At 68.8% G+C, this 57,671-nt stretch carries 43 protein-coding genes and 12 pseudogenes (2 of these 55 running past the window's edge); 25 read left to right on the top strand and 30 right to left on the bottom strand.

The genetic code is table 11. The features are described from left to right. The 6 genes and pseudogenes from ACZ45E_RS26940 to ACZ45E_RS26915 form a co-directional block, all read right to left on the bottom strand. On the bottom strand, positions 1-676 hold the 5' portion of the coding sequence (locus ACZ45E_RS26940; RefSeq protein ID WP_468225022.1) for an ABC transporter ATP-binding protein. It extends 56 nt beyond the left edge of the window; 676 of the gene's 732 nt are visible here — the first part of the coding sequence; it begins with the start codon at positions 674-676; the stop codon falls past the left edge of the window. Then, positions 673-2,301: a peptidoglycan-binding protein gene (locus ACZ45E_RS26935; RefSeq protein ID WP_468225019.1), complete on the bottom strand. Its 1,629-nt coding sequence runs from the start codon at positions 2,299-2,301 to the stop codon at positions 673-675. The genes ACZ45E_RS26940 and ACZ45E_RS26935 overlap by 4 nt, the downstream gene beginning before the upstream one ends. A gap of 1 nt (position 2,302) precedes the next feature. Next, positions 2,303-3,148, bottom strand: coding sequence for a hypothetical protein (locus ACZ45E_RS26930; protein WP_468225017.1), 846 nt, complete (start codon positions 3,146-3,148; stop codon positions 2,303-2,305). A 273-nt stretch (positions 3,149-3,421) separates the two neighbouring features. Then, positions 3,422-3,832 carry a hypothetical protein gene (locus ACZ45E_RS26925; protein ID WP_468225014.1) on the bottom strand — a complete coding sequence of 137 codons (411 nt, stop codon included), beginning with the start codon at positions 3,830-3,832 and terminating at the stop codon, positions 3,422-3,424. Positions 3,833-4,471: 639 nt separating this feature from the next. Further along, positions 4,472-4,741: pseudogene (locus ACZ45E_RS26920) on the bottom strand (transposase family protein); the annotation flags it as partial. Then, positions 4,738-5,256 carry a hypothetical protein gene (locus tag ACZ45E_RS26915; protein ID WP_468225011.1) on the bottom strand — a complete coding sequence of 173 codons (519 nt, stop codon included), beginning with the start codon at positions 5,254-5,256 and terminating at the stop codon, positions 4,738-4,740. The pseudogene ACZ45E_RS26920 and the gene ACZ45E_RS26915, both read right to left, overlap by 4 nt. Positions 5,257-5,899: 643 nt before the next feature. Here ACZ45E_RS26915 and ACZ45E_RS26910 point away from each other — a divergent pair. Together ACZ45E_RS26910 and ACZ45E_RS26905 are read left to right on the top strand one after the other, a co-directional pair. After that, complete coding sequence (locus tag ACZ45E_RS26910) at positions 5,900-6,307, top strand: SRPBCC family protein (protein ID WP_468225008.1); 408 nt, start codon at positions 5,900-5,902, stop codon at positions 6,305-6,307. A 749-nt stretch (positions 6,308-7,056) separates the two neighbouring features. Next, positions 7,057-7,203: a hypothetical protein gene (locus tag ACZ45E_RS26905; RefSeq protein ID WP_468225007.1), complete on the top strand. Its 147-nt coding sequence runs from the start codon at positions 7,057-7,059 to the stop codon at positions 7,201-7,203. A 138-nt stretch (positions 7,204-7,341) separates the two neighbouring features. Here ACZ45E_RS26905 and ACZ45E_RS26900 read toward each other — a convergent pair whose 3' ends face one another. Continuing rightward, positions 7,342-8,286 (bottom strand): LysR family transcriptional regulator, encoded by a 945-nt coding sequence (locus ACZ45E_RS26900; RefSeq protein ID WP_468225004.1) that lies wholly within the window; start codon positions 8,284-8,286, stop codon positions 7,342-7,344. A 156-nt stretch (positions 8,287-8,442) separates the two neighbouring features. On the opposite strand from ACZ45E_RS26900, the gene ACZ45E_RS26895 reads away from it, so the two are divergent. Then, entirely contained in the window at positions 8,443-9,186 is a 744-nt protein-coding gene (locus ACZ45E_RS26895; RefSeq protein ID WP_468225001.1) for an SDR family oxidoreductase, read from the top strand. 603 nt (positions 9,187-9,789) lie between these two features. Continuing rightward, positions 9,790-10,467, top strand: a complete 678-nt coding sequence (locus ACZ45E_RS26890; protein ID WP_468225000.1) for a hypothetical protein — start codon at positions 9,790-9,792, stop codon at positions 10,465-10,467. Between the two features lie 276 nt (positions 10,468-10,743). Here ACZ45E_RS26890 and ACZ45E_RS26885 read toward each other — a convergent pair. The 3 pseudogenes from ACZ45E_RS26885 to ACZ45E_RS26875 all read right to left on the bottom strand — a co-directional run. Beyond that, positions 10,744-10,935: pseudogene (locus tag ACZ45E_RS26885) on the bottom strand (hypothetical protein); the annotation flags it as partial. Beyond that, positions 10,936-11,082 (bottom strand): annotated as a pseudogene (locus ACZ45E_RS26880) (IS110 family transposase); the annotation flags it as partial. Position 11,083: 1 nt separating this feature from the next. Next, a pseudogene (locus ACZ45E_RS26875) lies at positions 11,084-11,300 on the bottom strand (transposase family protein); the annotation flags it as partial. Positions 11,301-11,608: 308 nt separating this feature from the next. Between ACZ45E_RS26875 and ACZ45E_RS26870 the strand changes: the two are divergent. Beyond that, positions 11,609-14,635: an NACHT domain-containing protein gene (locus ACZ45E_RS26870; protein WP_468224998.1), complete on the top strand. Its 3,027-nt coding sequence runs from the start codon at positions 11,609-11,611 to the stop codon at positions 14,633-14,635. Positions 14,636-14,680: 45 nt separating this feature from the next. Here ACZ45E_RS26870 and ACZ45E_RS26865 read toward each other — a convergent pair. Next, a pseudogene (locus tag ACZ45E_RS26865) lies at positions 14,681-14,881 on the bottom strand (FAD:protein FMN transferase); the annotation flags it as partial. A gap of 432 nt (positions 14,882-15,313) precedes the next feature. Here ACZ45E_RS26865 and ACZ45E_RS26860 point away from each other — a divergent pair. The 3 genes and pseudogenes from ACZ45E_RS26860 (at position 15,314) to ACZ45E_RS26850 (ending at position 18,156) form a co-directional block, all read left to right on the top strand. After that, entirely contained in the window at positions 15,314-16,015 is a 702-nt protein-coding gene (locus ACZ45E_RS26860; RefSeq protein WP_468224995.1) for an SMI1/KNR4 family protein, read from the top strand. 164 nt (positions 16,016-16,179) lie between these two features. Continuing rightward, a pseudogene (locus tag ACZ45E_RS26855) lies at positions 16,180-16,969 on the top strand (transposase); the annotation flags it as partial. A 65-nt stretch (positions 16,970-17,034) separates the two neighbouring features. Continuing rightward, a complete protein-coding gene (locus ACZ45E_RS26850; RefSeq protein ID WP_468224993.1) occupies positions 17,035-18,156 on the top strand; it encodes an IS630 family transposase in 1,122 nt (373 codons plus the stop codon). Here ACZ45E_RS26850 and ACZ45E_RS26845 read toward each other — a convergent pair. Beyond that, positions 18,153-18,374 (bottom strand): hypothetical protein, encoded by a 222-nt coding sequence (locus tag ACZ45E_RS26845; protein WP_468224990.1) that lies wholly within the window; start codon positions 18,372-18,374, stop codon positions 18,153-18,155. The genes ACZ45E_RS26850 and ACZ45E_RS26845 overlap by 4 nt on opposite strands. Positions 18,375-19,252: 878 nt before the next feature. Between ACZ45E_RS26845 and ACZ45E_RS26840 the strand changes: the two genes are divergently transcribed. Together ACZ45E_RS26840 and ACZ45E_RS26835 are read left to right on the top strand one after the other, a co-directional pair. Next, the gene (locus tag ACZ45E_RS26840) at positions 19,253-19,768 is read left to right on the top strand and encodes a hypothetical protein (protein ID WP_468224988.1); all 516 of its coding nucleotides are present in this window, start codon (positions 19,253-19,255) and stop codon (positions 19,766-19,768) included. Positions 19,769-20,323: 555 nt separating this feature from the next. After that, a complete protein-coding gene (locus ACZ45E_RS26835) occupies positions 20,324-21,436 on the top strand; it encodes a terpene synthase family protein (RefSeq protein WP_468224985.1) in 1,113 nt (370 codons plus the stop codon). A gap of 1,043 nt (positions 21,437-22,479) precedes the next feature. Here the strand turns inward: ACZ45E_RS26835 and ACZ45E_RS26830 are convergent. Both ACZ45E_RS26830 and ACZ45E_RS26825 read right to left on the bottom strand, forming a co-directional pair. Further along, positions 22,480-26,850, bottom strand: coding sequence for a non-ribosomal peptide synthetase (locus ACZ45E_RS26830; protein ID WP_468224982.1), 4,371 nt, complete (start codon positions 26,848-26,850; stop codon positions 22,480-22,482). 227 nt (positions 26,851-27,077) lie between these two features. Further along, positions 27,078-28,442, bottom strand: coding sequence for a cytochrome P450 (locus ACZ45E_RS26825; protein ID WP_468224979.1), 1,365 nt, complete (start codon positions 28,440-28,442; stop codon positions 27,078-27,080). Between the two features lie 379 nt (positions 28,443-28,821). Between ACZ45E_RS26825 and ACZ45E_RS26820 the strand changes: the two are divergent. Further along, a pseudogene (locus ACZ45E_RS26820) lies at positions 28,822-28,938 on the top strand (transposase); the annotation flags it as partial. A gap of 55 nt (positions 28,939-28,993) precedes the next feature. Here the strand turns inward: ACZ45E_RS26820 and ACZ45E_RS26815 are convergent. Further along, a pseudogene (locus ACZ45E_RS26815) lies at positions 28,994-29,305 on the bottom strand (transposase); the annotation flags it as partial. Positions 29,306-29,394: 89 nt separating this feature from the next. Between ACZ45E_RS26815 and ACZ45E_RS26810 the strand changes: the two are divergent. Continuing rightward, on the top strand, positions 29,395-30,129 hold the full coding sequence (locus tag ACZ45E_RS26810) for a Type 1 glutamine amidotransferase-like domain-containing protein (RefSeq protein WP_468224977.1): 735 nt from the start codon (positions 29,395-29,397) through the stop codon (positions 30,127-30,129). Between the two features lie 239 nt (positions 30,130-30,368). On the opposite strand, the gene ACZ45E_RS26805 is transcribed toward ACZ45E_RS26810, so the two are convergent. Then, positions 30,369-30,923 carry a dihydrofolate reductase family protein gene (locus ACZ45E_RS26805; protein ID WP_468224975.1) on the bottom strand — a complete coding sequence of 185 codons (555 nt, stop codon included), beginning with the start codon at positions 30,921-30,923 and terminating at the stop codon, positions 30,369-30,371. Positions 30,924-31,018: 95 nt separating this feature from the next. Continuing rightward, entirely contained in the window at positions 31,019-31,720 is a 702-nt protein-coding gene (locus ACZ45E_RS26800) for a helix-turn-helix domain-containing protein (protein WP_468224973.1), read from the bottom strand. 405 nt (positions 31,721-32,125) lie between these two features. Between ACZ45E_RS26800 and ACZ45E_RS26795 the strand changes: the two genes are divergently transcribed. Next, entirely contained in the window at positions 32,126-32,368 is a 243-nt protein-coding gene (locus ACZ45E_RS26795) for a hypothetical protein (RefSeq protein ID WP_468224971.1), read from the top strand. Positions 32,369-32,484: 116 nt separating this feature from the next. Next, a pseudogene (locus ACZ45E_RS26790) lies at positions 32,485-32,856 on the top strand (putative immunity protein); the annotation flags it as partial. A gap of 544 nt (positions 32,857-33,400) precedes the next feature. Here ACZ45E_RS26790 and ACZ45E_RS26785 read toward each other — a convergent pair. The 3 genes and pseudogenes from ACZ45E_RS26785 to ACZ45E_RS26775 form a co-directional block, all read right to left on the bottom strand. Beyond that, on the bottom strand, positions 33,401-34,459 hold the full coding sequence (locus tag ACZ45E_RS26785) for a hypothetical protein (protein WP_468224970.1): 1,059 nt from the start codon (positions 34,457-34,459) through the stop codon (positions 33,401-33,403). 308 nt (positions 34,460-34,767) lie between these two features. Continuing rightward, positions 34,768-35,136 (bottom strand): DUF1360 domain-containing protein, encoded by a 369-nt coding sequence (locus tag ACZ45E_RS26780; protein ID WP_468225116.1) that lies wholly within the window; start codon positions 35,134-35,136, stop codon positions 34,768-34,770. A 419-nt stretch (positions 35,137-35,555) separates the two neighbouring features. Further along, a pseudogene (locus tag ACZ45E_RS26775) lies at positions 35,556-35,768 on the bottom strand (hypothetical protein); the annotation flags it as partial. 256 nt (positions 35,769-36,024) lie between these two features. On the opposite strand from ACZ45E_RS26775, the gene ACZ45E_RS26770 reads away from it, so the two are divergent. Both ACZ45E_RS26770 and ACZ45E_RS26765 read left to right on the top strand, forming a co-directional pair. Beyond that, positions 36,025-36,390, top strand: a complete 366-nt coding sequence (locus ACZ45E_RS26770) for a hypothetical protein (protein ID WP_468224967.1) — start codon at positions 36,025-36,027, stop codon at positions 36,388-36,390. 23 nt (positions 36,391-36,413) lie between these two features. Then, positions 36,414-36,788, top strand: a complete 375-nt coding sequence (locus ACZ45E_RS26765) for a hypothetical protein (RefSeq protein ID WP_468224965.1) — start codon at positions 36,414-36,416, stop codon at positions 36,786-36,788. Positions 36,789-37,095: 307 nt separating this feature from the next. On the opposite strand, the gene ACZ45E_RS26760 is transcribed toward ACZ45E_RS26765, so the two are convergent. Continuing rightward, positions 37,096-37,953 carry a class I SAM-dependent methyltransferase gene (locus tag ACZ45E_RS26760; RefSeq protein WP_468224963.1) on the bottom strand — a complete coding sequence of 286 codons (858 nt, stop codon included), beginning with the start codon at positions 37,951-37,953 and terminating at the stop codon, positions 37,096-37,098. Next, positions 37,950-40,175, bottom strand: a complete 2,226-nt coding sequence (locus tag ACZ45E_RS26755) for a cytochrome P450 (RefSeq protein ID WP_468224961.1) — start codon at positions 40,173-40,175, stop codon at positions 37,950-37,952. The genes ACZ45E_RS26760 and ACZ45E_RS26755 overlap by 4 nt, the downstream gene beginning before the upstream one ends. Before the next feature lie 358 nt (positions 40,176-40,533). Between ACZ45E_RS26755 and ACZ45E_RS26750 the strand changes: the two genes are divergently transcribed. After that, complete coding sequence (locus ACZ45E_RS26750) at positions 40,534-41,088, top strand: EF-hand domain-containing protein (protein WP_468224958.1); 555 nt, start codon at positions 40,534-40,536, stop codon at positions 41,086-41,088. A gap of 440 nt (positions 41,089-41,528) precedes the next feature. On the opposite strand, the gene ACZ45E_RS26745 is transcribed toward ACZ45E_RS26750, so the two are convergent. Then, entirely contained in the window at positions 41,529-42,089 is a 561-nt protein-coding gene (locus ACZ45E_RS26745; RefSeq protein ID WP_468224956.1) for a hypothetical protein, read from the bottom strand. 365 nt (positions 42,090-42,454) lie between these two features. Between ACZ45E_RS26745 and ACZ45E_RS26740 the strand changes: the two genes are divergently transcribed. The 3 genes and pseudogenes from ACZ45E_RS26740 (at position 42,455) to ACZ45E_RS26730 (ending at position 45,077) form a co-directional block, all read left to right on the top strand. Next, entirely contained in the window at positions 42,455-42,961 is a 507-nt protein-coding gene (locus ACZ45E_RS26740; protein ID WP_468224954.1) for a GNAT family N-acetyltransferase, read from the top strand. 116 nt (positions 42,962-43,077) lie between these two features. Then, positions 43,078-43,470 (top strand): annotated as a pseudogene (locus ACZ45E_RS26735) (transposase); the annotation flags it as partial. 596 nt (positions 43,471-44,066) lie between these two features. Beyond that, positions 44,067-45,077 (top strand): hypothetical protein, encoded by a 1,011-nt coding sequence (locus tag ACZ45E_RS26730; protein WP_468224952.1) that lies wholly within the window; start codon positions 44,067-44,069, stop codon positions 45,075-45,077. 219 nt (positions 45,078-45,296) lie between these two features. Here ACZ45E_RS26730 and ACZ45E_RS26725 read toward each other — a convergent pair whose 3' ends face one another. From ACZ45E_RS26725 to ACZ45E_RS26715, 3 genes are all read right to left on the bottom strand, one after another. Beyond that, entirely contained in the window at positions 45,297-45,533 is a 237-nt protein-coding gene (locus tag ACZ45E_RS26725; RefSeq protein WP_468224950.1) for a helix-turn-helix domain-containing protein, read from the bottom strand. Further along, a complete protein-coding gene (locus tag ACZ45E_RS26720; protein WP_468224948.1) occupies positions 45,533-46,033 on the bottom strand; it encodes a DUF2975 domain-containing protein in 501 nt (166 codons plus the stop codon). Before ACZ45E_RS26720 ends, ACZ45E_RS26725 begins: the two co-directional genes overlap by 1 nt. 297 nt (positions 46,034-46,330) lie before the next feature. After that, entirely contained in the window at positions 46,331-48,217 is a 1,887-nt protein-coding gene (locus tag ACZ45E_RS26715; RefSeq protein WP_468224945.1) for an acyl-CoA dehydrogenase family protein, read from the bottom strand. Positions 48,218-48,657: 440 nt separating this feature from the next. On the opposite strand from ACZ45E_RS26715, the gene ACZ45E_RS26710 reads away from it, so the two are divergent. Beyond that, complete coding sequence (locus tag ACZ45E_RS26710; protein ID WP_468224943.1) at positions 48,658-48,861, top strand: cold-shock protein; 204 nt, start codon at positions 48,658-48,660, stop codon at positions 48,859-48,861. A gap of 306 nt (positions 48,862-49,167) precedes the next feature. Here the strand turns inward: ACZ45E_RS26710 and ACZ45E_RS26705 are convergent, their stop codons facing one another. Then, complete coding sequence (locus tag ACZ45E_RS26705) at positions 49,168-51,006, bottom strand: cholesterol oxidase substrate-binding domain-containing protein (protein WP_468224942.1); 1,839 nt, start codon at positions 51,004-51,006, stop codon at positions 49,168-49,170. 161 nt (positions 51,007-51,167) lie between these two features. Between ACZ45E_RS26705 and ACZ45E_RS26700 the strand changes: the two genes are divergently transcribed. Continuing rightward, positions 51,168-51,320 carry a hypothetical protein gene (locus tag ACZ45E_RS26700; protein ID WP_468224940.1) on the top strand — a complete coding sequence of 51 codons (153 nt, stop codon included), beginning with the start codon at positions 51,168-51,170 and terminating at the stop codon, positions 51,318-51,320. 58 nt (positions 51,321-51,378) lie between these two features. On the opposite strand, the gene ACZ45E_RS26695 is transcribed toward ACZ45E_RS26700, so the two are convergent. Next, entirely contained in the window at positions 51,379-52,116 is a 738-nt protein-coding gene (locus ACZ45E_RS26695; RefSeq protein WP_468224938.1) for an SDR family NAD(P)-dependent oxidoreductase, read from the bottom strand. Positions 52,117-52,207: 91 nt separating this feature from the next. On the opposite strand from ACZ45E_RS26695, the gene ACZ45E_RS26690 reads away from it, so the two are divergent. Beyond that, positions 52,208-52,813: a TetR/AcrR family transcriptional regulator gene (locus ACZ45E_RS26690; RefSeq protein WP_468224935.1), complete on the top strand. Its 606-nt coding sequence runs from the start codon at positions 52,208-52,210 to the stop codon at positions 52,811-52,813. 356 nt (positions 52,814-53,169) lie between these two features. Here the strand turns inward: ACZ45E_RS26690 and ACZ45E_RS26685 are convergent. Together ACZ45E_RS26685 and ACZ45E_RS26680 are read right to left on the bottom strand one after the other, a co-directional pair. Next, positions 53,170-53,310 (bottom strand): annotated as a pseudogene (locus tag ACZ45E_RS26685) (pentapeptide repeat-containing protein); the annotation flags it as partial. Next, a complete protein-coding gene (locus ACZ45E_RS26680; protein WP_468224932.1) occupies positions 53,291-54,481 on the bottom strand; it encodes a cytochrome P450 in 1,191 nt (396 codons plus the stop codon). The pseudogene ACZ45E_RS26685 and the gene ACZ45E_RS26680, both read right to left, overlap by 20 nt. Positions 54,482-55,088: 607 nt before the next feature. Here ACZ45E_RS26680 and ACZ45E_RS26675 point away from each other — a divergent pair. Beyond that, positions 55,089-56,423, top strand: a complete 1,335-nt coding sequence (locus tag ACZ45E_RS26675) for an alpha/beta hydrolase family protein (protein ID WP_468224930.1) — start codon at positions 55,089-55,091, stop codon at positions 56,421-56,423. Between the two features lie 292 nt (positions 56,424-56,715). Then, a protein-coding gene (locus ACZ45E_RS26670; protein WP_468224927.1) for a HAMP domain-containing protein crosses the window boundary here: on the top strand, positions 56,716-57,671 show its 5' end (the start). Its footprint extends 1,285 nt past the window's final position; the window shows 956 of its 2,241 coding nt (coding positions 1-956); the start codon lies at positions 56,716-56,718; its stop codon lies beyond the right edge, outside the window.

Raw genomic sequence — 57,671 nt, 5'->3', positions numbered from 1 at the left:
GGGCGCCGCGGCCGGCGACCAGCGGGTCATGGGTGATGACGACCACCGTCATGCCGTCGGCGTGCAGTTCGTCCAGTAGTTCCAGCACCGCTTCGGCGTTACGGGTGTCGAGGTTGCCGGTCGGCTCGTCGCACAGCAGCAGCGAGGGACGGCACGCCACGGCGCGGGCGATGGCGACGCGCTGGCGTTCACCGCCGGACAGCCGGGTGGGCAGCGCGTTGAGCCGGTGGCCGAGCCCGACCCGTACCAGCGCGTCGCGCGCCCGCGCGGAGCGCTCCGCGCGGGCGACGCCGTTGTACGTCATGCCCAGGACCACGTTCTCCTGCGACGAGCGGTGCGGCAGCAGGTGAAAGGATTGGAAGACGAATCCGATACGGCGTCCGCGCAGCGCGGTGCGGTCCGCGTCCCGCAGGGCGCCGGTGTCGATGCCGTCCAGCAGATAGCTGCCGTGGGTCGGTGCGTCGAGCAGCCCCGCGATGTTCAGGAACGTCGACTTGCCGGACCCGGAGGGGCCGACGACGGAGACGAACTCACCGCGGCGGATCGTCAGGTCGCACGGTCTGAACGCCGGTACCGGCGGCGGTCCCGGATAGGTGAGGCCCGCCTGCCGGAACTCGATGACCGGAGGCGGTACGCCGGGAGCCCGCGGTTCGGCGTCCGGCTGGATCAGCGTCACGAGCCGCTCCCCGCGCCTTTTTTGACGCCGGTGATCACCAGGTCGCCCTCCTTGAGGGACGCGCCCGCTTCGGGCGTCACGGACACGAAGCCGTCACCGGAGGTGCCGGGCCGCACCGCGACCCTGCGCTGCCTGCCACTCTGTTGTCCGTCACCGGCCTCCAGGACGACGGTGACGACGCTCTTTCCGTCGGCTCCCGACGACAGGGCGGTGACCGGAACAACCAGTGCGGCGCCCGACGTGGAGGCCGCCTCGATGGTCAGCCGTACGTCCTCGCCGGCGGAATTCGACGGCAGCGGCCGCTTCGGGTGGACCACCATCAGATAGCCCTGAGGGACGGAGGCGGCGCTGCCGCCCGTGCCGGTGCCCGTGCCGCTGCCCGCGGTGTCACCCGCGGTGGAGCCGTCGGTGCCGCTCTGCCCGGTCGCCTGTTGGCCGTTGTCCTGGGAGTCGGCCACCGAAGTGACCGTGGCGGGCACGGTGAGGCCGGCCGACTCGATGTCGATCCGCACTTTCTGCCCGGATCTGATCAGGCCCTTCTGCTGTTCCTGCAGATAGCCGTCGACCACCAGTTGACCGGCCGATATCTTCATCGCCGCACCGTCGGCGCCGGAGCCCACCACCGCGGAGACCTGGGTGACCCGGGCGGGGAAGCTGCGGATGAACACCACTTCGCCGGACGGCAGCATCGGCCCGGCCTTCTGCTTGACCTTGTTGAGGGCTTCCCGGGCCGTGGCGAGGTCCTCCGCGGCGCGGCTGACACCCTTCCGCAGTGAACGGGTGTCCGCGCCACCGGACGTGCCGTCGCCGCCGCCCGAACCGGCGGAGCCGGGAACCGTCTTACCGTCGGCCAGGTCGGCCGCCGAGAGTGTCGCGGAGGCCGAGGGGCTCGGTGCGGCTGTGGACGCCGAGGCGGTCGAGGACGCTGTGGCCGCCGTCGCTTCGCGCAGGGTGTCCAGCGCGTCCTCGTGGGCGCGTTCCGCTGCCGTCACCGCGCTCTCCGCTGCCGATATCTGGTCGGCCTCGTCGGCGGATGCGGGCAGCGGGTCGTAACCGATGGAGGCGTAGTAGGCGCTGAGGGCGCTCTTGGTACCCGTTCCGAAGTGTCCTGTGCGGTCGTTCCCGGTGCGGTGTCCGAGTGACGTCAGCGCTTTCTGGAGCTGCTTGACGTCGTCGCCCTCGGTGCCCGGCTTGAGGTCCCGGTACACCGGCACCGAGCCCTTGAGCGCGAACACCGGGCGCCCGGACACCTCCATCACGACCTGGCCCGCGGAGACGGTCTGCCCCTGGCGCATCGGCAGTTTGGTGACGACCGGGCGGCCGCCGTCCTCTCCGCCCGCGTTGGCCGGGGTCACGTCGACGGACTGTCCGGCAGTGACCGTGCCCCGCAGGATCACCGAGTCCTTCAGTACCCGGTTCTCGACCGGTGAGGTCAGGATGTCCGGAGAGGGGGCCCGCGCGTCGGCGGCGGCCTGCGCCGGGGATTTGATCAGCAGGGAGGCGCCGACGCCGGCCCCGGCCAGCAGCGCCGCCCCCGCGGCGACGAGGGCCACCCAGCGCCGCCGCCTGGCGAGTACGGACGCGTTGTCGTCCTCGGCCGGGGGGATGTCACCGGTCGTCGTCATGTCACTCACCCGTGACCTGGGCGGCCAGCTTGACGTCGTGCTCGATGTCCTTCTTGACGGCGTCCAGCTGCTGCGCGTTCTTCTCGATGGCCTGCTTCTGGTAGGCGACGTCGACCGCGTTCCAGATGCCCGCCACGTTGTACTTCTCCATGCAGGTGGCACTGGCCGTCGCCACCTGCTTCTCCTCGGCGCTCACGGTCGTGCCCGCCCACTTCGGGTCACCGTCGGCCTTGATCGGCGTCGGGTAGTCGAAGCCCTCCTTCTTCATGCAGCCGGACCACTTGGCGAAGGCCGCCCTGACCCGTTTGTCCTCCGTCGACTTCTGGAAGCTGTTGATGTTGACGTCAACGGCGACCGGGGCGTCCTGGTAGTTGCCCAGCTTCTTCTTCGCCTCGCCGTAGCAGCCGCCCACGGGGACCTTCTTGCCGTTGTAGTCCTGGCCGCCGGGACCGGACTTGACCGAGGGATCGGTGGTGCCCCTGAGGACACCGAGCTGGGCCGTCGACAGGTTCGACCGGGAGGCGGTCCCCGCGTTCTTCGCCTTGGCCAGGTCGGACGCGGTGTGCTGGCCGGGCACCTGGAACCCGTACTGGGCGGTGACGGCAGGGTCGAGTTTTCCGTACCGGTACTGCGAGAGGACGTACTTCGGGCCCTTCAGCTCCGTCGTGGGCTCGTGGAACTGGATGCCGAACCGCTGCATGCAGCGCTCGCGCAAGGTGTTCTCGGCCTTGCCGAGCGCAGCCGACTGCTCGTCGGTGAGGAGGTAGGCCTCGACCGGAACCGGCGTCTCCACCCGGGTGGTGATCTTGGGGGTCGACGAGACCTCGGGGGCGCCGTCGGATGCCACGGTCTTCTCCGTCGACGAACCGGAACAACCAGTGGCCAACGCGGCAGCCAGAACGGTCAGAACGGCTGCGCCCTGGAGGGAGCGGGAGCGGAGCTGCTTCACGAGCGGCACTTCCTTGTTGATGAGTGGGCGTCTGGGATCTGAGCATGAAGAAGGGCACTCCGCCCGATTCCGGCGAGCGGAGTGCCCGTGCACCGTGCGGAGAATCTCGTCCACGTCCTGAGGACGCTTCGGGGCACGGTTCTTGTCACGCAGTTCTGCGGATGGGCTTGCTCAGAACCAGTCGCCGGACGCGTTGTTGTTCTTCATCGTGGAGTTCAGGTTCGCGAAGCCGCCCTTGGCGATGGCCTGCGAGGCGAAGCTGGCGTTGTAGTTCGAGTTGTAGTAGATGCGGATACCGAGGTCGAAGTCCCAGTTGTCGACGGACGCGGCGTTGTTCTTGACCGCCAGTTCGGCGCCGTTTCCGCCGTTGGTGCTGGTGCTTGCGGAGAACTTGAGGCCGGCGTAGTCCGGGATCGCGTAGTACTGCTTGTACAGGGCGCCCGCGTTGTTGGAGTTGTAGTGCAGACAGGCGTAGTCGACGCTGCAGGAGACGGCCGCATTGGCCGGCGAAGCGAGGACGAGGCTGCCCGCGGTGGTCGCCAGAGCGACCGCGCCGACAGCTGCCAGGTGTTTGAGTCTCATGAACTCCCTCTCAATGAGGTCCAGTTGGACCGCAGTGGTCCGTCGGTGACCCTAGGCCGGGTACGGATGTTCGACGAGTGAGTTCTTGTGACTGGCGCAAAACGACCTGTGCGAACCCGGTCGGGGCGGACGGAGGAGTTCCACGGATACCCCCAGGTGACCATCGGCGGGAATAGAACATTCCGGAACAAATCACGGTGCCATGGCCATGTTCTTTCACCGCAGAACATGTCATACCGCGCGAATCGGCATCGCCGACGGGCGCGAAGGATGGCGAAATCCGGTACACCACATCTCTATGGATGGGACAAAGCCCTACGGAAACAGGCCGGGACGCCCTGGAGGGGAAGGCGTCCTGGCCCGTTGGCCGGAGGGTGTTCAGGGGCGGCTCGGAACGCGGCCTCGTCGAGGTCCATCAGGGAGCTGTCGACGGTCTCGGCCAGGGCTCGGCCAGGGCTCGCTGCTCGCCGACGTCCGGCAGAGACGTGCCTCCAGCACGGCCTGGGGCGCCGGCGCGCGACGGCTGCGCCGCGCATCCACCCCGACACCGTCGACTACCGGTCTCTCCCCCGCCCGTCCCGGGGGCGTCCAGTCACTGAACGTTTTCAGCGTTGGCTCTCCAGGGTGAGGACGGCTCTTCCGGAGGATTTTGTGGGTGCGGGCGGCCGTCAGGTCGTGGGTCCGGCCCGGCAGCGTCGGCGACAGCCACAGGATTTCGCCGACCGGGTCGGTGACCACCTGCACGTTCACCCCGCGCCGCTTTCGCTTCGAGGAGCAGTCGGCCCTGCCGTCGCCGACGCGGTCGCGCTCGCGCTCGGCGAGCGGGCCGTCCAGGAGGACGAAGTCCGGGTCGTGCGCGCGCAGCGTCTTCAACAGGCCCGGAGCCTGCTCGGCGAGCAGACCGGTCACCGCGGCGACAGAGGCACGGGCGGTACGGAGTGCGACGGGCGGGAACGCCGACCAAGGTCATCGGTGAGGACCTGTGCAATGGGAAGGTCACAATGCCGCTGGCTCACGCGATCGCTCTGCTGCCCACGGACCGGATCCGCGCCCTCTAGCACCGGGTACGCGACGGCGGCGAGCGGCCCGACACTGTGCACCGCGCCGTCGCCGAGCTGGAGCACTGCGGCGCATTGAAGGCCTGCGCCGAGGGGGCCCGGCAGACCCTGGAAGACGCCTGGTGCCGGCTCAGACCGTTGCCGCTGCCGTCCCCCGAGGCGGACGTGCTGCACCGGATCATCCGGCACGTGATCGAGCGCAACCTGGCCTGAGCTGCCGAGGTCTGCGGCGGCGGCCTCGGCGCGGTCGTAGTGGCCCAGCGCCTGGTGGGTGATCAGTTCGACCGTGTCCTGCACGTGCTGCACCTGGCGAGCGGGAAGGTGCTCGTCTCCGGTGGACACGCCAAGCCCGACCGACGACGACATCGCCAGCCGCCTCGGTGTGGGCGGACGACCGCCTGGTTGGCATCATCGACGCGGATCCTCACCAAGCTTCGCCCCGACCCAGCCCGCGCGACCCAACTCTTGCGCGCCCTGATCGTCCTGACGAACCTCAAAGTCGACCGCTGACGGATGATCTTCTCCGCAGACTCCTGCCAACGGCCAGCGTAAGCACCCCGGAAGGCCGTCACACCAGCCCTTTGACCTGCGAATTCAAGTTGCGAAGGCTCAGTGGTCGGGACGTACCCGGAACGTCGCCGTTGAACGATCACGGTGCGACAGGGCCCCGTGGGCGCATCAACGTGCGCTGTCCACGGGACCGTTCCTCCGCGGCGCCGACTCCGCCAAGAACATGAGGCAACGGGGCCGGGCCGTCTGCCGTCGCCGGAGCCGACACACACGAGGTTGCCCGGTTCTTCACCGGAAGACACACCCGGATGCACCCCGACCATGTTGTCTTGCGGAGCCCGGAGCCCGAACAATGTGCAGTCCTCCCTGTACGAGGGCCGGGCACCAGCGTCATGCACGGCGAGCCGGGCGGTGGGCCTCGTCATAGAGGTGGGCGCTCGCGTGCTCGTGTCCGATTCGTTCAAGAGGTCGGTGGGCGTGGTCCGTTACCGTCACGGCCATGAACGATCTGGGCGAGCAGTCATGGCATCTCAGTACCTTCATCGACCGCTCTGTCAGCGATGCCTATGCCTATGCATCGAACCCGGTCAATCTTCCTGCTTGGGCTCATGGCCTGGGCGAGTCCGTCGAACTGATCGATGGCCAGTGGGTTGCGCAGTCTTCCCCGATGGGACGCGTCGAGATCACTTTCGCCCCGTGCAATGAACTGGGTGTGCTCGATCACCATGTCACGCTGCCCTCAGGGGAATGCGTCTACAACCCGCTTCGGGTGATCGCTTACGGGGCTGGAAGCGAGGTCGTGTTCACTCTTCGCCGTCGCGCGGATATGAGTGACGCCGATCTCGAGCGGGACGCCGGCATGGTCGCTGCCGACCTGGCCCGCCTCAAAACGCTGATGGAAAGTTGAGGGAGCGACACGAGTGACGACGGGCCCACCTCCGTGCCCGTCTACCAGTACGTCATCACGGACGCCCTGGGCGCAGCCGTCGCTCTCGGCGGCTGACTGCGGGAGGGAGGAACACCTGACAAGCAAGGACCAGCAGCCCACGCGGTACTCGGTGTGGTGGTGCCGCACCCTCTACGCCAGCTGGATCATGGCCGTCGGAGTGGTGTCGGCCATCGCCCTGATCGTGGTCGCCGCGATCAGTCCGCAGCACTGTGTCCTGAGCCTGCTGCTGCTCTTCGCCGCAGCCTCCTTTCTCGCCGTCGGCGGAATCAAGGTCACCGCGTCCCCGGACCAAGTGACCGAGCCCTGCGCCCTGTTCCCTCTTCTTGCGCTGCCCGCATCGCACTGCACCGCATCGAACGGGCGTCGGCTCACTGGACACGTCCGATGGAGACTGCCGCCAGCTCCTCCAGGCGCAAGATGGCAGACGACAGGAGTCTGCCGGCGGCCGCCGATCACGTCACCGCCCAGAGCGAGGACCCCGGATGCCGGGGCACCGCACAGCGGCGCAAAGATGAGCAGCCGCAGCTCGTCGCCGTGACCGCCGGAGAAACCGGGCCCGGGTCTCCGCCGTGATCCGGCCCGAGGCGACGGCCTGCTTCTGTCGGCGCTTGCGTACCACCGGCTGGCACCGGCTGCCACCGAGCCTTCACCGTGTCGTCAATCTTCGCGGCGACGTCCGGGCGGGCATGCTTGCGTGCGCCGCGCCGGTGGCGGTTCACGGAGTCAGCGGTGACCCCGAGCTCCTGGGCGACGCCCTTCGCGCTGCCGAACTGCTCGAGCAGGAGGCCGAGCCGATCTGGCCCTTGCGGGTCTTCGGCGCCTCCTTGGTGAACGCCTCGCGGTCGGCCCGCTAGATCGCGTCCTCGATCTCCCCCACGACTTACTCCTTCGTCCAGGGCGGCGTCGTGTAGGTTCTCGGGTTCGCTGTCAGGTGCCGGCGCTGCGACCTGGTGTCCTTCCCCTGTCTCGGGCCGTCTCGCTGGACGGCCGGATCAGGAATGTGTCATTTCCTCATGCCGGGGTTCGAGGAACCGGCGCGAGGCTTCCCGGAAGCGGGCTACGAGCGGGCTGCGGTCGCCTGAGCGGCTGGCGACGACCACCTGACAGGGTTCCATGTCGTCGACGGTGATGGCGATGACATCGTCCCGGAGTGTGTAGCGGCGGTCGTACGCAGGCACGACGGCGACGGCGCGCCCGTCGGCGACGACTTCGAGCTTGTCCTCGAAGGTGTCCACGAGCAGCGGACCGCGTGGTGCGGGGTCGCCGTCCGGCAGAGGGTCGAGCCGCCAGAACTCGCTCCAGACCGCGGCCATGCTGGCACAGGGCAGCAGGGATTCGTCGGCGAAGTCGTCCTGCCTGACCGACTTCTTGTCGGCGAGGCGGTGGGATGCGGGCACGAGGAGTACCCGGGGTTCGTCGTAGAGGACGGTCACACTCAGGTCATCGTCCGGGATGGGAAGCGGCGCGCGGGCGACAAGCACGTCGACCCGGCCGTCAGGAAGAGCGCGGGCTTCGTTCCAGTCCAGATGCCGGGTGCGGACGTGGGCGTCAGGATGACCGCGGCGCAGGTCCCGCACCGCGGGAGTGATGACGAGGTCCTCGACGTACCCGATGGTGATCGTGCGCGGTGGCGCTGCGTCGCGTGCGGCTCGCACCGCCTGCTGGGCGGAGTGCAGGAGTGCCTGCGCCTGGGGCAGGAAGGCCGCGCCTGCCGCTGTGAGGGCGCTGCCCTGGGTGGTGCGTTCCAGAAGGCGCACGCCGAGGGCGTCCTCCAGCCGCTTGATCTGACGGCTCAGGGAGGGCTGGGCCACGTGCAACGCGGCCGCCGCCCGGGCGAAGTGCAGATGCTCGGCGACGACCGTGAAGTACCGCACCAGCCGCAAGTCGAGGTCAAGGCCGGGATCGAGCGCCGGAGCGGGCGAAACTCCATCGGACATGCAGACACCCTACTCGTGATACCGATCCTGCATGACGGAGCACGAAACAGGTCTTGGACGCCTTACCGCAGACAGCTGTTGACTCGATGCTGTCCCTCCGAGGCCGCCTCGGGGACATGATCCGCAAGCCGATTCCCGAAACAGAGGATGTCCACCGTGGGCAAGTACGAGGGCAAGAACGTCGTGATCACAGGAGGCAGCAGCGGGTTGGGTCTGGCCACCGCACAGCTCCTGGTGGGCGAAGGGGCACGGGTGCTCATCACCGGGCGTAAGCAGGCCGCACTGGATGCCGCCCGCGAGCAGCTCGGCGACAAGGCGAGTGCGCTGCGCAGCGACGCGTCGTCGTTGCCCGACATCGACGCGCTGGCCGACCGTGTGAAAGCCGAGTTCGGTACGGTCGATGCCCTGTTCGCCAACGCCGGTGTGAACGGGTTCGCACCGTTCGAGGCAACAAGCGAGGAACTCCTCGACGAGTTGCTGACGATCAACACCAAAGGCCCGTACTTCACGGTGCAGAAACTCGTCCCGCTGCTGGCCGAGGGCAGCGGCGTGGTGTTCACCACCTCGGTCGTGAATGTGCTGGGCCTTCCCGAGCTCAGCGCATACGCGGCGAGCAAGGCGGCGCTGCGCTCGATGACCCGCAGCCTGGCCCGCGAGCTGCTGCCGAAGAAGATCCGCGTCAACGCGGTCAGCCCCGGCCCGATCGACACCGGCATCCTGGAGAAAACGATGCCCCCGGAAGCGGTGGAACAGACGAAGGCACAGATGGCCGCGGTCATCCCCATGCTGCGCGTGGGCACCCCCGACGAGGTCGCCAAGGCAGTCGCCTTCCTCGCCTTCGACGCCACCTTCACCACTGGCGCCGAACTCGCCGTGGATGGCGGCGGTTCCCAATTGTGACACCTGTCTTCGTCACCGGCGGGAGCGGCCCACCATGCACTGCCGCCCGCGGTGTCACCCCCGGACGAGCGCGGAGCACGGCCTTTGAACTGCGCTTGTCCTGTCGCAGTGCATCTGGCGGGTAGAGAGCTGCTGACCTGCCGGCGTGCCATGTCACTTCAGAACGTTGCCCCGCAGCGTTCTCAAACGACATGGCTTTCGCGGAAGTCTGCTGACGGCAAGAAGATCAGCTCAGCTCAGCCGTCCTGCTCGTCGGCCAGACTGCCCCTGGTCACCCGGAGACGGTGCCGTGGTTGGTGATGGCGCTTCCTCGGGCATTGCAAGGCAACCGCGGTGCCTGGGTTGCAGCGATCGTGCTCGGGCTTCCGACGATTGTGGGCGCTATCGTGATGGTCCCTTTGCTTTGATTGCCTGACGCGTCCCGGGCTTGGTGCACTCCCGACGAGTTGGACTTCGAGTTCGTCGATGAGGACAGTCGGGACGGGGATGACGAGGTGGCGACTGGCTGAAACTGACGCCGGAGGGGAAGGGAACGTTCCGCACCGCGCAGCACGCCGGACGGACGGACGGAACCAGCGGGACCGGTCGTAGGGGGAGAGACTCATGGTGCGGGAGTGCTGGTTCTGCGGGAATGCCACACCTCCGTCGTGGTACGACCGCCTTCTGGGGCTGCACCAGGGCGCCGACACCACCATGACCCCATGGATCGTTGTTCTGCGCACCACCTGGCGCCAGGAAGTCGTGCATGTGCCACGCTGTGCCCGCTGCCACACCGGACATCAGATCGAGCAGATCGCGGCGGTGCTCTCCATAGCCGCGTTGATCGCCTACGCCGCCAGCGGCCGACTGGACCAACTCCTCGGCATTCTGCCGACTTCGGCCGGAGAGCGGACGGTCGCAGCGATCTGGGCGGCCGTAGCCTGCCTGCCGGGACTCACCTGGATAGCCATCAGGCATGGTTGGCTGCCGTGGCGGCGCCTGGCACCCCACCGCATGGGCTATGCCCGCCATCACCCGGAGTTCATCCGGCTCCTAGACGAGGACTGGAAACCCAGGCCGGGTCCCTTCCCCTATTGGGGAAGTCCGCGGAACCCCCATCACCCTCCGCCGCCGAGCAGATTCCGGCGCCTGATCGGACGCGTCATCGACCTGGTCGGAACAGCCTGCGCCATCGGCATCCCCATCTTCTACTTTCAGGGCTACGAGGAACTGGCCGGAGGTCTCATCGCGGCGGTGGCAGGGCTGTTCTTCTTGTCCTCGAAGATCAAACCCGACAACTGAACGCCGTCTCTAAGGCCATTCTCGGTCGGCCGCCAACGAGCTCATCGGTGGCGACTGCTTGCAGGTCGGCGAACCGGTCGTCATCGACAGCGAACCGAGCGGAGCAAGGCTCAAACCCCACGGTCGAAGCAAGATCCAATGCGAATCGGCCATCGTGAACGCGAAAGGCTGCGAATCCGCCAACCAGAAGGCGACAGGAGAGCGCTGTCTCATATGGATGCCATAAGTGCTACATCCACAAGACACGGTCGCTGAATAAATGACACGGGATCTGGGAAGCTGCACGTCGCATCCCGTGAGGTGACGGGCCGGGTTCAGGCCCTGCTCCATCAGGTCGGCCGCCCACAGCATCGACTGGAGGCCCTCCAGTTTTGCCAAGCCGGGCGTGGGCCCCAGGCGGAACCCACCGGGCTGCGGCTTCCCGGACGCGGCGTACGGGAGGAAGCCGAGCGGGCTCTCACCCGGGCTCGCCTGAGTTCTAGCCTTGATCGCAGACGCGCGGGACACACGCAGCTGGCGAAGGGCTTCCACCGTGCCGGTGTGGGACTTGGGGATGGCTGGAGCTCGTCCTGAGACTGCTCCGCGGGCGGCGGCATGGGCGTCGATCGGGTCGGATCACCGCGGCGACATAGGCACGGGCGGTGCCGAGGGATATCCGAACGCCGCAGCGATACGAGCAAGAGTGTCGTGGCGGCGCAGGTACACAAGTGCGACCAACGCGCGCCGATGCGGCGGGAGTCAGCACTGGCGGCCCCCTCCCGGGCGACGATGAGCATGGTGACCCACGCGACCAGGGCGTGAGGCAGGCCGAGTGCAGGAGGAAACGGAACCAACAGGGCTCCCGTGCTACCGAGTTGAGGCGAACACCCCCCTCAACGGCACAGGAGCCCCGCCCGTTGCACACCCCCACCTCCACACCGCCCGTCACTCGACCGGCGGCCATTCCGAAAACGCTCATTTGCTGCGGACTGACAGCACCGCTCGGCCCCGCCCGTCGACGCACTGGGCGACGGCCCGGTCCTTGGCATGGACCGGGCGAGGCGTGTGGTCGATCGCCTGCCCACCACGGCCCGAACTCCCTATGATTTGAAGGGCCTCAGGGGTGGGGACGCGCGCCCCACCATGTCGGCTCGGAGGGCTCATGGATCCGGCCAGTCTTGGTACGACCGCACGCATTGCCTCTTCAGTGGCGCGCCCCATCATCGCCAGGCTCCTCGTCAAGGAGGGGCCCGGCGCCGGGCTCGTGGACAAGCCCGTACGGGTGTCGCAGTTGGTGAGCTGGCACGGGGAGAAGCGCACGCTGTCACGCCTGGACATGTGGAAGATCGCGCGGCAACTGCAGAAGGCGGCACTCGACGCCAGCCCGTACGAGCCTCCGGTCGCCTCCGACGAGCTGGAGCCCGTGGCGGACGCCCTGGTCCTGACGCTGTCCGCGCTGGGCGACCTGGAGATGGACGACGTGCAGGCGGTCCGGCTCGGGCACGAGGCGCTGGCACGCCGCTTGAAGACGGAGAGGCCGGACGTCACCCGCGAACTGTCCGCCGACGCGACCGCCTTCCACGACAGCCTGCTGGAGCTGAGCTGTCTGCACGTCCTGCACTTCTTCACCCAGCGCTCGACGTTCATCGCCCATACGCAGATCGCCCAGAGCCGGCTGCTCGACGAGGTCGTCCGCGCGCTCGACGTGCTGGCGGACCGGATCCCGCGGAAGGACAGCGCCGACGGGGAGTTCGAGTCCCGCTATCTGGCCTACATCGAGCGCAAGTACGGCAAGCTCAACATTTTCGGTCTCGATCTCAGCGATCCCGACCGGGCCCGTTGGCCGCTCGACACCGCCTACCTGAACCTGGAGCTGGCCTCACAGCGCGTCGGCAGTTCCCCGTCGGCGAACCGCCGGCGGGTGGAGGACGCTCTCTCGACCTGCAACCGGGCGCTGCTGCGCGGCCTCGCCGGATCGGGCAAGACCACCCTCATGCAGTGGATGGCCGTCTCCGCCGCGCAGAACTCCTTCCCCGACGAGCTGGGCGCGCTTCGGGGCCGTATCCCGTTCATGCTTCCGCTGCGCGCTCTCGACCGTCATCCGGGCCTGCCGGGCCCTGAGGAGTTCCTCGGAGCGGTGGGCAACATCCTGCACGGTGTGCAGCCGGAGCAGTGGGCGGACCGGGTCCTGGCGCACGGCCGGGGCATGGTCCTCATCGACGGTGTGGACGAGGTCTCCGAGAGTGAACGGCCGGTCGTACGAAGGTGGTTGCACGACCTCGTCGAGATGTACCCGCTGACCTTCTTCCTCGTCACCTCCCGCCCCTCGGCCGTTGGCACGAACTGGCTGACCGAGCTCGACTTCGACGAGTTCAATCTGCTGCCGATGAACCGCAACGACGTCGACCAGTTCGTCCACCGCTGGCATGCCGCCGCCCTGACCACGGTCGACGAGCCCGAGGAACAGCAGGCGGTCGAGAGCTGCCGGGACGCCCTGCGCAGCACCCTGCGGCAGAAGTCCGACCTGTACAGACTGGCGACCAACCCCCTGATGTGCGCGCTGATCTGCGCCCTGCACCGCGACCGGCTCACGCACCTGCCCGAGCGCCGGATGGAGCTGTACTCCGCCGCCCTCGCCATGCTGCTGGTGCGCCGCGACAAGGAGCGTGCGATCACCGCGCCCGACGGACTCGCGCCTACGGAGGAGACCCAGGTCCAACTGCTCCAGCGGATCGCGTACTGGCTGATCCGCAACGGCCGGTCCGAGGCCTCCCAGTCGACCGCGGTCCGCATCATCCGGGAGAAACTCCCCTCCATGCCGCACCTCGCGCCGCCCGAGCGGGCCGAGGACGTGTTCGACTTCCTGTTGCTGCGCAGCGGGCTGCTGCGCGAGCCCTCGGCCGGCATGGTCGACTTCATCCACCGCACCTTCCAGGACTACCTCGGCGCGAAGGCCGCCATCGAGGCGGAGGATCTCGACCTGCTCGCCGAATCCGGCCGCGACGACCAGTGGGACGACGTGATCCGGCTCGCCGTCGGCCACGCCCGCGACAATGAGCGCGCCTATCTCCTGCGCAAGCTGGTGGAGCTCGGCGACCAGACGACCGATCCCCGGCTGCGCCGCCGCTATCACCTGCTCGCCGCCGCGGCATTGCAGCATGCCACCACCCTTGATCCGGCCGTCCGCGCCGCCGTGACGCTGCGCGCCACGGCGCTCATTCCTCCGGAAACCCCGGCGGACGCGGAGGAACTCGCCACGGCCGGCGACATCGTTCTCGATTTCCTGCCCGGCCCCGACCGCCTGACGCCCGACCAGGCCCGGGCCACGGTGATGACCCTCGCCCGCATAGGCGGGGAGGCGGCACTGGACCAGCTGGCGCGCTTCAAGCACGTGGCCAGCCGTGACGTACGACAGGAACTCGCCCTGTCCTGGCCGTACTTCGACGCCCGCTCCTACACCGAAGAAGTCCTCTCCGGGCTCCCGATGGACGACCTCACGCTCCATCTGACCGTGCCGGAGCAAATCCCCTGCCTCGCGTCCTTCGACCGGCTCCCCCACCTCCACCTCAGGGGTCAGCTGCTGACAGCGGCCCTCGTACGCACCATCACGCCGGCCGAGCTGCACTCCATGACGATCGCACTGTCCAGCGCCGTCTCCATCGCGCTCCCGGCGCTGGCCCCGCTGAGCGGGCTACGCCGTCTCACCGTCGAGTCCTGCGATGTCATCGACAATCTGAGCGCGCTCGGTGAGAGTCCCGCCGAGGGACTGGCGCTCCACCGGCTGCCGGACGGCGTGGATCTCTCCTTTCTCGCCCAGGCCACGAACCTCAGGCATCTGACGTTGTCCTCCGAATACGGCATCCCGTTGCCCAAGGTTCCGCTGCGCCAGGTCACGTCGCTCGGCATCGACGGAATCCTCACGAGCCAGACGCTCCCCGACCTCGGTCCGCTCTTCCCGTCGCTCACCACGCTGACGCTGCGCCTGACCTCCCAGAGTTACCAGGCACCCGTGCAGCTCGCGTCCCTCCTGCACGTACAGCGCGCGCGTATCGACCTCACCCTGGTGGACGTCGGGAAGGCGTACGGCGTGGAGTCGCTGCCCGCCGACCGCGTCGTCGTACGCAACGAAGGGCGCGACAGGTCGAAGGGGCGGAACCGGACCGGCCTTCTGCGGCGGTTCCGCGCATAGCCTCAGGACGACGAAGGGCTGCCCCACGTCACAGCCGGGTGGCCAGAACCGCTGCGCACCGGCAGCCTGCAACTGCTGCGCGGCGCGCTGCACCGACCAGCCCTTGACCGCCGCACACGGGTCGAACCCGCGCCCCGGCAGCGGTGCGTCGAACGCGCCGCCCCTGGCGATCCGGTAGTGCTCACACAGATCGAACGCCTCCGCGAGCTCCTCCCCCACAGCGCGCAGCGCATCCTCGCCGCGCTCGCCGCTTCCGGCACCTGACCGAGGAGGTCGACGACCTCAACAAGCAGATAGTCAAAGCCGTCGAAGCCAGCACACCCGGCCTGCTGGAAGTCCGCGGCGTCGGCCCGGACAGCGTCGCTGCCCTGCTCATCTCGGCCGGCGACAACCCCGAGCGACTCGCCAGCGAGGCCGCCTTCGCCCTTGTACGGCACCAGCCCGGTCGAGGCTTCCTCCGGGCACCCTCAACAGCAACTCTCTCTACACGCCATAGTGCCGTGCAAGCGAATGTTCGCCGGGTTGCCAAGGATGCCCCCGCCCCAGGCGGTGAGCCGGGCAGGCCGATCGGGGGAAGAAAGGTGCGTGCCCGATGACGATCGGGCTCCTCTCCACGATGGCCGCATCTGCCCAGGGCCGCCTGAACGGCCTTTGGTCGACGGGGCTATCTTCCGGTGCATGCAGACGGTGAACTGGAGCGATGTCCGGGAGCGAACCGTCGCTCTCTATGCACGGCGGGGATCGGGGGCCGGTGCCGTTCTCCCGCCGGTCCTCAGTGAGGCTCAAGTGCGTCAGGCCGAGGAACAGTTGGGTGTGAGGTTCCCCGACGACTATCGCCAGTACCTGCTGCACGTCAGTGCCGGCGGGCGGGTGCGCACGCTCCGGCTCGATCAGAGTGGCTGGCGCTGGGACGGCGACCAGCCTCCGAACCGTGCGAACCTGCATGTTCCTTTCCCGGACCACGACGCTGCTCTCGCAGCGAGCGAAGATCTTTGGCTGACCGAACCCCAGGAGGGGGATTACGCTTCCGCTGCGGCCTACAAAGCCGATCATGACGCGTGGCGGGAGATGACCGATGCCGCCGAGGACGCGCGGACTTGCGGGGCCGTCCCTCTCTGCGATGACGGCTGCGGCTTCTACACCCTCCTCGTGGTCAGCGGACCCATGCGTGGCGCCATGTGGTTCGACGGACGCGCGACCTGCGATCGCCTCAACCCGCTTTTGAACGACGACGGACAGCCCGCCACCTTTGCCGAGTGGTACCTGGACTGGCTCACCCACGAGGAACCGCTGACAACACCGGAAATGCGTCGTGCGGCAAACGATCGATGGCGTGCCGGGACGGACGTCCCCATCTGGCTGCGCTGGTTCGATTCGTGAGCCGTCAGTGCTCTGGCCGCGAGTCGCGTTCGTGCTGGTGGGGGCCGGTGCGGAAACGGGTACGACCACCGTTGATCATCGATGTGTGAAGACTGAAGATTCATGCGGTGCCCGCAGGTCACAGCGTAGATCCTGCCCGCTGGCAGGAGGCGTTCGAGGGCTTGATGGCGTGGATCGCAGGCCGTTTCACGCGGGTCGAACCCCGGCGTCGAATCCGTCGGCTGGTGCTCGGACTCCTGTCGGACTTGTCTCGCGAGAATTGCTGGACCATCGCCGAGTCGACCGGAGAATCCACCTCGGACGGCATGCAGCACTTGCTCAGCCGGGCCAACTGGGACGCCGAGGCGGTCCGTGACGCCCTGCGGGGCTACGCGGTGGAGCATCTGCACGACGAGCGTGCGGTGTGCTGGTGGTCGACGAGACCGGCGACGTGAAGAAGGGGGGCGGCACGGTCGGCGTCCAGCGCCAGTAGCCGCAACGAGAGCTGGTAGGTTCCGCGCGGATGCCCTGGCCAAGAAGGTTCCCACGCGGGCCTGGCAGAAGCTGACGGCTGGGACCGGGGCGAAGGGTCACCGCTTCTACGACTGGGCCGTTATCGACCTCGCCCCCCCCGGTCCGAGAGCCGTCAGCTGCTGATCCGCCGCAATCGCAGTACTGGCGAACTCGCCCCCTGGCCGAGCACCAGGTCCGCCGCTACACGTCCTGGTCCCGCTGGGTCACTCTCGCCATGCTTGCCCATGCCTCCTCGCTGCCGTCCGAGCCGATGAACATACCCGACAACCAGCATCGAACAATCTCATGCCTATCACCTGCAACGAGATTCAGCGCCTGTTCATCACCCTCGTCATTCAGCCCATCCACGATGTCGCCCATCAGCTCGCCTGGTCCGACTGGCGACGTCGCCACCAGGCCCGATCCCAGGCCAGCCACTACCGTCGGCAAGCCACTCAAGCCTGCAGATCACCATCTGCAACTGGAGCACTAGTGTCCTGCGCCGGAGATCCGTCGTTAGTTTGTGTATGACTGCTTCTGCGGATGTGCCGGTGCCTCGTCGTGGCCCGAAGCTGGAACCGCTGCTGTTGTCGCCCGATGAACATGTGGTGTTGGAGCGTTGGGCCCGTAGGGCGTCATCTGCGCAGGCAGTGGCTTTGCGAGCCCGCATCGTGTTGGCGTGCGCCGGTGTTGATGTGCCGCCGATTGTTGTGGTGGCACGCGAGCTGCACATCGCGGCGGACACGGTCCGCAAGTGGCGTCGCCGGTTTCTGGCCGCCCGGCTGGACGGGCTGGTGGACGAGCCCCGGCCGGGCCGGCCACCCACCATCAGTGTCGACCAAGTGGAGGCCGTCGTAGTCAGCACACTGGAGGAGATCCCGAAGAACGCCACGCACTGGTCGCGTTCATCGATGGCGGACCACAGCGGCCTGTCGAAGTCGACGGTGGGCCGGATCTGGCGCAGGTTCCAGCTCAAGCCCCATCTGAGCGACACGTTCAAGCTGTCGACGGACCCGTTGTTCGTGGAGAAGGTCTATGACGTGGTGGGTCTGTACTTCAATCCGCCCGAAGGCGCGGTGGTCCTGTCGGTGGACGAAAAGTCCCAGATCCAGGCCCTGGACCGCTCGCAGCCGGTGCCGCCGATGATGCCCGGCATGCCCGAACGTCGTACTCACGACTATGTTCGCAACGGCCTGACCACCTTGTTCGCGGCCTTCGATGTCGCGACCGGCGAAGTCATCACCTCCCTGCACCGCAAGCACCGGGCAGCGGAGTTCAAGAAGTTCCTCATCAAGATCGACAACGAAGTCCCCGCACACCTTCAGGTGCACCTGATCTGCGACAACTACGGCACCCACAAGACGCCGGCCATCAAGGCATGGCTGGCCAAACACCCGCGGTTCCACCTGCACTTCACACCCACCGGCTCCTCCTGGATCAACCAGGTGGAGCGATGGTTCGGCTTCCTCGCGGACCAGAAGATCCGCCGCGGCGCCCACAAGAGTGTGCGTTCCCTGGAAGCCGACATCCGCGCCTGGGTCAAACAGTGGAACGAGAACCCGACCCCCTTCACCTGGACCAAAACAGCCGAAGAGATCCTCGACTCACTCGCCCGCTTCTGCCAACGAATCTCCGGCGCAGGACACTAGAAGAGGACGCCCTGGCCGACGGGGGTTGCCATGCCGCGTTCGTGCCCGCAGTGGGAGGAAAGGGTTTCCTCGCCGCCGAACAGGGGTTGCGTGCCGAGCTCATCAGGCACGGCGGGTACGGCCCTCGAACTGGTGCCGGCATGCGGGCGCGGCTCGGCGTCCCGGTCGAAGTCATCGGGTGTCATGCGCGTCCAGTCGCGTCCGTGCTGCTCGCTCATGCCACATCCCCTCCCAGTCGCCGGTCGCGTGCCCCACCCCTGTTCCCGTGATCCCGGCAGGCAACACGGAGCGACCTGGAACTGCAGCCAGTCGCCCGACCTGCCCCGTGTGCCCGTCCTGCCAGAACAGGTGCCAAACCGACCAGCAGGTGTGTCGGCGTACTGAGCAAGGTGGCTCTGGCACGATTTCCGTGAAGCCGGGGTGTGCCCCCGTGCACCGGTGACACTCCGTCATGGGTGGTGGCAGTGTCGGCGGGTGTGATGACCTCGTACGAACTGTCGCACCGCATCTGGATGCGGTGCGGGTGGAACGGGTGTGGTCGGCGGGCGGCGTGGTCCGTATCGCCGCCCGTACCCGAGAGCTGGCGGTGGTGTGTCCGGACTGCGGTCGCGGTTCCGCGCGGAGACACAGCCGCTGTGGCCGCACGCTGGTTGATGCCGCTGTCGGTGGCCGACCGGCCGTGATCGGGCTGTCGGTGCGGCGGTTGTTCTGAGACAGCCCGAGCTGTGACCGACGGACGTTCGCTGCACAGGTGGAAGGGCTGACGGTCCGCTACCAGCGGTGCAGTCCACTGCTGCAGCACCTGGTGGAGATATCCGGGGTACTGCTCGCCTCCCCACCCTGGCCAGCCTCGCCAACGCCATCCGCGAAGACCAACCCACAGTCGTCCAGGGCATCACCACACCATTCAACTCCGGAGTCGACGAAGGCCGCATCACTGACCTGAAGCTGCAGAAGCGGATCATGGCCGGCCGCGCGGGAGCGCCGCTGCTCCGTCTACGCGCGATCCTCATGGCCCTGCTCCGACCTCAGCGGCTACTTCCACGCCGCCAACGGCAACTCCGTCGCGTGCCCGGGGCGCAAGATCCCGTGCCTGATGTCCCACGACACCTCCGACGGCTGCTGCACCTACAGCCGCCGGCAGGTCGGCTGGGACGCGGTGTCACCGCAGACCGAGATCACCGCCCACAATGACGCCCGCTCCCCGTGCGCCCCCTCTCTCACCCGCACCGAAGGCGTCGAGGCACCTCGCCTCGTGGCCACCTTCCGCGGCATCTTCGACGACGCGCTCCTGTCCACCTGCGTCAAGGACGGCAACCGCTGGGCCATCCCCCAGCGTGTCCGCCCCGACGGCGAGGACGCCGCGAGCCGCTGGTCACCGGTGATCGCGGCGGACGCCGGTTCGCTCGTCCTCGCGTACACCGGCCGCTCCGAGCGCGGCAACCTGTACGTCACCCGGGGCGAGCCGGGACGCTGGGGCGCCGAGGTCTCGCTCACCAAGCAGGTCGGGGCACGCACCGACTCCGCACCCGCCCTGGCGAGCTTTCCGTTCTGCCAGGAGCCTCGTCGTTGTGCAGGAGCGCCCAGCTTGCGGTCAGCAGCGGGATGTTGAAAAACGGTCGCCCCCGGCCGAATCACCGTGGACCTGCCGGTCATGCCCGCTGACGGCGGCGAAGCCACACGTCCTTTCATGCAACTCCCTTTTGGGACGTAATTAGCCAGATATGGCAACTGGCCATAGGGGCGCGTGGGCCGCGCGATCTGGCGTACGTTCATCTTGCGCGCCGCCTGAGTACTCCCGTGGACCGGCAAGGTGCGCGCACATCCGATTACTGCATGACGCGCTGGGCATGCACATAACGCCTAGACCACTACCACCTGGCTGGACGATCGCCGTGGGCCGCGATAGCGGCCGATTCCCAAGTGCCGCGATGGTCCCTTCTCTTCGATACCAGCGGGGTGCGTTCTGCCTCGGAGCGGTTTGCTGACCGCGGGTGCTGTCCATCACCGCTCCCTTCCCTCGCTGCACCCCCATGTGAATTCCACATTGTCGATGCCCTCCTCGAGGACGTTCTCTCCCTCACGGACGCCAACGGCGGAGGCCAATCGTGACCAGGCCCGATGGTCGTCGAGCCGGGCAAGTACCGCAATAGGGAAGGAACGTGACATGCCCTCAGCCTCTTCGGACTCGGACTCTGAGCCGGTTGCCAGCGCCTGGGTGCCGCCGATGGTGCCCGAAGGACGCGCTATCGGCGAGATCGGTGGCCCAAACTATGCCGTCCCACTCCCCTTCTGGTCGATGGCAAACCCCCAGCACGCCCAAGTCCAACTTCTCGCCCAAGAATGGGCCGAGTCGTACGGTCTGTTCCGCAGCGAGACGACGCGCAGCAAGTTCCACTCGCTCGGCTACGGCCGCCTCATGTCCTACGCATGCCCCACTGCGGACCTGGACGCATTGAGGATCATGGTCGAGTGGAACACGTGTTTCTTCGTCTTCGACGACCAGCAGAACTACGCGATGCTCAACGACCGTGTGGAGGACTATGGCCGGCTCCAGCGGGCCATTCGTCGGATGGTGGCGTTCCACGGCTCCGCTCCGCACAGCGGCCATCCTCTCGTCGCGGCGCTGTCTGACCTGTGCCGGCGTGCTTTCCCCCGCATGTCTATTGCCTGGGGAGCCAGATTCGAAGAGAACCTGCACCGTTGGTTGGACGGGCAGTCGCAGGAGAACAAGTTCAGGGCGACCGGGAAGACGCCGACGGTCAACGAGTACGTTCAGATGCGCCGGGACGCCTCTACCGTCTATGCCCACATCGACCTGATGGAGATCGGGGAGCAGACCGAGATCCCCGATGACCTCTACCGCTCCATTCCGTTCCAGACCCTTGTTGAGAGCACAACCGACATCATGTGCTGGACCAACGACATCCACTCGCTACCTGTGGAGACCGTCGCAGACGATCCGATCAACTTGGTGACCGTTCTGCAAGAGCACGATGGCCTCGGCCCGCATGAAGCTGTCGCAACCGTGTCCGGCCTGGTTGCTTCCCGGGTGGAGGACCACATCACCGCGATCCGCGAACTCCAGGAGCACATGGAGGAGACTTCCGTACCGCACCCCCTTCGGGAAGCTGTTCTCCGTTGCGTGCGGGACCAGGGTTCGTGGGCCGCCGGGATGGAGTTGTGGGACCGTACCCACACCATCCGCTTCTCCTGCGGTGAGCTACAGGGCCCCAATCGTCCCCCGCAGTACGCGGAAGATCTCCTGACGCCCCCGTGAACATTCCTTACTGACCTGCACGTGCGCGCCCTGGACGCCCTCTCCGGGAGCGGGGCGCGGCGCTGTACTGCATCTGGCCAGGAGGACACGCGCCGCTAACACTTCCGGCAGAGCGCAGCCATTCGTTGATCCGAGTGATGAGGATGGTCGCCTCGAAGCGGACCGCGAGTTCGTCGAACCATGTGGCCACCGCCCGGCTCCGCTGCAGGCGGTTGATGCCGCACTCGACTGCATGACGTGCCTTGGAGTCCGCGCGGTCGAAGGCCGGAGGTCGTCCGTCGGCCGTTCCCCGGCGTTTGCGGTAGCCGACTTGATCCGCCGGTTCCGGGATCGTGCAACGGATCCCGCACTGCCGCAGATACGCACGGTTCGCGCGCGATGAATACGCCTTTGTCGCCCCGCACGCGCAACGGACGAAGCCGCGGCCGGTCCAGCCCGAGACGGGGAACCCGGATGGCTTCCAGCACCGCCCTGAACTGCGGGCTGTCACCCCGCCGCCCTGCGGTGACCAGCAGCGGCAATGGCTTCTGTCCTTGTTCTCAGGCCAGATGAATCTTCGTGGGCCGGCCCCGCGGGCCGGCCCAGGCCGTGACCGTCCGGTTCAGTCAGGTTGCCGCCCGGCGGTTCCTTCTGGGTCCGGCTGTCCCGCCGGGCACCGGCCGCGTGCTGATGGGCCCGGCAGATCGTGGACTCGACATTCACGTCCCAAGTGATCGCACCGGCGGCATCCGCCTGTGCTCGCAACTCGGTCAGGACCGTCGACCCAGACATCTCGTTGCCGGCGCCGGAAGCGCCCTTACACCGTCTGCCAGGGGCCCCCACCCCGTCGGGCCCACCACACGCGCACTTTCGTCCACCGGCTATACCCGTGAGGTAGAACTCAGCGAGGGAGCCGGTAATCGGGGATCGCGAGGGGCGAGGCAAAGCGACCTCCAGCACGGGCACGGCGGGAGTGTCGTTACGTGACGTCAAGCGGGCAACTGGTGCGATGGCGGTCAAGTGATGCTCCTGAGGCGAGATGTCACCTGGGGCGATGGAGACAACTAGGGCTGTGAGTGGGCCGGACGCGAGGCGGGCGTGCGCCACAGGGCGGACAGCCAGGGGTCGGGTGCGACCAGTGCGCACAGGCGGGCGGTGTCGTCCTGGGGCGCGGCGTCGACCAGGGCGAGCAGGCGTTCGAGCAGGTGCTGAACGTAGTCGTCGGGTACGAAGGCGGGGTCGTGCAGGGCGGCCAGGCGCAGGCGGGAACCTTCTTCCCGGGCAAGGATCATCAGGTCGATCGGGGCCTGGGTGACGCCTCCGGGGAAGTCGTCGGACAGTTGGTCGGTGCGCACGGCCGTGCATCCCTCCAGGCGGAGTGCGTCCGCGGGTGGCAGCATCTGGAAGAAGACGGACTGTGAGTGGCTGAAGGCGTCCCGGAGATCGGGGATCAGGGCGGCCAGATGGGGCAGCGGTGCACTGTTGTGTGCCAGCGCCCGGCGCAGGGTGGCCCCGGCCGCAGTGATCGCGTCCGCCACGTCCCACTGCTGGTTGACGGTGTGGCGCAGCAGGACGGCTTCGGTGTGGGGGGACACGGTGTACGCAAGTGGGCCGGGGCGGTCCGCGCTGACGCCGAGCAGGCGTACGTCCGGGTCTTCGGTGTCCAGGGCGATCAGCGTGCAGGTAAGGGCGTAGAGAGCCTGGGCCGGAGTGCAGTGATGGGCACGGGCCAGATGTCGGAACCGTTGGGCGGCGGCGGTGGGCACCAGCAGGCTATGGGCCCGGGTGGTGCCGGGTGTGGTTCCGGGGGTGGGCAGGGCAGTCGGGGGGACGAGCTGGACGGGCCGCATGCCGTTCGCCCGCTCGCTCCAGAAATGGATGTCTTCGGCCTGAGGAGCGGTGGGGGGCGTCGGGGCGAGCAGGGCCGGGGCCGGGATGTCGTGGCCGCGGGGGGATGTTTTCTGCGGCGCGTTCACGGTGTCCCGGTAGTGCTGGGCGATCTCGCGTTCGATCAGCGCCACGGACTGGGCGTCGGCGACCATGTGGTGGACGCGTAGGCACAGCAGATGCCGGTCGGCAGCCAGGACGAGGAGCTCTGCGGCGAAAACGCGCCCCTCGTGCAGGCTGAGTGGTTCGGCCCGGTGCAGTCGGTGCAAAACGCGTTGCGGGTCGGGTCCGGTGGCGGATTCGATGCGCAGGAGGTCGGTACGAGACGGGCCGATCGTTTGGTGGCAGTCCGTCGGCAGGCCCTCCAGGCGCAGTGCGGCCCGCAGGGCGGGATGCCGGTTGACCACCGCGTCGACAGCCTCGCTCAGGGCTGCTGTGTCCAGGGGGCCGACGATGCGGTAGTGCAGTTCTAGAGTGAAGTCCGCTCCGGCGACCAGTCCTCGTTGGAACTGCAGGTCAATGGCCCACATCAGCATCTGGGTCGCGTTCAGGGGAAGTTGCTCGCCCTCCGCCGGTCCCGCCTCCGCCGTCGGTTCGCGGCCCGTCGTCGCGTCCGGGGTCGGATCGGTGCTCTGCGGCGGGGTGGACAGGAGGTCACCGATGACGCCGGCCATGCCGGACGGGGTCGGGGCGTCGAAAACGCATCGGGGCGGTAGGTCCACGCCGAGTCGTTCGCCCAGCAGGGCGGCAGTGCGGACAGCCAGCAGGGAGTCGCCCCCCAGCTGGACGAAGTCGTCGTGGGCGCCGACCCGGTTCAGTCCGAGGACCTCGGCGAAGACCTCGGCGGCGGTGTGCTCCGCCGCGGTGGCCGGTGCTGCGTAGGGGGTGGGAAGTACGGGCCGAACGCCCCTGGGCAGCGGCAGGGCCGTGAAGTCGGTCTTGCCGGCTGCGGTGAGGGGAAGTTCGGTCAGGGCCATATAGTCCACGGGTTGTTCGTGGGCGGCCAATCGCGTCTGTGCGTGGGCCCTCACGTCGGGCAGCAGATCCTCCTCGGCCAGGGCCGCCAGTCGTACGCGGAGCGGATCGGTGGTCAGCTCCGCTCCGTCATCGGCGGAGCGGGCGGGGGCGGGCCAGGCCAGGGGCCGCTCGTCAGCGTCCGGGGTGCCCGGGGGAAGGAACGCGGCATCGAAGGCGCCGTCGGGATGGGCGGACGCTCGCGAAAGACGCAGCGTCCAGCCCGCTTCAGCTGCCAGTGCGTGCAGTTGCTCAGGGTGGACAGCCGCCTTCTCGGCGCGGGCCGCGAGGCCGCGCAGAGTCCCGGCCGTGTGGTCGCCGCCGTCCGCCGCCAGATGGGCGCGCAGAATGAAGGCGCCCGCGGTACGGGCGTCGGGCACGGCCCCCACTCCGATCGGCCGTCCGGGCACGAGCAGCGCGGCCGCAGCGGGCAGTGTGCCCGGCCACGGAACCCAGTCCATGGCCAGCGGCGGCTCGGTGGCCGGTGGGGAGAGGACGGCGTCGTAGCGGAAGTCGTTCATCTCGTTACGTTGTTCGCCGCGGCGGGGCCGGATTTCCACCTGCTGTCCGGGCGCGGCCTGCAAGAACCACCCGGGAGAGATGTGCAGTTGGGGGTCGAGGGCCACCCGCCTGCGCCACTGCTCGCGCAGCGCCGACAGAGGCGTGTGGTCGTCGGCCCCGGCGACCACCACGGCCGCGTGCAGCATGTCCTTGAGGCCGAGGTCCTTGACGTCGCCGAAGATCACGCGCCCGGTGGGGTGCGCCGCGTCCAGGGCCGCGCGCAGCACTCGGGCGAGGTGGTCGGCGTCGGTGAAGTAGGGCGTCACCGAATTGCACAGCACGAGGTCGAAGCCGGCTGCCCCGGCGATGTCGGCGGCGTCGCCCTGGCGGAGCTCGACATGGTCGAGCCCGAGCTGCTCCAGCGTCATGGCCAAGGCGTCGAGTGTGGCGGAGGAGATGTCGATGCCGACGACGCGGGAGCAGTCGCGGGCCAGGTGGGTGAGGACGAGGCCCGTGCCGCAGCCCAGGTCCAGCAGGGAGTCCGGACGGCTGCTGCGGGCGAGGCGCACGCACTGGTCGACCCATTCGGTCATGTCTGCCTCGGGCAGGTCCTGTGCGGTGTAGCTGCTGGTCCAGCCGGTGTGCTCCCGCTCGTGGTCCAGGCCGTCGATCAGCGTCCGCCAGGAACGGCGCAATGACGCGGCGGCACGGTCCCGGTCCTGCGCGGGCACCAGATAGGCGCACAGCCGTCCGTCGTGGGCGGCGACCACGGCGTCGCGGACCCGGGGATGGGCACGCAGAACCGCCGCGACGCCGTCCGGTTCCACCCGCAGCCCGCGGATCTTTGTCTGCCGGTCCATGCGGCCCAGCACCTCCAGGCTGCCGTCCGGGCGGAACCGCCCGCGGTCGCCGGTGCGGTAGACGCGTCGACCCGCCGCCGCGGCGCAGGGGGCGAAGTGTTCCTGCGTCGACGCCGCGTCGCCTGCGTATCCGTCGGCCAGTGTCGGACCGGCGATGCCGATCTCCCCCACCTCCCCCTCGTCCATGGCTCGGCCGTCCGGGGAGAGGATGTACAGGTCGACCCCGTCGATCGCGGTGCCGACGGTCACGGGGGCGCCGGGGCGCAACATCCCCGTGGCGCACCAGACCGCCGCCTCGGTGGGGCCGTAGCCGTTGACCAACTCGACGTGCGGCAGCACCCGGTAGTGCTCGGCCACCAGGTCCGGCGGGCATGCCTCCCCGGCCACCATGACCTGGTGCAACGTGGGGGGTTCTGACCGGACGTCGGCCAGCACCTGCCGGTAGAGCGAGGGCGTCAGCACCGTGTGACTGGCCTCCCCGCGTTCGAGGACCTCGGCCAGCCGCGCCATCGCCCTGCCCGGATCGGCGGGCAGGGCCAGGACCGTCCCGCCCGAGAGCAAGGTCCACCAGATGCCCGCCAGGCAGGCGTCCACCGTCATGGGCGAGACCAGCGCCATGGTGGTGACGGGCACCGGGTACCGGCGTGCGTAGGCCCGCATCGCATGGGAGATCGCCCCGTGGCCGACCGTCACGGCTTTGGGCCGTCCCGATGTGCCCGAGGTGTGGATGACGTAGGCGGGGTCCGCCGGGTCCGGATCCGCGAAGGCGCCGGTCGGCTGAGCGGCCAGCTCGGCGCGCACGTGCGGCAGATCGATGTCCAGACGTACCCCGCCGAAGGCGATCACGGGGCAGTGGTCACTCAAGGACACCAGCCATCGAGCGTCCATTTCGCGCAGCATGCCGGCCAGTAGCGCGTCCGGAAGAGCCGGGTCCACTGGCATGTGGACCACCCCCATACGCAAGGCGGCCACCTGGGCCACCACCGCGCGTACCCCGCGCGGCAGCGTGCAGGCGACGTGGTCCCCCGGGCGCGCACCAGCGGCGCGCAGCCGGTGGGCGAGTTGGATCGACTCCCGCTTCAGTTGCGCGTAGGAGAGGGTCTCGTCTTCGTCCCGCACGGCCGGGGCGTCCGGAGTGAGTCGTGTCTGGCGGTTCAGCAGTGCGGTGAGCACAGGCGGAGGCAGTGTCCCGTCCTCGTGCGCCGCCCCGTTCAAGTCGCCAGAGGGGGCAGGGATACGAGTCGGGGGCAGGACGAGATCGTCCATGGGCATACCTCTCTACGGACGGGACAAGCAGCGGAATCGGACCTGTGCGGGAAAGAGTCCGGGAGGGCAGAGCAGGGTCAGGTGAGCGGTCGCCGCGCGGGCACCACAGCCAGGCGGCCGGACCGGCGAACGATTCAGGGCCTACCAGGGCTACGACGTGTGACGCGCAGCCGCATTTCGTGCGGCCGGATCACGATGTCCTTCGCGAATCGCACGGGCCTGTCGGTCTCGGGCTCGACATGCCAGCGGGCCACCACCGCAGCCAGCGCGAGGGTCGCCTCTGCCATGGCGAGGCTCTCGCCGATGCACTTGCGGGCGCCCAGCCCGAAGGGGATGAACCCGCCCAGTGGCACCTGCGGGGCGCGGTCATCGGCCCAGCGGTCGGGGTCGAACTGGTCCGGACGGGGATGTACAGCGTCGAGCCGCTGTACAAGGTACTGGCTGAACGCCACCGTCGTCCCGGCCAGGACATCGTGCTCACCGAGCCGCACGTCAGTGGTTGCCGTCCGGGTCAACAGCCACGCCAGCGGATACAGACGCAGCGTCTCACGCAGCACGGCCCTCGTGAATTCCAGTGACACCAGATGCTCGAAGGCCGTCGGACCGCCGCCGGTGACCTCGCTCACCTCCTGCCACAGTCGCCTCTGCACGTCCTGGTGACGGGCCAGCAGATGCATCGCCCACACCATCAGATTCCCGGTCGTCTCCATCCCGGCGGTGAAGAAGGTGAGCACCTGGTCACTCACTTCTGAATCGGACAGGCTCCGCTCCCCCGCTGGATCGCCTTCGTTCGCAGCGTCTTCTGCCAGGACCAGTGACAGCAGGCTGACCTCACCATCTCCTGCGACCCTGCGCCGAGCGATAACCTCGCCCAGGGTCCCGCGCAACCGCTGTCGAGCCTGCGCGTAGCGGTGGTTGCCGAAGAGAGGAAGACCCCGCAAGGCCCGTGGCATGAGCGCCTGTCGGTAGATGTTCGACGTGATGGTCGTCATGTCCGCGAGCGCGAGCTCCGTGAGGCGGCCGGGAAGGGAGCCGTCGAACATGGTGGCCACGATGGCCCGTGCCGAGATCGTCCGCATCTGGGCCGGGACGTCGATGCTCTGGCCGTCGCGCCATGATTCCACCACGTCCCGTACGTGCTCCGCGACGACATCGGCCAACAACGGGATGGTGCTCTTGTGGAAGGCCGGTTGCAGCAGCCGGCGCTGCCGTCGGTGATCGCCGTAGGGACAGCTCAGCAGGCCGTTGCCGGTCACTTCTCGCAACCGGTCGTACAGCACGCCGCCCTTGTCGAATGCCTTGTCGTGGACCAGCACTTGCCGAGTCAATTCTGGGTCGCACACCAGGGCCGTCCGCTGTGGCCCCAACAGCACTTCGACCACGGGCCCGTGGTCGGACGCGGCACTCAGGAACGCGGCCGGATCACGCAGTAACTGCACCGCATGTCCCAACATGGGCAGCGCCCCCGGCATGCGTGGCAGCGAGGTCGAAACGTCCAAGGCGAAGCACGCCCCTCTCCGGCCGTACGGGTCTTGAGATCAGAGAGAAAAGGGAGGGTCGAAGCGGGCGCATCAAGCGGCTCGGCGAGTCCTCCGCCCACGCAGAAAAGCGCGGATGCCGACGAAGACCCTCACTCCGCAAACGGAGCCCTTCTACATGAAAATCTGCCCATCCGATCCGCCCACACGTCGTAGGTGCCGTCAGTGCGTTTCAGGCTCCAATTTCAGCCATAACAGCCTTGCTCACCAGAGGATTTCCGCTCATCGGCCGGACCAGACAGCTGAGATGCATTCCAGCCACGAGACGGCGTGAAATGCACGACCAGGCCCGAACGCGGGTGCCGACTTCGAACTCCTCGACGAGGCAGGCCATCACTCCTTCGACGTCGAGATCCGCGAGGTCATCTGCAGCACGAACGCGATCGAGAGCGTGAACGCCCGCATCCGCAAGGCGGTCCGAGCCCGCGGGCGCTTTCCGAACGAGGCCACCGCGTTGTTCCGGGGTTTTATTTGGGAGGAACGTCATTTGGGCCTGGAGGGGCAAGTTGCTACCGGATGGTGGTGCGCGCGACGGCGATCCGGTTGAGCAGGGACTCGCCGGCCGTCGTGTCCTGAACGCTGGTGGCGGTGACCAGCACGGTCAACAGCAGGCCGGTCGTGTCGATCACGACGCTCCGCTTGCGGCCCACGATCTTCGCGGCGGCATCGACGCCCTGGCCGGCGGCGGGGACATTGGTGGAGGTCTTGATGCCCTGCGCGTCGATGACCATCCCGGTCGGCTCGGGTGTCCGTCCTTCGTCCTCGCGGACCCGGCGCTACAGCAGGGCGTTGAGCTGCTCGAAGATGCCGGCCTGTTCCCAGCGGCCGGCAATATCCTGCTGCACCCGTCACATGTGACGCACGCACCGCACCCACCCAGATCCGTCAGCATGCCGCCGATACGATCATGGCCATGACGGCTTTGGAACCGACGATCCTCGCGACTTCCGGCGGACATCGAGTCGGAGGACGAACCAGGGTGATGTTTGATGCTCTGGTGCATCATGCGGTCGACCTCTCCGGCGTGCATGGTCGGCGCCCGCGCATCATGTACGTCGGCACCGCCATCGGGGATGCCGAGCACTTCACTACCCGCATGACCGAGGCTGCGCGGGTAGCGGGATTCGACCTGACGCCTCTGCACCTGTTCCCCATGCCCAACCTTGAAGACGTCGAGGGCTCGATCCTCGACCACGATGTGGTCTGGGTCATGGGGGGCTCGGTGGTCAACCTGCTCGCGGTGTGGAGAGCACATGGCCTGGACCGCGTCATGCACCGTGCCTGGCAGGCCGGTGTCGTGCTCAGCGGAGTCAGTGCGGGCTCCCTCTGCTGGTTTCAGGGGGGTGCGACCGACTCGTTCGGGCCGGAACTGCGCCCGGTCACGGACGCACTCGCTTTCCTGCCGTATGGCAACGGCGTGCACTACGACTCGGATGAGGGTCGACGCCCGTTGATTCACCAGCTTGTGGCGGACGGCACCATACCTACTGCTCACTGCACAGACGACGGAGTCGGCCTGGTGTACCGCGGAACGGAATTGGTGGAGGCGGTGACGGAAACTCCCGGTAAGGGCGCCTACATCGTCACAAGCGACGGAGTCAGGGCGGTGGAGGAGCGCATCGAACCTCGCAGGCTGACCGCATCCTAGCGATGACCAGTGTCTTTCACTTCGCGAGGCGAGGCGATTCACGTCGAAATCATCCCAGCTCAGCGGGTCGCCGATGGCTTCTTGGTCCACTGGCGAAGCACACTGAACTGGGCACTCATCACCGTGATGACCCGGTCGGCCTTGCGCACCACGACGGCTGGGCGGGGCAGCGGATCAGGCGCCCCGCCACGCGGTCTCGTACAGCTGGTGCGTGTGTCCTCGCCCCGGTTCGTTCCGGCTCAGCGTGCCGGGCGGTAGGTCGCGATGATCACCCCGCTGCTGGTGGGCCGGGCGCTCACCAACTGCAGCCTCTTCAACGCGGCGTCGTCGGCGAACAGCTTCTTGCGGCCCTCGCCTGCCACCACGGGATGGATCAGCAGCACCAGCTCGTCGAGCAGATCCAGTTCCAGCAGCGAGCGCACCAGCGTCGGGCTGCCCGCGACGGTTATGTCCTTGCCGTCGCCCGCCTTGAGCTCGTCGACCGCGGTCGCCAGATCGCCCTTGATCAGCGTGCTGTTGGCCCAGTCCTCGACGCTGTCCAGCGTGGAGGAGACGACGTACTTGGGCGATTCGTTGATCCACTTCGCGAAGCCGGCGTCCTGCCCGCTGGTCACTGTCGGCCAGTACCCGGCCCACTCGGTGAACGTCACCCCGCCCAGGAGAATCGTGTCGGCCGTCTCCAGCGTCTCCGCCAGCGCCGCCCCCATCTCCTCATCGAACGCGAACTGCCACTCGTTCGGCGACTGGGCGACGCCGTCGAGCGAGACGAACAGACCCGAGACAACCTTGCGCATGATTCCTCCGGTTGAGATCAGGGGTTTCCGCCCGCCCCGGCCGGGGCGGGCCGACCCCGTCGGCTACGTCAGGGACACTAGACAGGCCACACGGGTCAGGTCTTGTACAGAAGCGACAGCGGCTCCGCCGCGTCCGGTGCGCTCAACTGGGTGGCGGTGCGCCCCACGTACCGCTTCAAGGACCGCGCCAGATGCGGCTGGTCGAAGTACCCCAGCAGGTGCACGACCTCCTGCGCCGGCACCCCCTCCTGGACCAGCACCGCCGCCTGGCGGGCGCGGTGGATCTGCCGGACGGCACCCCGGGTCAGGCCGGTCGTCGCGAGGAAGCGCCGCTGCAGGGTGCGATCGGAAACATCCGGGCAGGCTCCCCCGAGCACCGCGGGCACGACGGGGTCCACGTCCACGATTCCCTCGCGCACCATGCGCCGCACGAACGCCTCTGCGTTGTCGTAGTCGGGGACATGCCAGGCTGACCCCTTCAGCCACAGCGAACGCCGGGTCACATCGGGGATCGTCGCGTTGCCTCCCACCAGTCGGCTGACCGGGATGTGCGGCATCGACGTACCCAACGCGAAACTCATCCCGAAGAAGACAGCGTCTTTGGGGACCGGCGCGATTGACGCCTTCGCCTCCGGGCCCAGAACGGCCGCCCGCACCTCACCTCGGTGTTCCCAGAACACGAGCTCCCAGTGCGATGTCGCGACCGACATCATCCGGCTGACATCGTCGCTGCGACTGCGCCACACCCGGTCGATGTACGGCAGTTCCGACGGGCGACTCTCGATCAGCAAGCCCAACGCGGTTCTCCTCCCCCGGCCACACACCCCGACCTGCACCGCCAGTCTGACACCTCACCGGTCGGCGGCGCCGCCCCAGATGGATGAGTCGCTTGTTGTCGCCGGACTGCCGGGGCACACAGGGAAACAGGTGGCCGATGTCCCGCCCGACGCGGTGAAGCCCGCGCCGCTTCGTCGTCGATCCGGCACGGAGTGCCGTTGCCGAGGTGTCCAGGTCGTCAGTCGCACATCGACGCCGGACGACCTGGTCTGATGCCGGCTTATGAGCTCGTTCAGGGCCCGGGGGGCGCCCACCCGCGGTGATACGCGGCGTAGTCGTTTTGTAGAAGTTCTGGGTGGGTGAGGGACTCGTCTGCGGTCATCTGCACCTCGTTATCGACGCAGTACCGAGACCGCGTCCACCAATTGCTACCACGTACCATCCGCGAACTCGTCCAGCGTGATCGTCTCGCCCCGGTGCAGGGGGAGGCTTCGGACCAGCTGTTCACCGAGGACGCCCTGCCCCTGATCCACACGACCTCGCGCGGCTGTCCGCGGGCGGTCAACAGCCTTTCCCTGCAGGCCCTCGTCGCCGCGTTCGCCACCGGCAAGAACCTCGTCTACGAGGTCGCCGCCCGCGCGTCCGTGAGCGAGGTGGTCGGCGCCTGAGAACTCCTCTCGTCCGGCCGGGAATCGGTAGCCGAACTTGCGGATCGACCACCGGGTTTGCAGGCTTCGCTCCGGGTGTGCACGGTCGCGGGTGCGCATCCTCGGATGTGGGGCGGAAGGACCCACGACCGCGCCGGGCGATCAAGCATGCCCGCGCTTGGGCGCGTGGCGAGGTCAAGATGATGCAGGCCCGCGCGGCAGGCGGCCATGCAATGGGCGCCGCTCGAGACTTACGTGGCGAAGCACGGCATGCCGCCTACGCCGCCGGCCAGGCCGCAGTCGTCGCCCACGTCGCCGCGCACGAACTCGGTGCGGCCGCCTATGCAATCAAGGCCGCACGCGCGGCTGCGCCAAAAGACGAGAGTGAGGCCGCGGGGCGACTCGAGTGCCAGTGGCAGCGCGACCAGCTCCCGGAGACGATTCGCGAGCTCGTACTTGACGACCAGCGATTGCGCAATGACATCTGCTGGTCGGTGTTTGACTGCTGAGTGATCCATCGGCACCTTGCCGAAGAAGAACGACACCTCACCGACGACGGCCCCGCCGGAACACCAACCGGCGGGGCTTCGCCGTCAGAGTTCGTCGGCATCGTCGGCATTTTCAACGCCGGGCAGCACCCGGGCCGGGGTCATGGTGATGGTGCCCCGGTCGAAAATCTCGTGCAGCGGGTGCTCCAGCACCTGGGCCGCGGCTGGAGGCCGGCGGTGGTCAGCCCCCACAGCTTGCGGCCCGCGCGCGTCGAGCCCTCCGAGACCGTCAAGCCGTGCAGGGCCAAGCCGAGCGCGGCGTTGCGCCGAGCCGAACGTGGCGGCTCAGGTCCGGCTGCCGGGGGGCGCTGCTGTGCGGTGACGCAGGGGCGCACGGTTCAATGTCAACTGAGGCGCGACGTAGGTAACGTGAGAAACGTGGATCGCTGCCTTGCGCCCTTCACGTCAGCTCACGTCTGCGCGGCCGTCGAGGCGGTCATGCACGCGGGTAGGCGGGCCCCGTCATGACATGCCACGGTCCTCGGCAGGTTTCGGGACAGGACTGTCAACTGTCGCGGCGTGCCCACTGCGCTGCCCGCACCGTTCCCTGCTGGATGTCCTGCCGGGGCAGTTGGAGGCCGAAAGCGTCCTCCAGGGCGTGGAAGTACAGCTCGAACTCGCTGGTGAGTTCGGGGTGGTCCAGTTCGGCGCGGCGTACGGCCTGGTTGAAAAAGTCGAGCTGACCGCCTCGGAAGTAGGGGGCGCGGCCGCGGTCGTACCAGATCAGCTCCAGGACGCCCCAGTCGTCGTCGATGCGGCGGCCGTTGCGCATGTAGTCGAAGGTGTAGATGCCCTTCGCGGAGGTGGCGCTCAGATGCACCGTCTCGGTGACGCCGAGCCGGGCGAGAGCTTCAGGATCGGGCCCGGAGCCGGGGGTCTCGTGGTACATGAGGAACGCCCAGCCGCCGGCCTGCCCGAAGCAGCAGGTCTCCCAGACGACGTCCCAGTTGTCGAAGGTCCCGCCGTCCACGCCGGGCAGGTCCGCGAAGCGGGTCCCGGCGGCGATTTGTGCGGGGTCGGCTCCGTGGAGCAGGGCAATCTGTTCGGCACTGATGCTTTCGCCGCGGAAGAAGGCGAGGTGGGTGTAGGGGTTCTGCTCGCGCCAGCTGCCGGCGATCCAGGCGAGGCGCTCCAGCGGGTCGCGTCCGCACGCAGCGGCGGGCCGCGTCCCGTCCATGCCGCCGTTGCGGAATCTGCTGCCCCAGGCGGGATTGATCCGGTCCAGCAACCCGGCCTGCCCGGAGACGAGATTGGCCACCGGGCCGCAGCCAGGGGACCGGGCTGCCATGTGCTCGGCAAGCTTGCGGACTGCGTCCTCGGCGGCGAAGGCCAGCACCTGATCCAGGTCCTGAGTGGCGAAGACCTCCCGGTAGGGACCGATGTGGCCGTGTACCGTGCCATGGCCGTCCAGGACCAGGAAGAGACGCCCGTGCGGCTCGCCCACATGCTGCTCGTACTGGTCGGGTGAGGTGCCGATGGGCGGAAGCATCGCGTAGTCGAGCACGTCAGAGCCATCGGCCACCTCGTGCCAGGCCCGCTTGAGTGTGTACGCCGATATCTGCATGGACGTCAGTATGCGACCGGGCACTGACACGGCCGACTGATCTGCGACGACTCGATCCGGCGCAGGACACTAGCCGCCCTCTCGGGTCCGGTCCCCGGACAGCGCCACGCAACAATGCGCCCCGGCCGCTGTACCGAGGTGGGCCCCCTGCCTCGACAAGTGGGTACAGGGGCGCCGGTCGGCGACTGCAGCGCCTCCACGTTCCTCGGTACAGCGTGCGTCAGAACAACGCTGGCCGGGGCGCCGTCGCCGAAGCAGCTGGACCAGAACGACCGACCGTGCAGCGCACGGGCCCGAAGGAAGGCGGCTCATTCGCCATTCTTCTGAAGCAGGCAGTCGTAGCCGAGCTGCATGGTGTCGGCGATCGCCAGGGAAGTGAGAGCGCCCGTGGCGGCACGTGTGGCGCTCGGCCACAGCAGACGGGCGCCGGTGAAAGTAGTCGTCAGCCAGACGCTCAGGCAGAACGGGCAGGTGATCAACTCGCCCACGGTCGACCTGACATTCCCTCCACGAGGGCTCTCGCTCACTTCGGCGGGGCCGGTCGCCGACTCATAGCGAGTGAACGGTGCCCGAAGCGGACTTGTCACCGACCCCTTACTGAGCAGGCGGCTCAAGCGGAATACAGCTGCCGCCGTCAGCAGGACGTCCCAGGGCTCGCAGCGGTCCGAGACCTTCACCTTTCGCCGGGCAGCCGCAGCCCCCCAGGCGGTTGCGTACACGCCAAACGCGGCGACGGCGGCGAAATGGCCCCCAAGCCGACGGTCCTCATGCGGAGCGTAGGCTCTGCCGAACCGGTGAACGGCTCCCCTGACTCGGGCCGTACAGGTCTCCTGCTCGTGCTGATCGTTCTTCACCGCACCTCCGCCGACTGGTCTTCATGCCATGGCCGGACTCGACCCCTGGGTGCGGCCGGGCCGCCACCACGTGTGCCCGGCCTGCACATGTCGTACACACAGCTCATCTTCGTTTGCGCATGGACAGACCCGCCAACGCGGCAAGGGTCTCCCCTGCGATGGGCGTGGAGTACCCGCAGCTAGCGGCGTCACTCATCCGGCCGCAAAGGCTCAGGGGTACGCCGTCCAAGTGGCTGTGGGAGCAGTATGACACCGAGCTCCCCGGCCAAAGCGCGAAGCCCCTGCTCGGCGCTGCGGTAGCGCAGCGGTGGTGCGATGCACAGGTTCACGAGTAGGCCGATGTCGCAGCCCAGGAGCACCATCAGGATGACCTGTCCGAGCTGGGCCGCCCGGTCACTGTTGGTGGTCGCCGCGGTGTAGGTGGAGAACGCGAAGAACGCGGCCGTGGCGACCTGAGGATGTGCATGACGGATGTGCTGACGTGGACGATCGAGCGGCGGGTGCGGCTGGCTGAGCGGGCTGAGCTGCGCAAGGAACTGGCGGAGATCGACGTCGAGGTGGCCCGGCTGGATGCTGCCGAGGTGGTGTACGGCCAGTGGGCCGAAGCGACGGACTGCGGGCGGAGGCCGTCGGGCATCGTGGAGCCGGAGGGCTGTGACGCCGGGGGCGGCAGGGATGCGTCTGGTTCCGGCCCGTGTGGACGGAGTGGGGTTGGAAGTCCTGGCCTCGGACTACCGGCGGATCATGGATATCGTCGCCGGCGCGGACGGCCCGGTGATGGCCAAGGACGTAGCGAGGGCGCTGGGCCGTGAACTCACGCCTGGCAAGGTCGAACCGGTTCGTAGGCAACTGCGCAAACTCGCCCTGCCGGGGCTGGCTGGTCGGCACCGGAGCGGGCCGCTAACCGGCCAGAATGGCGGCACCCAGGCCGTCATCGTGCTCGCCGTCCTCCGCCATGACCAGCGGCTTTCCGATCTGGCGGCGGCAACCAGATCTCCGCTTCCACCGTGCGCCGCTGGGTTGAGGAGGCCCTGCGGCTTCTTGCCGCCCGCGCCCCGCGCCTGGACCGCGCCCTGAAGAAGATCGCCAGACGGGGCGGCGTGGTCGTCCTGCTGGACGGCACCCTGGTCCGCACCCGGCGCCGCACCGGGACGGAGAACCGCACGAACTACTCAGGCAAGCACAAGGCCCATGGCCAGCTGTTCGTCGGGCTGATCGACGACCAGCCCGACGACGACTCGGTGATCATCACCGGCCGCAAAGCCACGAAGAACCACAAACGCACCGACGAGAAGAAAGTGAACCGCCTGCGGAGCCGCGAACGCGCCGCCTTCGAGTACGGCTTCGCCAACCGGCCGGGCCGCGGGTATTCAGATCAGGCGGTCGTTCTCATTTTGGAGCGAGCGAGGAAGTACAGGCCAGCCTGCGGCGCTTGCCGGAGGAGTTCCGCCGATCGGCCGTGCCGACGCGGATGAGGGTGCCGTCGATCAGGACCACCTCCCTGCCCTGCTTGGCGACCTTCTTCTGGCACGGTCCAGTCGTGGCTCCGAAGCGCCGGGCTCGCTGCCTCCGCCGTCGTCGAACACCCACCCACCACATCGGCGAGCTGGGACAGCGGATCCTGGACCCCGCTCCGAACTCGCCGAGCGCGACGAGGACCTCGCCCCCGCAGGCCGCGTGAACCGGAGCTTGATGACTCTGCTGAACCGCTGACGGGACGGTTCCGGAGTACGCCAGAAACTGCCTCGGTTGTCGAGGGTCAGAGGTGCGGCCCGTTTCGGGTCAGCGGTCCTGCGGCTTGCGGCCTCGGACGGAGACCAGAGAGATGCCGATGTCGGTGAAGCCGGGGGTGTGGTGCAGTGCGCGCATGGCGTCGATCTCCTGGGGCGTGAGGAAGCCTCTGCCCAGCAGGGCGGGAACGGCTTGGTCGAAGGTCGCCGTCCAGAAGGCGTCGGTTGCGCTGTGGTCACCGACGGTTCCCGGAGCGGTCGTGGTCTTGATGTCTTCCATGCCGAGGTCGAGGACCCGGTCGGCGAGGGTGTCAGCCCAGCGCAGGTCGGAGCCGACGGTGGCTGCCAGGAGTGCTTCACCGGCCCGCGTGACCTTCCTGAACAGGGAATGCGGGGAAGTGTCGACCGGTCGTACGGAGAGGTCCTCGATGACCAGCCATCCGCCTGGGCGGACCCAGCCGGCGGCCCGGGCGAGGAGTTCCTGGCGCTGGGGCAGGTGGCACAGCAGGGCACGGGCGTGGACGAGGTCGAACGTCTCGGGCGGGAAGTCGTCGTGCCGGACATCGTGTTGGGCCACCGTGATCGGTGCCGAGGAGGGAAAGCGCAGGAAGCGTGTGTCGGTGTCGGTCGCGGTGATCTGCCCGAGCGGGCGGTGGCGGGCCAGCCAGGCGGCGACCGATCCGGCTCCGGCGCCCAGTTCGAGGCACCGGGCGTCAGTAGGCAGGTCGAGTTCGCTGAACACGCGGGTGGTGTCCGCATCGAACGCGTCCTCGAGGGCCCGCAGCCGGGCGTGTTCACCAGGGACGTGGTGGGCGACGTAGCTGGCCCCGTAACCCCCGTCGTTCGCAGTGCCGTTGACTTCCCGCGGAGCGGGGAGGGAGGCGGAGTCCGTTGGCGAGGTCTGTGTCACAGGGCAACCTCCAGGCGGTCGGGGCAGCGGTTGAGGAACCCGGTCTCCACCGGCCTGAAGCCGGGCGCCCAGCGCAGGTGGGGGAACTCGGCGAGCAGGAGCCGCAGACCGGTCGTGATTTCGGCACGGGCCAGATGCGAGCCGAGGCAGAAGTGCCGGCCCGCCCCGAACGCGAAGTGGGTGGCGCCGCCGCCGTACTCCCGGTCCGGGCGCTCGCCGGCGCGGTGCAGGTCGAAGGTGTCCGGGTTCGGGAAATGCTGTGGGTCCCGGTTGGCCGAACCGATCAGGCAGGCGACGGTGGCACCCCCTGGCACGGTGCCGGAGGGCAGATCGACCGGCTCACGGGTCTGGCGGAGCACCAGCTGCAGGGACGGGTTGCGGCGCAGGGTCTCCGCGAGCGCCAAGTCGGTCGTTGCGGGGTCGTCGCGCACGGTGTCGAGCAGGCCGGGGACGTCCAGGACGTTCATGAGCAGGTTGGCCAGTGTGCCGTGGCTGGTTTCGCTGCCTGCGGTCATCAGGATGGCGCAGCACCCGCGGATGTACTCCTGTGGCAGCGGACGGCCGTCTACCGTGGCGGCCAGCATCGCGGAGATCAGGTCCTCGCCGGGACGGGTGCGCCGAGCCTCCAGGTGGGGCTGGAGATAGTCGTAGAAGTCGTCGCGGTTGGCGAGGCCGTGGGACAGCAGACTCGGGTCCTGCCGGTAGTTGCCCATGTAGGAGAAGCCCACGGTGCACCACTTCTTGAGCCGGGCAACCTCCTCCGGAGTTTCGGCCGGCAGACCGAGGGCGCGGGCCATCACCTGGATGGGCAGCGGGGTGGTGAACTCGGCCACCAGGTCGGCGCTTTCGCGGCCGCGCAGTTGGGCGATGAGGCGTCCCGTCACCTCGGCGATGGAGTCCTGGAGGAGAGCCAGGGCTCGGCTGCGAAAGGCGGGAGTGAGGAGTGCCCGGTGGGCGGCATGTTCCTTGCCGTCCATGGAGACGATGCTGTGCCCCAGCAGCGGGGCGATCTGCCAGGTGTAGTTCGCGTTGCTGAACCTCTGGTCGGTCAGCGCCGTGCGGACGTCCGCGTGCCGGCTCAGCAACCAGGTGTCGGTGGGTTCGTCGTAGGCGAGGGGCATGGTCTCGCGCAGGCGCCGGTACAGCGGGTACGGGTCGATCTCGAAAGCGCGGGACTTCAGCGTGGGCGGCGTTCGTGCAGTGTCCACCAGGCTGCTGCCGTACGGTCGTCGGGTGGCAGCCCGCAGGTGGTAGCGGGAGACGCTGCGATGCCAGTCGGCGGACGCGCGCATCATCTGTTCGAGCCGTTCGGCGGCGGCTGTCTGCGCCACGGCCCGGGGGCCGGAAGGTGGCAGGTGACCGAGGTGGCGGAGTTTGCAGGCGGTGAAGCGGTCCACCGCTGCCATGACCATGTCGCGGGCCGTGTCGAGGGCGCCCTGCCACGGCAGGCGGCGTTCCTCAGCGAGGATCGCCACCAGGTTGAATGGTTCGCCGTGGACGATGTCCTTCGCGACGGAGTGGATGTCGTTGGTCCATGCGATGACGTCCGCCGCGAGGGCGCGCAGTTCTTCCCAGCATCCCTCGCCGCAGGGGGCGGCCGGCTGGACGGCGCCGTCGGCGGCCTCGATCAGGTCGAAGAACAGCAGGGCGCCGAACGCGTCGCGCCGCAGCCGGGTGTACTCAGCCACGGTGCTGCGCTCCCCGCGCTCCCGCAGGCGCACCAATGCCCGCTGGGCATCGAGATGTTGCAGCAGATCGCGGCGCATGCGCTCCAGCCACCGCGGACCATCGAGGTCACAGGTGCGTGGCCACAGATCGGCGGCCAGCACGGCAAGCATCGGGTCAAGGTCGGCAGAGGTGGCCCCTGCGCCCACGATCGACTCGACCTCGGCAGTGAAACGCTCCAGCACTCCGCCTTCGGCCCACGGCCCGTCGTCGATCCGGTCGTCGAGGACCAGCGCCCAGAGGAACCAGTCCATCAGGACCGCGACACCGGGCGCCGGTGCGGGACCTGCCAGTGCGATCGCCAGGCTCAACACGCCGGATTCCGTCAGCCTGGCCCGGCCCCGGCGGCCGATCAAGCCGTGCCGTTCGGCCCAGCCGATCGCTTCGCGGCGCAGAGTCTCGGCGTCCGAACGCGCTGGTGGCCCTGCGAACGGCAGACGCATGGGTGGGACGACGAAGACGGGCAGGGCCGGGTCTGCGACCGGTGGAACAGGCATGGGGGTCGCTCCTCAGGAGGGGACACACGTGACGCCATCGATGGCCGACAGCCGTGCCGGACACCATCGCGATGCGGGTCGTTGACAGTGGACGGTATCCACGGGTGTCGCTCACTGCGCGGCTAATCCGCCTTTTTCCTCTGTTTCACTGATATCGCAGCGCTAATTCATACATGTGAGTGAACGTTCCCTTTTCGCCGAGGTTGCCTGGTGAATAATCTCGTTGAGCCGCTGGCCCGTCGCCGTCCAAGGTCATGACACTCCGTCAGCCGGACGGCAGGAGAGCAGCCCGCCCTCGTGTGCCGAACGCCTCAGTACGCGGCCCTCCCGGGGCCATGGAAGAACGGACGCATCACCCATGACCACTGTTGACAGCTCGGTGCTGAGCACCAAGCTCCGCCGGATGTTCGCCTTCCTCGACACCGACCAGGACGGCAGCCTCGTCAGCAACGACCTGACGGTCATCGCCGACCGGTTGTCCGCGGCAGTCCCCACGCGGCCCGAGAAGGTCCAGCGCCTCCGGGACGCCCTCGACATCATCTGGTCCCAGCACTTGCAGCACATGGACTACGACGGCAACGGGAGCATCAACCCGGACGAGTACGAGCGCGGTGTCCGTGAGGCCATCGACAGCGACCCCAGTGCACTGGTCGCCGCGCTGCACAACGTCGTCGCCGCCTGTCTGGACATCTGTGACACCAACCACGACGGCCTGATCGGCCTTGAGGAGTACACCCTGCTCGGCCAGTCCGTCACCGGTGGCAGCACCCAGGACATGGCCGACGCCTTCGCCAAGCTCGACCTCGACGGCAACGGCACCCTCGACGCCGAGGAAATCCGCACCGCCGTCACCGAGTTCTTCACCAGCGAGGACCCCGACGCCCGCGGCAACTGGCTGTACGGCCCGCTGTAGACCATAAGGCCCTGCCGTGCAGCCAGGGGGGCCGCGCAACAGGGCATTGCCATGCCCGGGGCGAGCGGTCACCGTGGGGTCTGTCAAACGAGCGGCTCTTCCAGCCGCCGGCCCCGGGCAGAGCACCCGGCTGGTGAGCAAGCGGAGGAGCCGGAGAACCTCGTCGCGCTGAATACGGCGAGCGAGCGCCGCGGGGGGCACCACCCACCTGATCGGCCTCCTCAAGGAGGCCGAGTTCGCCACCGGCTCCACCGGCGAGTTCACCTCGGTCGCTATCAGGGCGTGCAGAAGAACAACATAAGGGCGCGCGACGCGTTGACCTGGGACGTCAAGTCTCTGCAACCACAGGTTCGTTGTCTGCACGCCCTAAGTGAAGTGCTCCGACCGCATGACAGTTCTGACTGAGCGGCCTACTTGGCCCGTGCGGCCAACTACGGCGCTCAGCCTCCGCCGCGCCCGGTACGACCCAGCACGGCACGGAACCGCTCCCGCCCCGCTGCCACGCTGGCCTCCCAAAGACCTGCGGCGTCGCCGGTCGCCGAGCGGGACTGAAGCCGCTGCTCCTCGGCGCTGAAGTCGGCACCCGCGAGGTTCTGATCCAGCATCCCCATCGCGGTGAGCGCTGCGTGGCCGCAGGACACCGCGTCACGGGCATCCCCGGTGCCGTTGGCCAACAGGGCGTGCCGCAGGACGAGGGCGCCGAAGAAGGCGTAGGTGTCAGCGACGTCGGTGATCCCCTCCTCGCTCGGCTGAAGTTCGGGGAACTGCTCCAGCACGCTTACTCGCTCAGCAGCGTCGGCCAGCGGCTGGCCGGTATGCCAGAGGTCGCGTACGGACCGCACGCAGAAGTCCAGGTCGGCCTCCCGCCCGGCGGCCCCCGCACGCAGGCCTATGAACAGCGGCGCCATGCGCTCGGCGCAGGCCGCGGCGTACAGACGAACCGCCTCGGCGCCGCTGTCGCGCAGTGCCTCCGCGACAGTTCCCTCCACCAGTGTTTGCATACCACCCACTTCTTTCGTCAGTCCGTAGTGGCCGGCTTCGATCGCGCGCTTGCCAGTGTGCGTGCCGACCGTCCAGCCCGGGCATCGTCGCAGGCCACTGCCCTGTGCTGAACGGGCCCCCTCCGCAAAGACATCAATGCAGGCCAGATGAGCGTTTGTCGTGTTACAGGCCACCTAACTAATGCGGTATCAGGCAACGTTCGCCCCGTTGCGACGCGAGAGGGGCGAGCCGTAGGCGGCATCCGGTGTGAGCGCCGCGTGGACTCGTCGGTGCAGGTCCGCGCGGAGCACGCCAAGCCAGTGGACTGCGGTCACGAGATCTTCAACTCGGTAGCACCATCCGGCTGTTCTTGGACAATGCATCCATGCATATTCGAGCCGTGCACCTGGACGAACTGCCTGCCCTCCAGGACATTGAGAGAGCTGCCGGGCAGTGCTTCCGAGATATTGGCATGCCGGAGATTGCCGATGACGAGCCACTCACGCTCGACGAGCTCGCCCGCTACCACCAGGCCGAGCTGGCCTGGGTCGCGGCCGACGACGCCGACACCCCGGTCGCCTACCTGATCGCCGACCGTGTGGAGGGCAATCTCCACGTCGAGCAGGTGTCGGTGCACCCGGACAGCGCGCGCCGCGGCATCGGCCGGTTACTGGTGGACCATCTGGCCGGCCAGGCTACGAGCGAGAGGGCACCCGCGCTGACCCTCACCACGTTCACCGAGGTCCTGTGGAACGCTCCCTACTACGCGCGCTTGGGCTTCCGGCTCCTAGACGACAGCAGGCTCACTCCGGGCCTGCGGGAGATCCGTCGGCGCGAAGCGGCACACGGTCTGGACCGGTGGCCGCGGGCCTGCATGCGCCGGGAACTGTGACATAACGGTGCCGCCACGGTGTGCGGTTGTTGTCCTGGGCCGCGCGCGGCCACCAGGCTGTGCGTATGCCGGAACGAGTACGCGTCCGTGAGATCGATGGCGACGAGGGCGGGCGGCAAGGCGTCTCCTTTCAACGCCTGAAGACCTGGAGGACCTCCCGCGATCCGGATTACGCGGCCGAGAAGGACCGCGTAGAACGCCTCTACGCGATCGCCGACGGCGAGGTCATAGCCGAGGCAGACGAACCCGAAGTCATCTTCTGCATGGACGAGTTCGGCCCGCTCAACCTGCCGCCGCACCCTGGCAGGCAGTGGGCCGAGCACGGAGGGACACACAAGGACCCTGCCCGTGAACCCCGCCGCCGGAGGCGGGCGACCTACAACCGCTACGGCGGAGTACGCCACCTCTTCGCAGCCCTGGACCTGACTCGTGACCGGCTCGACGGACACATCAAGCCGGTGAAGAGGCGCACCCAGTTCCTGGAGTTCTGCCGCTACCTGCGCAGCCTCAAGAGCCAGTTGCTCTCGGGCTGCTGCGCGGGCGATGGACGCCTGCCAGACGGCGATCAGGGCCGCGATGACGGCAATGATGACCGCCCACTGGTCGACGGTGAGGTCTTTGATGTGCTCCCTACCCGGAAGCTACCGACTGGGTCCGACACTCGGGCCCGGGCAGGCGCATGCCGGTGGTACCCGACGCTGCATCGGCCGCCACTCCATCGGCCAGGTGTGACCGTCCCGTTCGTTGCCCCACTCCCCCACCGTCACCGGCCTGTGCTGACGGGGCGCCTCTCTTCCGGCCCGAACGCTCCCACGCCGTCGGTGCCGTGCACGCTTGGGTTGCTCTGACCTGTCTCGTGTGCTGCGCCCGTGGGGAAAGAGTGGGATGCCGATCTATTACGCCGCGGAGCGCTGTTCCTGCGGGGGAGCCGGGCTGCTGCGCTGCGGCGGCGGCATGGCCGAGCCGGTATCCGGGCGAGAGGATGCCGCTCGGGCCGGCCTCGCAAAGTCATGTCATCAGCACCTCAACTCGCGCCGCAGAGAGGGGTGTTACAAATGTGACGGGGGTTCCCAGTGGGGGTGCCACATTGATCATGGGGGTATTCGTGCCGATACGCGCAGGATGGCGCCGCGCTCTGGTGGGCGCGCTGGCGGGCATGACGGTCGTTCTCGGCTCCACCGCCTGCGGGGTCGCCGGTGCGCCTGCCACGGCTGCCGCACCGGGCACGGGCACAGGGGCGGCCGCGCCGCGGGCCCAGGGCGCGGCGTCGGCGGCTGTCACCCGGTGGACGCAGACCAGCGAGGCGGGCGACAGCGTAGGCCAGGGAACGCCTCTGAACTTCACACCCGGGACAGCGGATTTCACCGTCTCCGGTACCGCCGAGCACGTACGGATCGATGTCCGGCCCAGCGACGTTTCGTACTGGAGCCTGGAGTTCGCCGCGCCGCGGGGGCAGAAGCTCGCTGCGGGTGTCTACAAGAATGCCGAGGGGGCGGTGACCCGCACCGGCCATGCCCCGGGGATCACCGTCACCGGTGAGGGGCGCGGCTGCCAGGACGCCTACGGCCAGTTCACGGTCAATCAGATCGAGACGGACACCTCCGGCGCGGTCACCGTCCTCGACGTCGCCTATGTCCAGCGCTGCGACAGCCCGACCGCGCCCGCGCTCCGGGGCTCCCTCAAGTACCAGGTCCTGCCGCTGAGTTACGCCTACACCGCTGAGCCGGGCTCCACCTTCGCGCAGCACGCGATCGCCGCGTCCAGCACGCACACCGGAGGCAGCAGCACGTTCACGCTCACCCCCTCAGGTGACAGCATCCAGTATGTGGCCTCGGGCAAGCGTGAGTACTGGGAGATGTCGCTGACCCCGCCCACGGGACAGCGGTTCGAGACGGGACGGACCTACCCGATCGCGTTTGCCAGCGATGAAGACGTCGCGGGCGTCGTCATCAACGTATCCGCTTACGGCTGCGTCAGGACTGTCACCGGTGACCTGGCCTTCACCAAGCTGACGCGGGACGACGACGGTGCGATCAAGACGTTCGCCGCCACCTTCACCCTGCGCTGTGACGGCACCGACCCGGCGCTGCACGGCACGATCCACCACTACGCCTAGGGTCTGCCCGACGCGTCGTGGCGGGGCACGCGGTGGCCGGTTCGGTCGATCGTTGTAGCTGGAACCCAACTGAAGACATATGCCCTCCGGGCGCAGCCGGGTGGGCATCAGCCAGTAGCGAGACCGACGGTCAGCTGCCGGCGATCGTCCCGTGCGGGTTTCAGCGCGCACCCCTCTTTAGGCGTCGTGAGCCGGTGCGTGAACGGGCGGGTGTGCTGGTCAGCGGGTGGGCACGGGGCCGGGGTGGTGGTCGGCGGCTTCGAAGCGCAGGAGGTCGCCTGGCTGACAGTCCAGCGCCTCACACAGTGCGGCCAGCGTGGCGAAGCGTACGGCCTTGGCCCTCCCGTTCTTCAACACCGCCAGGTTGGCCGGGGTGATCCCGATCCGTTCGGCGAGTTCTCCGACCGACATCTTGCGCCGGGCCAGCATCACGTCGATGTCGACGGCGATCGGCATCAGATCACCCCGGCCAGCTCGGCCTGCATCCGACAGGCTTCGGCGTCCCGCGCAACGGCCTGGACGAGCAGCATGCGCAGGACGAGCACGATCAGGGCGACAGCGAGGACTGCCAGGCCGGCGGCTCCGATCAGCAGGACGATGCCGGGAGCGACGGCCTCGCCCGGTGCCAGGGCCGTGCCGAGGGACCACAGCAACAGCGCGGCCGCCAGGAAGGCGCCCGCCACCACGTCCACGTACCGGAACGCACGAGCGGTGAACACCGCCTGGCGACGTACCAGCGTCAGCAGCCGCCACACACACGCCAGCACGGTCTCGGCACACACGATCTCCAGCACGACGATCACCGCGACCGGCACCCGGGGGAACTCCCCCTCACCGCTGCCGGCTTCGGGCATGCCGCGTACCAGCAGCACCACCAGCAACCCCTGAAGGAACACACAGCCCGCCAGCAATGCCGCGATCACAGCACGCAGGACCAGGACAGCCCGGTTTCCCATCTTGACCCCTCCAGCTCTCTATCGACCTACGATCATAATCTATCGTTCTTCGATAGACGGCGCTACGGGCGGAGCGAGGAGCTCGCGGCGGAGGGTGCCTACGGCGCTTTCCAGATCGAGTTCGCCGTGGGCGCCCGAGGTGGGCCGAGCACGATCTCCATGTCGCCGACCTCGGCAACAGGGTCAGGGGCATCGGTGTACTTGCTGTCCCGGTCCCGCCGGGTTCGGCCAGGAACGCCCCGCCGGCGTTCAGGTCGGCAGCCCAGGTCATCTGACAGTCCTCGGTCAGTACCAGGTTCAGGGGGCGGTAAGCATCGGCAGGGACGACAGGTGCTCCTGCGGGATGTCGAAGGCTTCGGTCAGCGCCGGCAGATGCGGGGCAAGCCGGTCGATCAGGCTGCGCACGGCCCTGGGGAACTCGCGGGCCTGGTCTGGGGTGAGGGCCTCGTCGGCCAGGAGCAGGCCGGCTTTGGAGTCCACCTGCCCCAGCAGGAACAGGGCGCACAGGTCGTCCATGACCGCGCGTACGGAGGGGTTGGCGACCCGCGCGCAGGCTGAGGCGAAGGCATCGGCGGCAAGGCCGACCGCGTACACCTCTACCAGGGCGAGCGCGGCAGCGGATGCGTTGTTCCAGCGCCCGAGCGCGTCACCCGCCGCACTGCTGCGCAGGTCATGCCGGGCGGCGGTGTGCCAGTGGCGTTCGGCTGCGGTGAGGGCACGGCGCAGGAGGGCGGGGTCGGCCGGATCCTCCTGGCCGGTGGCCTTGGGCGGCTGCAAAGCGAGTGCATGCCCGAAGATCATCTCGGCCCCCGCTTTGCACCAGATGGCCAGGTTGTCGCCTTCGGCGGTGATAGCCCCGTCGGCGTTAGCGGTGAACTCCGCCAGCCCGTTCTCCGGGAACAGGGCCCGGGCCCCGCAGCGCTCCCGGCTCTCGATTGTGATGTCCCGGGCCTGCCAGGTGATCCAGCCCTTGGCGACCGCCACCAGACGTTCGGTTTCCGCCCGGTCGTCGGGGCCGTGGGTCATCCATCGCTCAGTGACAGCCCGGTGGAGGAAGGTCATGGCGTAGGCCGTGGCCACATGGGTGAGCAGACGGGCGTGGTGGCTTCGGTGGGCGGCAATCGGGACGCGCTGTCCTGCCACGGGGCTGGAGATGTGCCGGGTAAAGGCGTATTGGACGGCGATCGCCAGGGCTGCCCGGCAGCCGCCGAGTGTGCTCGCGCTCATGCACAGCTTCCCCACCGTCACCCGGCCGATGGAGTGCAGGAATCGTTTGCGGGGGCTGCCCACGGCGCTGGTGAAGGTGCCGTCCGGCAGAAGTCGCCCGTGCTCGCCTTGGAGAAGTGCGGTCCGGGGTAGGCGCACGTGGTCGAAGCTGGTGATGCAGTGGTCGACCGGGCTTCCGACGCGCTCCGGGAGCGGCACCACGGTGACGCCCGGCCGGGGCCCCTGGTGGTCGCTCAGCGGGGTAAGGAAGAGGAAGACGCCCGCGTCCTGGTCGTCGAGCAGCAGCCGGGCCGCCACCACTGCGGTCTTCGGTCCGCCCGCCGCACTGGTGTTGGGCATGTACTTCTGCGCGCCCTCGTTCGGGGTGTGCAGCACGAATTCGTCGCGCTCACGGTCGTAGCGGGCGACGGTCTCCAGAGCGGCGGCGTCGTTGCCGTGCGCTCGCTCGGTGCACAGGAAGGTGCCGATGCGGTCCAGTTGGGTGTACTCGCCCAGATCACGGGGCGTGATGCGGTCATCGAGGAGGCTGCCGAGGAAGAGGTTGAAATGGATACCGGCGACTGTCGCGGTCGCGCCGTCCACGACCGAAGTCCATTCGTGCACAGCGGCCAGAGCGCGCGGATCCCCGGCCAAATCCGCGGCGTCGAGCACCTCATCGTGCAAGGCCCGCAGGCGGTCGTAAGCAAGGCGCCACCTCTCTTCGGCGCAGATGTCCCCGGGGTGGCGGAACAGTTCGGACGAGATGACCTTGCGCCAGCGGCCGTGCAGATCCGCACCCCCGGGCCCGTCACAGAAGAGAACATCAGTCAGCCCAGCACTCTCGAACGAGGAGCCGGCCACGGAAGACGCGTAGATCAACATGCCCGGACCAACGAGACAACGCGCCACACGGAAACCCCTGCCACCTACGCCCGCTGCGAATCTCACACACGCCGACATCGGCGCCGCCGTCACCATCAGACACCGCGCCCTGGCCGCTGAGGGAAAGGCGGACAGGTGAGTATCGGCCAGCGGCCGGCCCAAGAGGCCAGGAACCGGCAGCCGGCCGCTCGGTGAGGACGTCCTCTCGTGGCCGCGGCGCCGTCCGGGTACGAGCAGTTGGTGGGCGCCGACGCCCTCGCCTTTCCGGCCAGGACGGCGAGCGGGCCGCCGGCTGCGACGTCAAGCCGGGTAGTACCGCCCTTCGTGCGGTCGCAGCGACGGGAAATCGTCCCTGTCCGTACCTTCGTCAGCGCTGGGCCGTGTTAGCGTCCACCTCAGCAGTCATGGTTCCGAAGTACCGCCCGTGAACCTCACGTTCGCGGGCAGCTTGCTGTTCAGCGTCTCTGAGGACCAGGACGACCACCTCCGGCTCCCGCACAGTGCGGAAGCCGTCTTCGAGTCCCCTTGGAGGACATATGGCCACCGGAACCGTCAAGTGGTTCAACGCGGAAAAGGGCTTCGGCTTCATCGAGCAGGAGGGTGGCGGCCCGGACGTCTTCGCCCACTACTCGAACATCAGCGCCTCCGGCTTCCGTGAGCTCCAGGAAGGCCAGAAGGTGAACTTCGACGTCACCCAGGGCCAAAAGGGCCCCCAGGCGGAGAACATCACCCCCGCCTGACCAGTCCCACACGTGACGCCCGCCTCGGATGACCGGGGCGGGCGTCGCGCGTGACTGCGGCGGCTGGACGTCTGCCCACCGCCACCGCCACCGCCACCGCCACCGCCACCGCCACCGCCAGCAACCTTCCTCCGCTACGCGGCGAAGCCGACGTTCAAGACGTATCCATGGGCCGACGTCTGGTTGTGCGATATCACGGCTGATGTCGGCTCGGACTGCGGCGGCCAGGACCCTGCGGGCGCCGGCCCGCTCGTCATCGACCTCGACGTCACCCGCCCTGCGGGGCCCCAGCAGCGCGCTCGCGGATCAGCGCAGCAGGGTGTCGAGGAAGGGGGTGGACACCACGTGGTGGGGGTCGAGCCGCTCCAGGACCGCGACGGCCTCGTCCCAGCCTGGGCCTCCCCCGGCGCGCAGACTGGCGGGGACGGTGCGGGCGAGGACGTCCGGGTCCGACCACGCGGCGGTGTCGGTGTAGGCCCAGCCCTTGGACCACTCCGCCCGGACCGTCGCCCTGTCCCCGTCCAGGGCGAAGAGGAACCGCTCGATCTCCCGGTAGAAGCGGTGCAGGGCGGGTGTGGTCGGCAGGGAGAGGATGTCGATCCATACGGCGGTGTCGGCGTCCGGCCGGTCGGGGCGCGGTCGCAGGGCGGACAGCAGGGGTGGCCGCGCGCCGGGCACGCCGCACACGGACGGGTCCTCCAGAGCGGTCACGCGGATCTCGACCTGGCCGTTGACCGGGTACTCGCCGCGCGCCGCGTACTCGGCGAGCAGGGTGCGGTAGAAGTCGGCGAACCGGCTGACCACCCATTGCAGATCGGCGCGGCGCACGAGGACGGCATAGCCGTTGGCCGTCTCGCGCAGCGTGCTGGGCCGTACGTACTCCAGCAGGTTGCGGGAGGCGCCCCACAGGTCCGACCGCAGCCCGCCCGCCAGCAGATGAGTGAGGACGTCACCGGTCAGCACGTCCCGCACCAGGCCGCCGGAGAGCAGGACGTCGGTGATGTCGCCGGTCAGCGCCACCTTGGCCAGCAGGTACTGCACCTGGCCGAAGAGCGGCGCGCTCGCCCAGGCCCCCGAGACCAGGGATCCGGCAAGCCGGGCCACCGGCTCGGGGAGGGAGTCGGAGAACGGGTAGTTGTACGGCTCGTCGACCGCGCGGGAACCCAGCGGCCGGCGTGGAGTGACGCTCCAGACCTTCAGCCAGGGCTTGTCGGTGAAGGCGAACCAGATCGCCTCCACCCGGCCGCTCCGGTCGGCGAATTGGGCCAGGGTCCGCTTCCCGGACGCGGTCCCGGGGGCGGCGAACAGTTCGGCGGCCGGGATGTCCAGGAACGACTGGCAGCGCAGGTTCTGGTCGGCGCCCACGCGCAGGACGGCCTCGACGACGAGCGATCGGCCGAGGTGGGTGAGGAGCGCGTCGCAGTCGGGTTCGGCCCGGCCGACGGTCCGCAGGACGTAGCGGCCGGCGCCCTCGTCCCAGGTGACCGCGGTCAGTTCGGTGACCAGGTTGCTCAGCGAGCCATAGCCGTGGCCGGGCGGCGGGCTCTCACCGACGGCGGGAACGGCCGTACCGTGCGCGCCGATGGCGAGCGCGCCACCGACCGACAGCTGCCCGGGTGCCGGCGCGGCGGTGACACCGTGACCGGCGGCGCCGGCGAACGCGAGCAGGTCCTCCAGGGTGGCCCCGGTCTGCGCCCGGACCTCGGCCGAGCCGTCGGCGGCCCGCCGCTCCAGCGACATGGCGGTGAGGTGAGCGGTGGTGTCCAGCAGGACGACCTGGGACGCGGCGGGTGTGCCGTCGGCCACCGTGAGCGGGGCCCAGCCGTGCCGCTTGCCTTGCGCACGGACCGCCCAGCCCGCGCCGTACGCCCAGTTGACGACGTCAAGCACGTCCTGGGGGTGACGAGGCGCGCACGTCCACAGCTGGTCGGTGCGGATCTCCCCGGCCCAGTTCTCGTAGACGCGCCGGTAGATGTCGGGCCCGGCCGGGAAACCCGGCGGCGCCGGGGGTGCGTCGGCGGCGTACGCGCCGTCCGGCCGGACCAGGCCGCGCAGCAGCCACACCGCGCCGCCCGCGACGGCCGACGACGCGAGCAGTTCGCGCCGCGACAGCCCACCGCCGTGAACCGAAGAATCGCCCGCCATTCCTGAGACCTCCCCCTGTCCCACCGGTCTCAGCCGTACCGGACCGGTCGAGTGCTCACGCTACCCGGCAACACGCCCTCGGCGCCCAGGCTTCGACGGTTCCACAACGAGGGGCTGCCGCCTCCCCGCGAGGGCGGCGGTCACCGGCGCCGCGTGCCCGCGTGGTCACCGGCAACGGCGCGAACCACCACGCCGGAGTCGTCATGCGCTCCCTGATCTCGTGGGCCTCCCGCCACCAGCGGACCAAGCCCCGCATGCCCCGGCGCGACGGCAAGGACGAGCGCTGCCGGCTCATCCTCGCCGGAACTCCTTGAGGCCGGGCAGCGGACTTCCGACGCAGAGAGGCCCCACTTCCCCCGCCCAGCAGATCCCTCAGGCCCGGGTGTAGCCGCCGTCGGCGAAGAGTTCGGCGCCGGTGACGAACGACGAGGCGTCCGAAGCCAGGAAGAGGGCGGCCTCGGCGATTTCCTCGGCGTCGGCCAGCCGCCCCAGCGGCACGACGGCCTCGGCGAACTGGTCGGCGCCTGGCCCCGCGACACCCAGCAGGCCAGGGGTCCGCGTGGGTCCCGGGCTGAGCGCGTTGACCCGGAAGCGGCGCTGCCGTGACTGCCGAGCCCAGTTGTGCACGAGGTTACTCAGCGCCGCCTTCGATGCGCTGTAGACCTCGAGCTGCTCATGGGGACGCACACTGTTGCTCGAGCCGACGACCAGGACGGAGGCGTTCTCCGCCAGCAGCGGAAGCGCCTTCTGGACGGTGAACAGCGTGCCCTTGATGTTGACGGCGAGTGTCAGGTCGACGTTCGCCTCGGTGTGGGCGCCGAGCGCGGCGTCCGCGACGATGCCCGCGTTGGCCACCAGCACGTCGATGCGTCCGGCCGCCTCGCCGACTCGCGCGTAGAGCGCGTCCAGGTCGGCCAGGACCGAGACGTCGGACCGCACGCCGGTGGCCGCAGGGCCCAGCTCCTTGACTGCCGCCTCGAGGCGGTCGATATCCCGGCCGGTCACGAAGACCCGTGCGCCCTCCCGGACGAAGCGGTGGGCGATGGCCAGCCCGATCCCGCTGGTCCCTCCGGTGATCACGGCCACCTTCTCCCGCAGCACTCCTGGCATGTCGAATCTCCTTCGGTCGAAGTTATGGAATGGATCGTCCACAACGTAGGCGGTAATGGACGATCGAGTCAAGAATGGATAGGCTGAGAACATGCCGAGACCACGCGCATTCGACGAACGCCAAGTCCTGGAGCGGGCCCGGGAACAGTTCTGGGCGACCGGTTATGCGGGAACCCGGATGGACGACATCGCCCGGACGACCGGCCTGGGCAAGGGCAGCCTGTACGGCGCGTTCGGCGACAAGGGCGCGCTGTTCCACCGTGTGTTCGACGACTGGTGCACCGCGGTCCTTCAGGTCGCCGAGCATCGGCTGACGGGTGGCCCGGACGCAGAGGCCTTGGCCCGGCTGTCGGACTACGTCCACCTGATGGCGGAGAACGCTGCCGCCGACACCGAGCGCCGCGGGTGCCTGCTGGCCAAGGGCGTGGCAGAGCTGGCCCAGCACGATCCGACGGTCGCCGGACGGTCGGCCGAGACCATGTCGGCACTGCTGACCCTGCTGCGGACCGAGATCAGTGCCGCCCAGCGCCACGGCGACATCGACAGCGCTGCGGATCCGGGGCGGTTGGCGGCACTGTTGCTGACGGTGGTCCGCGGTGTCGAGGCGGTCGGCAAGGCCGGTCTGGACCCGGAGACGCTGCGGAACATCGCAGACACCGCGCTGGCCGTCCTGCCTGTGCCCGCGTCCAAGGGATAGCCACCGCCGACCTGCTCGCTGCCCCCGACCCGGCATTGCGAGTCTGCGCCCACTCCGTCCGGCAACTGCCGATCGGTCACGCGCTCCGGCTGTCCTCCTCGACGCCCTGCGGGACCGCGAACGACGGACGGCTGGTTCCCCTTCACCGTGCTGCGGTCCGCGCTCGCCCGGGGCGCAACCTTCGAGGAGGTGGCACCGGTGGCGGTCCCCATCGTGACCGCGGGCGGCGCGTCGGTCACCGACCACGAACGCGGGCCGATCCGGCCGACGGACCCGAATCTCGGTGCCGTCGATGATGCGCACATGCCGTACGCGCCGAGGTGGTCGACGACCCTCGGGCGGAGAGTGAAGGTCACCCGGGTCAGGTTCGCCCCGGTGAAATCCGCCTCGGTGAGATCCGTGCCGACGGGGCGGGATCCGTTGAGGTCCGCGGCGACGAGGTGGGCTTCCCCTCTCGCCGGTGCCGGCGGTGCGGTGTCATTCCGGGTCGACGGCAACGTGCAGGCCGCGGATCGCGTAGCCCCCTATCTCGTCCTGGAACGTGACGCGGGGCGGGGTGAGCATCCGGACGCCCTTGAGGGCGAAGAGGCGGTTGAGGAAGACGTTGGCCTCCATCATCGCGATGTCGGCGCCGGGGCAGCGGTGCGGCCCGTCGCCGAACGACAGGGCGGCCGCATAGCGGCCCGTGGTCGGCCGGCCGGGGCGGACCGTTGCCGGGGCGGCGCCCACGGCGTTGGGGTCGGTGTTGGCCTCGTCCACGAAGAGGTCGACGCGTGCGCCCGCGGGCACGGTGACCGGGCCGTCAGCGCCGGGCACGTCGAGGGCACCGGTGGTGCGCCGGGCCAGCCGGGCGACCGCGGGTTCCAGGCGCAGTAGTTCGTGGATCACCGCGAGGCGTTCGGTCTCGTTCCCGGCCATGTAGCGCTCGCGCAGGGCCGCGTCCGTGAACAGGTGCCATGCGGCCACGCAGAGGAACTCGCGGGTAGTGACCATTGCGGCGGCGGCGTAGGTGAGGCACTCGCCGAGGATCTCGGCGTCCGAGCAGCCCTCGGCGATGAGGTGGGAGATCAGGTTGTCGGCGGGCTGTGCGCGGTGGGCGCGGACGGCAGGGCGGACGTCGGCAAGGTAGATCCGCAGCCAGTTGGTGTTCTGGCGGACCAGCCAGTAGATCCCGTGCGGGCTGGTCAGGCCGGGCCTGCCGAACTTCTCGGGGAAGAAGCGTTCCAGGCGGCGCTGGATACCGGGTCTGCTGTGGGTCAGTCCGATCACTGCGCACGCCACGTCGATGGCGACGCCGAAGGTGAGGTCCTCCAGCCGGGCCTCGCCGTCGGTCCGCAGAGTGTCCAGATGCTTGCGCGTCACGCGTTCGGTGAGTTCGCGATAGTGCTCCTCGACGCGGCGGGGGGTGAAGTAGCGGGCGGTCTGGCGGCGGTGCTCCCGGTGTTCGGGCCCGTCGCGGTAGAGCACGGGCCGCCGTATCCGGGCCGGCATCTTCTCTACGGTCTCGATCCCCAGGCCCGCCTGGACGGTGTCGGTGCTGCGCAGCACGGCGCGCGCCGCCGCGTAACCGCGCACCTGCCAGGTGCCGTCGCCACCGCGGCCGACCGGACAGCCGGGGCCGGTCGGATCCCTGCGGATCTTCCGTACATCGTCGCTCCGGTCGTCCATCGGACGCGGCCCCCGTCCTCGTGACGCCGCCCCGGGAGAGGCCGCTGTCAGGTGTGCCGCCAGCGTTCAGCATGTACGCACCCGCCGCCAGCCCCCCGACCGCCCGGAAGCCAGGGGGCCGTGGAAATTGCTGGCGATGCCGCAGGAGCCGCAGAAGGCTGACGTGCAGCCGTCCAGGTACACCGGCGCCGCGCCCGGTGATAACGAGGAGGAAACCCGTCTGCTGCTCCGTTTTGCGGCTCCGCGTGATCCGGCGATGGTCGCGAACTCGGTCGACCGACGGAGCCGGCGCTCTCCGACCACAGCTCCAGGCGCTGGGGCTGACCCTGCTGGCGGACCGAGCGGTAGGCGCCCCACCGTCAGCGCGGCCGGCGATGTCCGGCGACGGATGAGCAGGGGCCGCGTCGACCTGCCGGAGGCGTCGACAGATCATCGGGCCGCGCGGCGCCCGGCATTCGACAAGGGAATCGCCATGGCATCTTCCCCGGGTGGGTGAATCCGTCCGCCGCCGCGGCGGTACGGTGTACGCCAGTCGATCGCGTGTTCCATGGTCGCTGACCTACAAGGGGGTTTCATGAAGCACCGCCGCCCGCGCCACCGTCACAGAGTGATCGCCAAAGCGGTTGGTCCGGCGGGTGCGCTGGCCATCGCGCTGGCCGTGGGGACGACGCCGGCGATGGCCGCCGGAAAGACGTCCGACAAGCCTTCGCCCACCGGGTTGCCGGCCGAGCAGCCCGACCTGGCCGAGCAGCCCGACCCGGCCACGCCCTGGGCGCCCGAGAACGACGAGGCGCCGCTGCACCACAAGCCCGTACACCCCGAAGAGCTCAGGTCCGCCCGCGCGGCCCAGTCCCCTCAGCGGCTCACCATGCCCGCTCCGAGCGGACAGCACAGCGTGGGCATGGTCGGCCTGCACCTCGTCGACAAGTCCCGTACGGACCCGTACGTGTCCGGCGGCAAGGCTCGCGAGCTGATGGTGACGCTCTGGTATCCGGCCACCGCCACGTCCGGGCACTATCAGGCGCCGTGGATGTCGTCGATAGCCGGCGCCCACTTCCTCGCCTCGCGCGGGCTGACGACGCAGCAGGTGACCTTGCCGACCACCGCGGGCCACGTCCTCGCCCCGGTGAAGACCAGCCTCGGCAAGCTGCCCGTCCTGCTGTACTCGACCGGGCTGCACTCGGACCGCGCGATGGGCACCGGGCTCGCCCAGGATCTCGCCAGCCGCGGCTACCTCGTCGTCACCGTCGACCACACCCACGACGCCAACGAGGTGCAGTTCCCCGGCAGTCGGCTGGAGCTCAACAGGATGCCGTCGGGCGCCCACTCCTCCGACACGCTCAAGGTGCGCGCGGCGGACATCAAGTTCGTCATCAACGCCCTCGGCACGATCAGCAGCGGTGGCAACCCGGACGCCGGCCACGCGAAGCTCCCCTCGGGACTGTCGAAGTCGGTGGACACCTCCCGTATCGGAATGTTCGGCTGGTCGCTGGGGGGCGCGGCGGTCGCCGACGCCATGCAGCTCGACAAGCGGATCGACGCCGGCGCCAACCTGGACGGCCAGTTCTTCGGGACCGCGCCGAGCAAGGACCTGGACCGCCCCTTCATGCTGTTCAGCTCCGGCAACCACAACCGGAACAACGACAGCTCGTGGCGCACCATGTGGTCACACCTGAAGGGGTACCGGGTCGACATCAAGCTCGCCGGCGCGGCACACCTGTCGTTCAGCGACAACGAGTACCTGGTGCCGCAGTGGGCGCCCCTGCTCGGGCTCTCCAAGGCACAGGTCCAGAAGCAGTACGGCACGATCGACCCGAAGCGGGCGGTGAAGGTCCAGCGCGACTACCTCGCCGCCTTCTTCGACCAGGAGCTGCGCAAGAAGCACAGCACCCTGCTCGACAAGCCCAATGCCGCGTACCCGGAGATCTCCTTCGTCCGCTGAACGGACGTCCGAAGGGCCGGACCTGACCGCGGGTCCGCCCTCCGGCGCGCGCGGCGGCGGTTCCGCCGAGCCGCCGCCGCGCAGCGATTCGTGTCACGTACGCCACTCGGGGCGCAAATGTGATGGTCATGTGATCGCAGAACGCTAGGATGTTGGCTTTGTCGAACAATTGAGCGCTCGGCGCCGATTCGAGGAAGGACCCGCTGCCCTGTCCTCCGCACCACGGGCGCCGCGCCGGCACCGCACCCGCCGCCGCGCCGATATGCCGATGCTCGGCGGGATACGCCCGCCGGTGGCTTCAGTCGTCGTACTCCTGCTGATGGTCGCCGCCCTGGCCGTGGTCGGCCTGGAAGGTATCCACACCGCGGGCATCCCGCGGGCCGTACTGAACGGAGAGCAGCAGATCGCCGCGGACACCGCGCTGTCCCTGCGCACCGCGATCGACGCCGAGGCCGGTGCGGTGCGCCGCAAGGCCGAGGCATACCCGGCGACGAGCACCTCGACCCCCACGACCGCGCTCAAAGCGCTGGCCGCTGCCACAAAGGGCCCCTTCGGCCGTGCGCTCCTCGACGCGCGCACCGGGAGACTGCTGGCCACCAGCGGCAGGACCGTGCCGCTGGCCGGGGTGGACGTCGCCAAGACGGCGTCCGGACACAAGGAGATCCCGCCCCGGCTGGTGACGTCGGCCGGCACACGGCAACTGCTGTACTTCGCCGAGGTCACCCTGCCCGCGCAGCAGGACGAGCCTGACCAGGACCAGTACCAGGCCCCGAACCGGCCCGATCGGCAGTGGCTGCTGGTGGTCTGCGAGCCGCTCCCCGCCCCCACGGCGTACGGCGACGGACGCACCGCCCAGGTGCTGGACGCGAGCGGCACGTCGCTCGCCACCGCGGTCCGTGGCACGGCCTCTCCGGCTGCCGCACGCAGCGGTCTGCCCGCGAAGGCGGCGCGCGCGGCGCACAGTTCAAGGAGCGGCACCGACGCCTCGGGAAGCCTGCTGGGCGCCGCCTCCGGCGGCCTGCGCACCGTCGCCGGCTGGGCCCAGGTCGCCTCGGCGACCGGTCCGGGCGAGACCGACGACCTCGGTCTGGTGGTGCTCAGCTCCCGCGCGGCGCCCACCACGACCACCGCCGACGACTACTCGGGCTTCGCGCTCAAGGCGGCCGGGGCGCTGGCCGTGGTCGCACTGCTGCTCGGTCTGACGCTGTACTTCTCCTTCCAACGGCCGCTGCTGCGGGTGTACCTGTC

It is taken from the genome of Streptomyces sp. NPDC030991, from assembly GCF_055571235.1.
The sequence above is the reverse complement of the archived record's forward strand: the minus strand, read 5'-3'. Positions and strand labels throughout refer to the sequence as shown.

Bases quoted from the DNA above. Each gene is read 5' to 3' on its own strand.
- ACZ45E_RS26925 (WP_468225014.1), bottom strand. From the start codon at position 3,832: ATGAGACTCAAACACCTGGCAGCTGTCGGCGCGGTCGCTCTGGCGACC.
- ACZ45E_RS26720 (WP_468224948.1), bottom strand. From the start codon at position 46,033: ATGGGAAACCGGGCTGTCCTGGTCCTGCGTGCTGTGATCGCGGCATTG.
- ACZ45E_RS26705 (WP_468224942.1), bottom strand. From the start codon at position 51,006: ATGGCGGGCGATTCTTCGGTTCACGGCGGTGGGCTGTCGCGGCGCGAA.
- ACZ45E_RS26900 (WP_468225004.1), bottom strand. From the start codon at position 8,286: ATGTCCGATGGAGTTTCGCCCGCTCCGGCGCTCGATCCCGGCCTTGAC.
- ACZ45E_RS26690 (WP_468224935.1), top strand. From the start codon at position 52,208: ATGCCGAGACCACGCGCATTCGACGAACGCCAAGTCCTGGAGCGGGCC.
- ACZ45E_RS26850 (WP_468224993.1), top strand. From the start codon at position 17,035: ATGACTGCTTCTGCGGATGTGCCGGTGCCTCGTCGTGGCCCGAAGCTG.
- ACZ45E_RS26745 (WP_468224956.1), bottom strand. From the start codon at position 42,089: ATGCAAACACTGGTGGAGGGAACTGTCGCGGAGGCACTGCGCGACAGC.
- ACZ45E_RS26710 (WP_468224943.1), top strand. From the start codon at position 48,658: ATGGCCACCGGAACCGTCAAGTGGTTCAACGCGGAAAAGGGCTTCGGC.
- ACZ45E_RS26910 (WP_468225008.1), top strand. From the start codon at position 5,900: ATGAACGATCTGGGCGAGCAGTCATGGCATCTCAGTACCTTCATCGAC.
- ACZ45E_RS26695 (WP_468224938.1), bottom strand. From the start codon at position 52,116: ATGCCAGGAGTGCTGCGGGAGAAGGTGGCCGTGATCACCGGAGGGACC.
- ACZ45E_RS26715 (WP_468224945.1), bottom strand. From the start codon at position 48,217: ATGGTGACGGCGGCGCCGATGTCGGCGTGTGTGAGATTCGCAGCGGGC.
- ACZ45E_RS26810 (WP_468224977.1), top strand. From the start codon at position 29,395: ATGACGGCTTTGGAACCGACGATCCTCGCGACTTCCGGCGGACATCGA.
- ACZ45E_RS26915 (WP_468225011.1), bottom strand. From the start codon at position 5,256: ATGTCGTCGTCGGTCGGGCTTGGCGTGTCCACCGGAGACGAGCACCTT.
- ACZ45E_RS26755 (WP_468224961.1), bottom strand. From the start codon at position 40,175: ATGCCTGTTCCACCGGTCGCAGACCCGGCCCTGCCCGTCTTCGTCGTC.
- ACZ45E_RS26805 (WP_468224975.1), bottom strand. From the start codon at position 30,923: ATGCGCAAGGTTGTCTCGGGTCTGTTCGTCTCGCTCGACGGCGTCGCC.
- ACZ45E_RS26785 (WP_468224970.1), bottom strand. From the start codon at position 34,459: ATGCAGATATCGGCGTACACACTCAAGCGGGCCTGGCACGAGGTGGCC.
- ACZ45E_RS26870 (WP_468224998.1), top strand. From the start codon at position 11,609: ATGGATCCGGCCAGTCTTGGTACGACCGCACGCATTGCCTCTTCAGTG.
- ACZ45E_RS26680 (WP_468224932.1), bottom strand. From the start codon at position 54,481: ATGGACGACCGGAGCGACGATGTACGGAAGATCCGCAGGGATCCGACC.
- ACZ45E_RS26725 (WP_468224950.1), bottom strand. From the start codon at position 45,533: ATGCCGATCGCCGTCGACATCGACGTGATGCTGGCCCGGCGCAAGATG.
- ACZ45E_RS26840 (WP_468224988.1), top strand. From the start codon at position 19,253: ATGTCCCACGACACCTCCGACGGCTGCTGCACCTACAGCCGCCGGCAG.
- ACZ45E_RS26845 (WP_468224990.1), bottom strand. From the start codon at position 18,374: ATGAGCGAGCAGCACGGACGCGACTGGACGCGCATGACACCCGATGAC.
- ACZ45E_RS26750 (WP_468224958.1), top strand. From the start codon at position 40,534: ATGACCACTGTTGACAGCTCGGTGCTGAGCACCAAGCTCCGCCGGATG.
- ACZ45E_RS26935 (WP_468225019.1), bottom strand. From the start codon at position 2,301: ATGACGACGACCGGTGACATCCCCCCGGCCGAGGACGACAACGCGTCC.
- ACZ45E_RS26740 (WP_468224954.1), top strand. From the start codon at position 42,455: ATGCATATTCGAGCCGTGCACCTGGACGAACTGCCTGCCCTCCAGGAC.
- ACZ45E_RS26835 (WP_468224985.1), top strand. From the start codon at position 20,324: ATGCCCTCAGCCTCTTCGGACTCGGACTCTGAGCCGGTTGCCAGCGCC.
- ACZ45E_RS26860 (WP_468224995.1), top strand. From the start codon at position 15,314: ATGCAGACGGTGAACTGGAGCGATGTCCGGGAGCGAACCGTCGCTCTC.
- ACZ45E_RS26890 (WP_468225000.1), top strand. From the start codon at position 9,790: ATGGTGCGGGAGTGCTGGTTCTGCGGGAATGCCACACCTCCGTCGTGG.